At 52.5% G+C, this 57671-nt stretch carries 53 protein-coding genes and 1 pseudogene (1 of these 54 running past the window's edge); 37 read left to right on the top strand and 17 right to left on the bottom strand.

What is annotated here, in order from left to right; translation table 11 throughout:
• The first annotated feature begins 50 nt into the window (after positions 1 to 50).
• The 3 genes from KJS47_RS18960 (at position 51) to KJS47_RS18950 (ending at position 4054) form a co-directional block, all read left to right on the top strand.
• A complete protein-coding gene (locus tag KJS47_RS18960; RefSeq protein ID WP_213526635.1) occupies positions 51 to 1337 on the top strand; it encodes an adenylosuccinate synthase in 1287 nt (428 codons plus the stop codon).
• 193 nt (positions 1338 to 1530) lie between these two features.
• A complete protein-coding gene (locus KJS47_RS18955; RefSeq protein WP_213526634.1) occupies positions 1531 to 2190 on the top strand; it encodes a hypothetical protein in 660 nt (219 codons plus the stop codon).
• Positions 2191 to 2425: 235 nt separating this feature from the next.
• Positions 2426 to 4054 (top strand): peptidoglycan DD-metalloendopeptidase family protein, encoded by a 1629-nt coding sequence (locus KJS47_RS18950; protein WP_213526633.1) that lies wholly within the window; start codon positions 2426 to 2428, stop codon positions 4052 to 4054.
• Positions 4055 to 4208: 154 nt separating this feature from the next.
• Here the strand turns inward: KJS47_RS18950 and KJS47_RS18945 are convergent, their stop codons facing one another.
• Positions 4209 to 6509, bottom strand: coding sequence for a helix-turn-helix domain-containing protein (locus KJS47_RS18945; RefSeq protein WP_213526632.1), 2301 nt, complete (start codon positions 6507 to 6509; stop codon positions 4209 to 4211).
• Positions 6510 to 6827: 318 nt separating this feature from the next.
• Between KJS47_RS18945 and KJS47_RS18940 the strand changes: the two genes are divergently transcribed.
• The 10 genes from KJS47_RS18940 to KJS47_RS18895 all read left to right on the top strand — a co-directional run bounded on the left by KJS47_RS18940 (position 6828) and on the right by KJS47_RS18895 (position 18992).
• Entirely contained in the window at positions 6828 to 8357 is a 1530-nt protein-coding gene (locus KJS47_RS18940) for an extracellular solute-binding protein (RefSeq protein WP_213526631.1), read from the top strand.
• Between the two features lie 81 nt (positions 8358 to 8438).
• Positions 8439 to 9395: an ABC transporter permease gene (locus tag KJS47_RS18935; RefSeq protein ID WP_213526630.1), complete on the top strand. Its 957-nt coding sequence runs from the start codon at positions 8439 to 8441 to the stop codon at positions 9393 to 9395.
• 33 nt (positions 9396 to 9428) lie between these two features.
• Positions 9429 to 10310, top strand: coding sequence for a carbohydrate ABC transporter permease (locus tag KJS47_RS18930; protein ID WP_213526629.1), 882 nt, complete (start codon positions 9429 to 9431; stop codon positions 10308 to 10310).
• Positions 10311 to 10490: 180 nt separating this feature from the next.
• A complete protein-coding gene (locus KJS47_RS18925; RefSeq protein WP_213526628.1) occupies positions 10491 to 11630 on the top strand; it encodes a glycoside hydrolase family 88/105 protein in 1140 nt (379 codons plus the stop codon).
• On the top strand, positions 11605 to 12738 hold the full coding sequence (locus KJS47_RS18920) for a dienelactone hydrolase family protein (protein ID WP_249716536.1): 1134 nt from the start codon (positions 11605 to 11607) through the stop codon (positions 12736 to 12738). The genes KJS47_RS18925 and KJS47_RS18920 overlap by 26 nt, the downstream gene beginning before the upstream one ends.
• 574 nt (positions 12739 to 13312) lie before the next feature.
• Positions 13313 to 14047 carry a response regulator YycF gene (yycF, locus tag KJS47_RS18915; RefSeq protein ID WP_213526627.1) on the top strand — a complete coding sequence of 245 codons (735 nt, stop codon included), beginning with the start codon at positions 13313 to 13315 and terminating at the stop codon, positions 14045 to 14047.
• Entirely contained in the window at positions 14044 to 15894 is a 1851-nt protein-coding gene (gene walK / locus KJS47_RS18910) for a cell wall metabolism sensor histidine kinase WalK (RefSeq protein ID WP_213526626.1), read from the top strand. Before yycF ends, walK begins: the two co-directional genes overlap by 4 nt.
• On the top strand, positions 15891 to 17186 hold the full coding sequence (locus tag KJS47_RS18905; RefSeq protein ID WP_213526625.1) for a YycH family regulatory protein: 1296 nt from the start codon (positions 15891 to 15893) through the stop codon (positions 17184 to 17186). Before walK ends, KJS47_RS18905 begins: the two co-directional genes overlap by 4 nt.
• Positions 17187 to 17223: 37 nt before the next feature.
• Positions 17224 to 17973, top strand: a complete 750-nt coding sequence (gene yycI, locus KJS47_RS18900; RefSeq protein WP_213526624.1) for a two-component system regulatory protein YycI — start codon at positions 17224 to 17226, stop codon at positions 17971 to 17973.
• Positions 17974 to 18185: 212 nt separating this feature from the next.
• Entirely contained in the window at positions 18186 to 18992 is an 807-nt protein-coding gene (locus tag KJS47_RS18895) for an MBL fold metallo-hydrolase (protein ID WP_213526623.1), read from the top strand.
• Here the strand turns inward: KJS47_RS18895 and KJS47_RS18890 are convergent.
• On the bottom strand, positions 18961 to 19182 hold the full coding sequence (locus KJS47_RS18890; RefSeq protein WP_213526622.1) for a hypothetical protein: 222 nt from the start codon (positions 19180 to 19182) through the stop codon (positions 18961 to 18963). The two genes, KJS47_RS18895 and KJS47_RS18890, sit on opposite strands and share 32 nt — an antisense overlap.
• Positions 19183 to 19311: 129 nt before the next feature.
• Between KJS47_RS18890 and KJS47_RS18885 the strand changes: the two genes are divergently transcribed.
• From KJS47_RS18885 to KJS47_RS18870, 4 genes are all read left to right on the top strand, one after another.
• On the top strand, positions 19312 to 20475 hold the full coding sequence (locus KJS47_RS18885; protein WP_213526621.1) for a S1C family serine protease: 1164 nt from the start codon (positions 19312 to 19314) through the stop codon (positions 20473 to 20475).
• 15 nt (positions 20476 to 20490) lie between these two features.
• Complete coding sequence (locus tag KJS47_RS18880; RefSeq protein ID WP_213526620.1) at positions 20491 to 20664, top strand: CxxH/CxxC protein; 174 nt, start codon at positions 20491 to 20493, stop codon at positions 20662 to 20664.
• A 154-nt stretch (positions 20665 to 20818) separates the two neighbouring features.
• A complete protein-coding gene (gene rlmH / locus KJS47_RS18875) occupies positions 20819 to 21298 on the top strand; it encodes a 23S rRNA (pseudouridine(1915)-N(3))-methyltransferase RlmH (RefSeq protein ID WP_213526619.1) in 480 nt (159 codons plus the stop codon).
• Between the two features lie 116 nt (positions 21299 to 21414).
• Positions 21415 to 22461, top strand: coding sequence for a YaaC family protein (locus KJS47_RS18870; protein WP_213526618.1), 1047 nt, complete (start codon positions 21415 to 21417; stop codon positions 22459 to 22461).
• Between the two features lie 4 nt (positions 22462 to 22465).
• On the opposite strand, the gene KJS47_RS18865 is transcribed toward KJS47_RS18870, so the two are convergent.
• Positions 22466 to 22762 carry a hypothetical protein gene (locus tag KJS47_RS18865; RefSeq protein WP_213526617.1) on the bottom strand — a complete coding sequence of 99 codons (297 nt, stop codon included), beginning with the start codon at positions 22760 to 22762 and terminating at the stop codon, positions 22466 to 22468.
• 203 nt (positions 22763 to 22965) lie between these two features.
• On the opposite strand from KJS47_RS18865, the gene KJS47_RS18860 reads away from it, so the two are divergent.
• The 7 genes and pseudogenes from KJS47_RS18860 (at position 22966) to KJS47_RS18830 (ending at position 31241) form a co-directional block, all read left to right on the top strand.
• A complete protein-coding gene (locus KJS47_RS18860) occupies positions 22966 to 24174 on the top strand; it encodes a hypothetical protein (protein ID WP_213526616.1) in 1209 nt (402 codons plus the stop codon).
• A gap of 779 nt (positions 24175 to 24953) precedes the next feature.
• Positions 24954 to 25679 carry a hypothetical protein gene (locus tag KJS47_RS18855; RefSeq protein WP_213526615.1) on the top strand — a complete coding sequence of 242 codons (726 nt, stop codon included), beginning with the start codon at positions 24954 to 24956 and terminating at the stop codon, positions 25677 to 25679.
• Positions 25680 to 26738: 1059 nt separating this feature from the next.
• Positions 26739 to 27344 carry a hypothetical protein gene (locus tag KJS47_RS18850; protein WP_213526614.1) on the top strand — a complete coding sequence of 202 codons (606 nt, stop codon included), beginning with the start codon at positions 26739 to 26741 and terminating at the stop codon, positions 27342 to 27344.
• Between the two features lie 26 nt (positions 27345 to 27370).
• Positions 27371 to 28180, top strand: a pseudogene (locus tag KJS47_RS18845) (NADP-dependent oxidoreductase); the annotation flags it as partial.
• A 185-nt stretch (positions 28181 to 28365) separates the two neighbouring features.
• A complete protein-coding gene (locus KJS47_RS18840; RefSeq protein ID WP_213526612.1) occupies positions 28366 to 29916 on the top strand; it encodes an SAM-dependent methyltransferase in 1551 nt (516 codons plus the stop codon).
• 141 nt (positions 29917 to 30057) lie between these two features.
• Positions 30058 to 30414 (top strand): nucleotide excision repair endonuclease, encoded by a 357-nt coding sequence (locus KJS47_RS18835; RefSeq protein ID WP_213526611.1) that lies wholly within the window; start codon positions 30058 to 30060, stop codon positions 30412 to 30414.
• Between the two features lie 200 nt (positions 30415 to 30614).
• Positions 30615 to 31241 (top strand): type 1 glutamine amidotransferase family protein, encoded by a 627-nt coding sequence (locus tag KJS47_RS18830; protein WP_213526610.1) that lies wholly within the window; start codon positions 30615 to 30617, stop codon positions 31239 to 31241.
• 14 nt (positions 31242 to 31255) lie between these two features.
• On the opposite strand, the gene KJS47_RS18825 is transcribed toward KJS47_RS18830, so the two are convergent.
• The 3 genes from KJS47_RS18825 to KJS47_RS18815 all read right to left on the bottom strand — a co-directional run bounded on the left by KJS47_RS18825 (position 31256) and on the right by KJS47_RS18815 (position 33182).
• Positions 31256 to 31465: a hypothetical protein gene (locus tag KJS47_RS18825; protein ID WP_213526609.1), complete on the bottom strand. Its 210-nt coding sequence runs from the start codon at positions 31463 to 31465 to the stop codon at positions 31256 to 31258.
• Positions 31466 to 31684: 219 nt separating this feature from the next.
• The gene (locus tag KJS47_RS18820) at positions 31685 to 32098 is read right to left on the bottom strand and encodes a CBO0543 family protein (protein WP_249716535.1); all 414 of its coding nucleotides are present in this window, start codon (positions 32096 to 32098) and stop codon (positions 31685 to 31687) included.
• On the bottom strand, positions 32067 to 33182 hold the full coding sequence (locus KJS47_RS18815) for a DUF2515 family protein (protein ID WP_213526731.1): 1116 nt from the start codon (positions 33180 to 33182) through the stop codon (positions 32067 to 32069). The genes KJS47_RS18820 and KJS47_RS18815 overlap by 32 nt, the downstream gene beginning before the upstream one ends.
• 95 nt (positions 33183 to 33277) lie before the next feature.
• On the opposite strand from KJS47_RS18815, the gene shc reads away from it, so the two are divergent.
• The 5 genes from shc (at position 33278) to KJS47_RS18790 (ending at position 38899) form a co-directional block, all read left to right on the top strand.
• Complete coding sequence (shc, locus tag KJS47_RS18810; protein WP_213526608.1) at positions 33278 to 35140, top strand: squalene--hopene cyclase; 1863 nt, start codon at positions 33278 to 33280, stop codon at positions 35138 to 35140.
• 134 nt (positions 35141 to 35274) lie between these two features.
• Positions 35275 to 35979, top strand: a complete 705-nt coding sequence (locus tag KJS47_RS18805) for a hypothetical protein (RefSeq protein WP_213526607.1) — start codon at positions 35275 to 35277, stop codon at positions 35977 to 35979.
• Between the two features lie 11 nt (positions 35980 to 35990).
• Positions 35991 to 36686, top strand: coding sequence for a CD3324 family protein (locus tag KJS47_RS24335; RefSeq protein ID WP_306433036.1), 696 nt, complete (start codon positions 35991 to 35993; stop codon positions 36684 to 36686).
• Between the two features lie 70 nt (positions 36687 to 36756).
• Positions 36757 to 38058, top strand: coding sequence for a phytoene desaturase family protein (locus KJS47_RS18795; protein WP_213526606.1), 1302 nt, complete (start codon positions 36757 to 36759; stop codon positions 38056 to 38058).
• Complete coding sequence (locus KJS47_RS18790) at positions 38036 to 38899, top strand: RNA polymerase sigma-70 factor (protein WP_213526605.1); 864 nt, start codon at positions 38036 to 38038, stop codon at positions 38897 to 38899. The genes KJS47_RS18795 and KJS47_RS18790 overlap by 23 nt, the downstream gene beginning before the upstream one ends.
• A 134-nt stretch (positions 38900 to 39033) precedes the next feature.
• On the opposite strand, the gene KJS47_RS18785 is transcribed toward KJS47_RS18790, so the two are convergent.
• Together KJS47_RS18785 and KJS47_RS18780 are read right to left on the bottom strand one after the other, a co-directional pair.
• Positions 39034 to 39828: an SDR family NAD(P)-dependent oxidoreductase gene (locus tag KJS47_RS18785; protein WP_213526604.1), complete on the bottom strand. Its 795-nt coding sequence runs from the start codon at positions 39826 to 39828 to the stop codon at positions 39034 to 39036.
• A 175-nt stretch (positions 39829 to 40003) separates the two neighbouring features.
• On the bottom strand, positions 40004 to 41020 hold the full coding sequence (locus tag KJS47_RS18780) for an AraC family transcriptional regulator (RefSeq protein ID WP_213526603.1): 1017 nt from the start codon (positions 41018 to 41020) through the stop codon (positions 40004 to 40006).
• Positions 41021 to 41464: 444 nt separating this feature from the next.
• Between KJS47_RS18780 and KJS47_RS18775 the strand changes: the two genes are divergently transcribed.
• Both KJS47_RS18775 and KJS47_RS18770 read left to right on the top strand, forming a co-directional pair.
• Complete coding sequence (locus tag KJS47_RS18775) at positions 41465 to 41965, top strand: DinB family protein (RefSeq protein ID WP_213526602.1); 501 nt, start codon at positions 41465 to 41467, stop codon at positions 41963 to 41965.
• A 97-nt stretch (positions 41966 to 42062) separates the two neighbouring features.
• Complete coding sequence (locus KJS47_RS18770; RefSeq protein WP_213526601.1) at positions 42063 to 42458, top strand: VOC family protein; 396 nt, start codon at positions 42063 to 42065, stop codon at positions 42456 to 42458.
• A 91-nt stretch (positions 42459 to 42549) separates the two neighbouring features.
• Here KJS47_RS18770 and KJS47_RS18765 read toward each other — a convergent pair whose 3' ends face one another.
• Complete coding sequence (locus KJS47_RS18765; protein ID WP_213526600.1) at positions 42550 to 43152, bottom strand: TetR/AcrR family transcriptional regulator; 603 nt, start codon at positions 43150 to 43152, stop codon at positions 42550 to 42552.
• Between the two features lie 189 nt (positions 43153 to 43341).
• On the opposite strand from KJS47_RS18765, the gene KJS47_RS18760 reads away from it, so the two are divergent.
• The gene (locus tag KJS47_RS18760) at positions 43342 to 44079 is read left to right on the top strand and encodes an SDR family NAD(P)-dependent oxidoreductase (RefSeq protein ID WP_213526599.1); all 738 of its coding nucleotides are present in this window, start codon (positions 43342 to 43344) and stop codon (positions 44077 to 44079) included.
• A gap of 98 nt (positions 44080 to 44177) precedes the next feature.
• On the opposite strand, the gene KJS47_RS18755 is transcribed toward KJS47_RS18760, so the two are convergent.
• The gene (locus KJS47_RS18755) at positions 44178 to 45146 is read right to left on the bottom strand and encodes a DMT family transporter (RefSeq protein WP_213526598.1); all 969 of its coding nucleotides are present in this window, start codon (positions 45144 to 45146) and stop codon (positions 44178 to 44180) included.
• 137 nt (positions 45147 to 45283) lie between these two features.
• Here KJS47_RS18755 and KJS47_RS18750 point away from each other — a divergent pair, with 137 nt between their 5' ends.
• Together KJS47_RS18750 and KJS47_RS18745 are read left to right on the top strand one after the other, a co-directional pair.
• Complete coding sequence (locus tag KJS47_RS18750) at positions 45284 to 46147, top strand: LysR family transcriptional regulator (RefSeq protein ID WP_213526597.1); 864 nt, start codon at positions 45284 to 45286, stop codon at positions 46145 to 46147.
• Between the two features lie 120 nt (positions 46148 to 46267).
• Positions 46268 to 47455 (top strand): amidohydrolase, encoded by a 1188-nt coding sequence (locus KJS47_RS18745; protein WP_213526596.1) that lies wholly within the window; start codon positions 46268 to 46270, stop codon positions 47453 to 47455.
• Here KJS47_RS18745 and KJS47_RS18740 read toward each other — a convergent pair.
• From KJS47_RS18740 to KJS47_RS18730, 3 genes are read right to left on the bottom strand one after another with little or no spacing between them, the layout of a single operon-like run.
• Complete coding sequence (locus KJS47_RS18740; protein ID WP_213526595.1) at positions 47452 to 48558, bottom strand: Ger(x)C family spore germination protein; 1107 nt, start codon at positions 48556 to 48558, stop codon at positions 47452 to 47454. The two genes, KJS47_RS18745 and KJS47_RS18740, sit on opposite strands and share 4 nt — an antisense overlap.
• The gene (locus KJS47_RS18735; RefSeq protein WP_213526594.1) at positions 48555 to 49634 is read right to left on the bottom strand and encodes a hypothetical protein; all 1080 of its coding nucleotides are present in this window, start codon (positions 49632 to 49634) and stop codon (positions 48555 to 48557) included. Before KJS47_RS18735 ends, KJS47_RS18740 begins: the two co-directional genes overlap by 4 nt.
• Complete coding sequence (locus KJS47_RS18730; RefSeq protein WP_213526593.1) at positions 49631 to 51127, bottom strand: spore germination protein; 1497 nt, start codon at positions 51125 to 51127, stop codon at positions 49631 to 49633. Before KJS47_RS18730 ends, KJS47_RS18735 begins: the two co-directional genes overlap by 4 nt.
• A 160-nt stretch (positions 51128 to 51287) precedes the next feature.
• Between KJS47_RS18730 and KJS47_RS18725 the strand changes: the two genes are divergently transcribed.
• Positions 51288 to 51884, top strand: a complete 597-nt coding sequence (locus KJS47_RS18725) for a TetR/AcrR family transcriptional regulator (protein WP_213526592.1) — start codon at positions 51288 to 51290, stop codon at positions 51882 to 51884.
• 78 nt (positions 51885 to 51962) lie between these two features.
• Positions 51963 to 52460, top strand: coding sequence for a hypothetical protein (locus KJS47_RS18720; protein ID WP_213526591.1), 498 nt, complete (start codon positions 51963 to 51965; stop codon positions 52458 to 52460).
• Between the two features lie 92 nt (positions 52461 to 52552).
• Here KJS47_RS18720 and KJS47_RS18715 read toward each other — a convergent pair whose 3' ends face one another.
• The 4 genes from KJS47_RS18715 to KJS47_RS18700 form a co-directional block, all read right to left on the bottom strand.
• The gene (locus KJS47_RS18715) at positions 52553 to 54820 is read right to left on the bottom strand and encodes a M56 family metallopeptidase (RefSeq protein ID WP_213526590.1); all 2268 of its coding nucleotides are present in this window, start codon (positions 54818 to 54820) and stop codon (positions 52553 to 52555) included.
• Positions 54817 to 55194, bottom strand: coding sequence for a BlaI/MecI/CopY family transcriptional regulator (locus KJS47_RS18710; protein ID WP_213526589.1), 378 nt, complete (start codon positions 55192 to 55194; stop codon positions 54817 to 54819). Before KJS47_RS18710 ends, KJS47_RS18715 begins: the two co-directional genes overlap by 4 nt.
• A gap of 232 nt (positions 55195 to 55426) precedes the next feature.
• Positions 55427 to 55912 carry a MarR family winged helix-turn-helix transcriptional regulator gene (locus KJS47_RS18705; protein ID WP_213526588.1) on the bottom strand — a complete coding sequence of 162 codons (486 nt, stop codon included), beginning with the start codon at positions 55910 to 55912 and terminating at the stop codon, positions 55427 to 55429.
• A 17-nt stretch (positions 55913 to 55929) separates the two neighbouring features.
• Positions 55930 to 56736, bottom strand: coding sequence for an N-acyl homoserine lactonase family protein (locus KJS47_RS18700; RefSeq protein ID WP_213526587.1), 807 nt, complete (start codon positions 56734 to 56736; stop codon positions 55930 to 55932).
• Positions 56737 to 57034: 298 nt separating this feature from the next.
• Here KJS47_RS18700 and KJS47_RS18695 point away from each other — a divergent pair, with 298 nt between their 5' ends.
• Positions 57035 to 57671, top strand: the 5' portion of a protein-coding gene (locus KJS47_RS18695) for an AraC family transcriptional regulator (RefSeq protein ID WP_213526586.1). Its footprint extends 245 nt past the window's final position; 637 of the gene's 882 nt are visible here — the first part of the coding sequence; the start codon lies at positions 57035 to 57037; its stop codon lies off the right edge, out of view.

Below are 57671 nucleotides of genomic sequence, written 5' to 3'. Positions count from 1 at the left end.
TGGGGGGCAGCTAATTATAGGCACACTCGTGCCTGATGGGGGTAGTGCTTATGTCAACGGTTGTCGTTGTCGGAACCCAGTGGGGAGACGAAGGAAAAGGCAAGATTACCGACTTTTTGGCGGAATCAGCGGATGTTGTAGCCAGGTACCAAGGCGGGAACAACGCTGGGCACACCATCTTGATCCAAGGAAAAAAATACAAGCTGCAGATGATTCCTTCCGGAATTTTTTACAGCGATAAAATTTGTGTGATCGGGAACGGGATGGTTCTGAATCCAGCCGCCCTTATTGAAGAAATCAATTATGTGAAGGAAAATGGCTTCACGGCCGACAATCTGAGGATCAGCGACCGCGCGCATGTCATCATGCCGTACCACCTGCTGCTGGACGCGCTCGAGGAAGAGCGTAAGGGACCGAATAAAATCGGCACCACCCGCAAAGGCATCGGTCCGTGCTACATGGACAAAGCCGGGCGCAACGGCATCCGGATTGCCGACCTGATGGACGCCGAAGAGTTCGAGCTCAAGGTCCGTCATATGGTGAAGGAAAAGAACGCTCTGATCGAGCAAATCTATGGACAAAAAGGCCTCGACGCCGACGATATTATCCGTGAATACCTCGGGTACGCAGACGTGCTCCGTCAATACGTCACCGATACGTCCGTCGTCCTTAACGATATGATCGACATCAACAAGCGGGTGCTATTCGAGGGAGCACAGGGCGTCATGCTCGACATCGACCAGGGCACCTATCCGTTCGTCACCTCCTCGAACCCGACCGCAGGCGGCGTCTGCATCGGTTCCGGGGTAGGCCCGACCAAAGTTCACCAGGTCATCGGCGTGGCCAAAGCCTACACGACCCGCGTCGGCGACGGTCCGTTCCCGACGGAGATGTTCGATGCCGTCGGCGACAAGATCCGCGAGACCGGCAACGAGTACGGCACCGTAACCGGCCGCCCGCGCCGTGTCGGCTGGTTCGACAGCGTTGTAGTGCGCCATTCCCGCCGGGTCAGCGGCCTGACCGGCCTGTCGCTGAACTCGCTCGACGTGCTGACAGGTCTTGAGACCGTCAAAATCTGTACGGCCTACAAGCTGAACGGCGAAGTGATCGAGCACTATCCGGCCAGCTTGAAGCAGCTGTCGCAATGCGAAGCAATCTACGAAGAGCTGCCGGGCTGGAGCGAAGACATCACAGGTGTCCGCTCGCTTGACGAGCTGCCGGCGAACGCCCGCCGTTTCCTGGAGCGCGTCTCCGAGCTGACGGGCATTCCGATCGCGATCTTCTCGGTCGGCCGCAATCGCGAGCAGACGAATCTCGTGCGTCCGATCTACAAGTAAATCGCGTTTCTTCCTATATAATAGGAAGTTTTAGAAGCAGGTACTAAACCCCTTCTTTCCGCCGGCGGGCGGAGAGAAGGGGTTTTTGGTTTGTCCGCGTAAGCGGAAAGGAATTCGCGAAAGAGGGTTAGAGCAGTCCCGGTTCCGTCAATACTGGGAGGAGAGCAACAATTCTCTTAGGGAGGTGGAGACGATGGTGAGAGGCCTGATAGGGCTGGCGAAGCTGCTGGCCGGAACCATCCTGATAAGCGGGCTGACGCTCTACTTTACGTGGACGGTCGTCCATACGTATGCCGACAAGCTGCTGGGACAGTTTGGAGTGGAAACAGGCGGATTGAAGCTGACCGACCTGATGACCAGTATGTCCGACGACGTAAGCAGGCTGACGGGAGGCAAAGGAGCGGACGGGCGAACAGGAGAAGCCGCTGGAAGCGCAGCGCCTGGAAGCGGCACTGCGGGAGCAGGAGGAGCGAGCCCTTCGCCCACACCGGGGCCGGATGCGCAGGCCGTATTCGGGCAGAGCGGAAGCTCGCTCGGCGGAGCGCAGGCTGGCACGGGCGGGCAGACAGGGGGCGCGCTGGGCGCGGGAGCCGGGATCGCCGGGAACCAGGCGGGCGGCGTGGTGCTGTCGCCGGAGGAGCTGCAAAAGAAAAAGGGGCAGCTGAGCGAGGCGGACAAGGTGAAGATCTTTTCGCTGCTGACAAGCCTGCCGTCGGACGATTTGCAGAAGCTGTCGCGGATCGTGGAGGACGGAGTGACGGAACAGGAAATGACAGAAATCAAGCAATTGGTCGAATCGAGACTGAAACCGAACGATTATAACCAGCTCATGACGATTCTCTCGAAGTATTGAATTTCCCCGGCAAGGGCCGCTGGAAGCCGCATTTTCCCATGGGGGCGATCGCGTTGGAGGTTGATCGATCGCAAAGTCCTGTGGTAAAGTGGTAAGGAACTTGTCGCAAAACCGGCTGAGCGCATGGCGGGTTTTGAAGCTTTTTGAGAGCGGCAAAGGCCAGTGGACGGCACCGGTAACATACGGAAGCCGAAGGTTGTCCTTGCTGGGGAAACTAACTTAAGAGGAGAAAATCATGACAGTATCCAAGATGAAAAATTGGATCCGAAAGAGCGCGGGGGCCGTGAAAACCGCCTGCTCCACGATCCGATTCCAAAGCTTGACTGGCAGGATCCGTGCCATCTTGAGCAAAACCAAACCGCAACAGACTCAAACGCCACAGGTTGAGGAACCGCAAACCTCTTACATAGCTAACCCTGCAACGCAGGAACCGGACTATCAGCTGCCTGTCGGCTGGATGTCCCGGCTGAAGGAGCACCGCTATTCCGTTGCCAAGGGCCTCGGAGCGTTCGGACTCGTGGCCGCAATTACGATCGGCGGCAACCAGTTCGTCCAGAGCAACACGCTCGAGCTGTACGATGTGTATGTAGACGGCGAGAAGGTCGGAACGGTCAACGACCCGCAGGTGGTCGAAGACTTCAAGCTCGCCAAGTACAAGGAGCTCGATCAGGAGCACCCGAACGTTCATATGGTGCTCAATACGGACGACGTCACGCTGTCCCGCGAACGGGAATTCAAGAAAACCTACGACAACGAGGGGGCGCTCGCGCAGCTCGACAAGAAGCTGGTGGCACAGCCGGTAGGCGTGGAGCTGGTCGTGGACGGCAAGGCTGTCGGGATCCTCAAGGATAAGGATACGGCAGAGAAAATTCTTGACCAGATCAAGAGCAAGTACACAGGCGGCAAGGATGCGAACAAGGTCAGCGTCCTGTCGGCCAATGCGAATAACGAGAAGACCGAAGTCGAGCAGGCGGACTTCGTGCAGAAAGTCGAAATGAAGCCGGTGAAGCTGGTCACGGAGAAAGAAGTAGTGGATCCGCAGAAAATGGCGGAGACGCTGCAGACCGGCGATGTGACGCCGACCGAATATACAGTGCAGAAGGGCGACTGCGTCTCCTGCATCGCCACGAAGTACAATATCTCGAAGCAGGTCATCTATGCGAACAATCCGTGGATTATCGACGATCAGATCAAGGAAGGGCAGAAGCTGAACCTGACGGTGCTGCAGCCGAAGCTGAGCGTCAAGACGGTCGAGAAGGTGACCGAGCAGCAAGAGGTCCATTACGCTACCGAGGTCATCAAGGATGACAAGATGAAGGTAGGCGAAGTACAAACTATTACCCCAGGCAAGAACGGGTTGAAACAGGTTACGTTCAATGTAACCAAAGTAAATGGTCTCATGATGGATGAACAGCTCGTCGATGAGAAGATTCTCGTGGAGCCGGTAGCGGCCGTCGAGAAGAAGGGCACGAAGGTCGTGCTCGGCGAAGGGTCCGGCAAGTTCGCCTGGCCGGTCGTTGGAGCCACGCTGACAAGCGGGTTCGGTACAAGATGGGGCAAGCTCCATAAAGGAATCGATTTGTCGTCCGGCAACAAGAACATTCTCGCGGCTGACAACGGTACGGTCGTAGCGGCCGGGTACAAGAGCGATTACGGCAATTATGTTATCCTTAATCATAAGAACGGCTACGAGACGCTGTACGGCCATATGAGCCAGATTTACGTCAAGACCGGCCAAGTGCTTGAGAAGGGCGAGAAGCTGGGCTATATGGGCAGCACAGGCGATTCTACGGGCGTGCATCTTCATTTCGAAGTGATAAAGAACGGGTCGGTTGACAACCCGCTGAAATATTTGAATAAGTAACACTGAGTATGACCCGGTGTTACCGAGAAGGCGCGGCCCAGGCTGCGCCTTTTGCATGCGATCTAAGCCGCCCGGCGGGGGCAGCTCAAAAAGAGGATGGAGCAGTTGGCTCCATCCTCTTTTTGCTTGCCAAGCCGCGAACCGCAGCGCTAGGCTACAGACCGGGGGCGCTATATTTGGCGCGGTATTGGCCCGGCGTCATATCCTCGTGCTTGCGGAACGAGCGGATAAAATTTTGCGGGTTCGTGTACCGCAGCCGGGACGCGATGTCCTTGACCGGCAGATCGGTCTCGGTGAGCCATTTGCGGGCCATCTGGAACCGGTACATGGACAGATACTCGCTGAACGTCATATCCGTCTCTCGCTTGAACACGTTGCTCAGGTAAAAGGCATTGTAGTGCAGCCGGGACGCGCATTCCTCGAGCGTCAGGTCGGTATCGAATTCCTTTTGGATCATGTCGATCATCTGCTCGGACAAATTATGGTACTGGGAATCCCGCCTGTCTCGAAACACCTGCAGCATCGGCGCGAGAATGCGTCCGCGGAACCAGGCCTCGATCTCCTGGCTGACATACAGCTGCAGCAGCTCCTCGTGGACCGAGCGGCCTTGGGGATCGGTTGCTTCGAGCTGGATGCCGGACTCCTGCATGACGATCATCAAGTCGTTCAGGAGGCGGATGAGCGAGATCTGGTCGTCCTGCGGCGACCTCTCCTTGCCGAGCACCTCGTCGAGCCACTGCTTCAGCAGGGCATGCGCCCGCTCCTCGTCCGCGAGCTTGATCGAATCGATCAGCTCGTTCTGCAGATGCTTCGGATACGAAAAAATGAGCGTATGCTTCCCTGCGTTCAGGTTGGCGTAGGGGACGATGATCCCCTTGCCGAGCTTGAGACGCTGCATGAGCGCCTCCTGGCCCTCCCGATACGCCCGCCTCGCGTGGCGGGGAGAGGTGAACGGCAGGCTGATGCCGATGCTGACGTCGAGGTCGAGGAACAGCCGAACGTTCTTCTGAATCAGCTCGGTCAGCTGGTACAGGTGGCTGTCGAACGCCTCCTCGTCCATCCCTGAGAAGCCGACGAGCGTCGCCTGCGTCCGGTCCACGACGACCGGCGTCAGCCGGCTCTGCGGTGGAATGCACTCCTCCACAATGTTATTGACCGCGAACATGAGCAGCTCGTAATCGCTCGCCCCGTATTTGGTGTCCTCGATCGAATCGATCTCAAGCGTAAGCACTGCTAGGCGCCCCCAGTTTTGGATCTGTTCGAGATAGCCGTACTGCTCGAGACGATCCTCGATCTCGTGCTTCGGCACCTTGCCGGAGAACAGATTGATCAGGAAGAAGACGCTCACCTGCTGCGTATGCCGCTCCAGCTCGCTTTTTAGGCTGGAATTGGAGGCAAACAGGTTCTGGATAAAGTCCTCGATCATCTGAAACTCGCTTCGGTGCTTGCTTCCACGTGCAGCGTCGCGGACGGGAAGGCTGTCGGTAATCGCCTTGACGATGCCCTGCACCGGCGTATACATCCGCCTGCTGCCGAGCACGACGAAGCCGAGCGAGACGGCGATAATGGCGAGGCAAGTGTAAAGGGTGAACCAGCCGATCGGCCGGGAGGCTTTCTTGAGCTCGCCGAGCTCGGTGAACGAGACATACGTCCACTTGGTGAATTCCGAGCGGGAATACGTAACGGAATAGGAGGCGGATTTCGCCTCGGACGTGAATTGCCCCTGGTGCTCGGTAATTCGCTCCAAGTCCGTCTCCTTCATGTAACCGGTTTCCAAAACCGATTTGCCGATGAGGTCCTCGTTCGGATGGGCCACAATCCGGTAATTCTCATCGAGGATCATCACGTGGCGGGTATCCGTCTCCTCGCCCATCATCTTGGCGAGGCTGCAGACGGGTATATGCGCAAAGACGAGCGCGCGCTTATCCGAGCCGTTCAGCGGAAGCTTTTTGACCAGGACGATCGTGTTGGAGCAGGTATAGCTCTGGGTGTCTCTCGAGCCGAGCTCGCCGTTCTTGTGCAGAATCCAGTTGGAGTTGTAGGGGAGGCTGAAGAAGCTGAGCAGGTGGTCCTTCTCCGGGAACTGGTCCAGGCCATAAAGCCCGCGGTTGTTGATGACCCAGCTCTCGCTTGCGTTCACCAGCAGCACGTCCGTCACCTTCATGTCGAGCGATTGGAGGTGGCCGAACTCCCGGCGGAGATCGTTGTACAGCTGAAAATCCATGTACGTCATGCTGCGGTACAGCACATCCTGCATAACGGACGAGTCGGAGATCCGGTTCAGGGAATAATCAAGCGTTTTCAAAACTTGTTCGATATTGCCGTTCATCTGATTCATAATGGGAATGTCGCTCTGCTCAGCCTGCGCCTCGATCGTCGACGACAGCTTCAGGTACGAGAACAGACCGAGCGCGAGCACGGGAACGATACAGAGAATGCAACCGTATAAGACCAACTTGGCAAACAAGCTCTTCAGAACGGATCACCTTCTATCTGTCGGATACGGGGCAAGCAAGTATGGCAACCCTCATTGTACCTAACGCGGCGCGGCAGGAACAATAATCATTTTCAGAGCGATAATCATTATATCAGATTGTCAGGGACGCACCTATGATTATGCAAGCGATTACAAGGCGGGGCACAGATCGAATCCAAGGATTATAGACGTTATGGACGGCGGCTCGTATGCTGGTGTCATGACAGAGCGTGTCATCCTACTCCTCGTCCAGTCCCACTCCATCAATCTACCGAAATACCGGGAGGTCGTTCAATTATGTGGAAGAAAAACGGAGCTTTGCTCATGACAGCGGCACTGTCCGTCACGGCGATAGCCGGCTGCGGGTCATCCAGCAAGGAAGCGCAGGGGAGCGGAGGCGCGCAGACGCCGGCCGGGCCGACGAAGATTACCATTATGGCGAACCTGCACACGGCGGAGGTACCCTCGGACCTTATTGAAAAGAAGGTGGAGGAAGCGACGAATACCCAGCTCGAGATCAACTGGGTGCCGGACGGCAGCTACGAGGAGAAGATGAACGCGTCGCTCGCGACAGGAACGCTCCCCCAAGTCGTCTATCTGAAGAACCAATCGTCGCTCATTCTGTTCAAGGACGCGATTCGCAACAACCAGTTCTGGGAGATCGGGCCGCTGCTCAAGGACTATCCGAACCTGAAAAACCTGAACCAGACGATTCTGAACAATACAGCGGTCGACGGCAAGTATTATGCGCTCTACCAGGAGACACCGCTGTCCCGCCAAGGCGTCATCTACCGCAAGGATTGGGCCGATGCGCTCGGCATCGAGCCGCCCAAGACGACGGAAGACCTGTACAAAATGATGAAAGCCTTTACAGAGAACGACCCCGACAAGAACGGAAAAAAGGATACGATCGGGCTCACCGACCGCAACGACCTGATCTATGGCGCCTTCAAGACGCTCGCCTCCTACTTCGGCACGCCGAACAGCTGGGGAGAGAAGGACGGCAAGCTGGCTCCGGACTTCACGTTCCCGAATTACGTGGAAACGATGAAGTACGTGCAGCGGCTGCATAAGGAAGGCATCATCAACCAGGACTTCCCGGTGACGAGCAAGACGGACCAGCAGAACCTGTTCATTACCGGCAAGGCGGGCGTCTACATCGGGTCGATGGCCGACGTCATCAGCCTGTGGCAGAAGATCAATCCGGTCAACAAAAACGCGAAGCTCGACGTCGTGAACCGGATCACCGGCCCGCAGGGCACGACCGGCATCTGGTCAATCCCCGGCTACGGAACGGCGATGCTGTTCCCCAAATCGGCGGTCAAGACCGAGAAGGACCTGCGCGCAATCCTCACCTTCTACGACAAGCTGATGAGCCCGGAGCTGACGAACCTCATTTACTTCGGCGTCGAAGGGACCCACTACAAGCTGCAGGACGGCAAAGCCGCCGTCGTCGACGACATCAAGCTGACCGACCGCGACGTGAAGCCGTACCAGGTGCTGATGGTGGGCGGGCAGAGCACGAACGGCATGCTCAAGCCCTACTTCTCCTACGATACCAAGGCAAAGGCCGAGGAGCTCATCCTCGACAACAACAAGGTGCTGATCAACGACCCGACCGCGCCGCTCGATTCCAAGACGTACACCGAGAAGGGCGTGCGGCTGCAGGATATCATCAAGGACGCCACCTACAATTTCATCATCGGCAAGATCGACGAAGCCGGCTTCCAGAAGGAAGTCGACCGGTGGAAGAAAGAAGGCGGCGACAAAATCATCGAAGAGTACAACGCGGCGTACACCAAAGCGAAATCCGAAGCGAAGAAGTAAGCCGGTACGCCGGCGTGATCGCGGGGCCGCTCGTTCCAGGCGGCCTCTCGTGCTTTCCATCCAGGAAAGGAGGATCCCCCTATGGGCCAATCCGCAGTAACCAGCAAAGTCAGCATCGGCGGATCAAAGCCGAAATCGGCTCTCCTGCGCCGTCTCGTCAAGAACCGGGCGCTCTATCTCATGATTCTGCCGGGCCTGTTCTTCTTTCTCATCTTCAAGTACATTCCGATGTTCGGGCTCGTCATCGCCTTTCAAGACTACAAGCCGTATCTGGGCGTGCTGAACAGCCCTTGGGTCGGCCTGGACAACTTCCGGCGCCTGTTCGAGGAGCCGATGTTCTTCCGCATCCTCAGCAACACGCTCATTCTGTTCGGAATGAACCTTGTCTTCTACTTCCCGGTTCCCATCCTGCTCGCCCTCATGCTGAACGAGGTGCGGCGCAATGGGTTCAAGCGGGTCGTGCAGACGCTCATCTACATCCCGCACTTCATGTCGTGGGTCATCATCGTCTCGATTACGTTCGTCATGCTGTCGGTCGACCGGGGGATCGTGAACGAGATGCTGGCGGCGATGGGCCTCGCCAAAGTCAATTTCCTGCTCAACGCGGACTGGTTCCGCCCCATGTACATTCTGCAGATCATCTGGCGCGAAGCGGGCTGGGGCACGATCATCTACCTGGCGGCGATGGCCGCCATCGACCCGCAGCTGTATGAAGCGGCCCGAATGGACGGAGCCTCCCGGTTCCGCCAGATGTGGCACATTACGCTGCCGTCGATCCGCGGCGTCATCGTCATGCTGCTGATCCTCAAGATCGGCGACGTGCTGGAGCTCGGCTTCGAGCAGGTCTATCTCCTCCTGAACTCGGCGAACCGGGAGGTGGCGGAGATCTTCGACACCTACGTCTACACGGCCGGTCTGAAGCAGGGCCAATACAGCTTTAGCACCGCGGTCGGCTTCTTCAAGTCCATTGTCGGCCTCATTCTGGTCATGGCGGCGAACTGGCTCGCCAAGAAAGCCGGCGAGGAAGGCATCTACTAATCTCTATTCCGCGAGAGAAAGGAGCACGGCGCCATGACCCAAGACAAAACGTTCGGCAGCCGGCTGTTCGATATCGTCAACTACACGCTGCTCGGGCTCATCGCCCTCATTATGATTCTGCCGTTCCTGCACGTGGTGGCCGGATCGTTCACCACCGCCCAGGAGCTCGCCCAGAAGCAGTTCGTGCTGTTTCCGACCGTCTTTTCGCTCGACGCTTATCGCTACATCTTCTCGACGTCGACCATCTTCCGCTCGCTCGGCGTCTCGATCGGAGTCACCCTGTTCGGCACGCTCCTCAGCCTGTTCCTGACCGCGCTCATGGCCTACGGCCTGTCCCGCCGCGATCTCGACGGCCGGCGTGTCATCATGTTCCTTGTCGTCTTCACGATGCTGTTCCAGGGAGGGCTCATCCCGACATTCATCGTCGTCAAAAGCATGGGCCTCATTGACTCGCTGCTTGCCCTCATCATTCCGAGCGCCATTAGCGCGTTCAACCTGATCATCATGCGGAATTTCTTCATGAATCTGCCGGACGGGCTCGAGGAATCGGCCAAAATCGACGGGGCGGGCGACTGGGGAATCCTGTTCCGGATCGTCATCCCGCTCTCGATGCCCGTCATCGCGACGATCTCGCTGTTCTACGCAGTAACGTACTGGAATACGTACCTGCCGGCGATTCTCTACCTGAACGACAACGCCAAATGGCCGATCCAGATTTTGCTGCGCCAGATCGTCGTGCTCGCGAGCGGCCTGAGCGCGGACACGTCCGGCTTCGACGAGTCGTTCGTCGCGCCGCCGGAGCAGACGATCAAGATGGCGGTCATCGTCGTCGCGACGATCCCGGTGCTGCTCGTGTATCCGTTCCTGCAAAAGCATTTTGCCAAGGGAGCGCTGCTCGGCTCGATCAAAGGCTAGGTAGAGGGAGAGAGCGGGAAGGGCGAATGTGCTGAGCAAATGAATGCAAGATCACAAGCCGAATGGCTGCCATAAGGTCCGGTGCCCATGGATAACGCGCACGGACGGTGTTCGCCGGAAGGCGAGCCCGATGAACGAGAGAAGGACGAGAGAAACGAAACGAAAGGGGTTTTTACTGCCATGACGACGATGAATCCGGCTCTGAACCGCATCGAGGCAAAGCCGCTCGATTGGGCCCGCACCGCTTGTGACGCGCTGATCACCACATTCGCGCCGACCGAGCTGCCTCCCGCGGGCCGGTGGCATTACCACCAGGGGGTGTTTCTGGAGAGCATGCTCCGTGTCTGGAAGATGACCGGGGAGGAGAAGTACCTGCTGTATCCGAAGGCGTACGTGGACGCTCTCGTTGACGAGCACGGCAACCTCCTCTTTCACCGCGACGAGCTCGATTCGATCATGGCCGGCATGCTGCTGTTTCCGCTGGAGCGTCAGTTCGGGGAGCCGCACTACCGGATCGCGGCCGAGAAGCTGCGCCAGCTGTTCCGGACGCTCAACCGGACGTCGGAGGGCGGGTTCTGGCACAAGGACAAATACCCGTATCAGATGTGGTTAGACGGCCTCTACATGGGCGGGGTTTTCGCGCTGCTCTATGCGGAGCGTTATAGGGAGCCGGAGCTGATCGACTTGGTGCTGCAACAGTGGCGGCTGATGCGGACGCATATGACCGACGAGGCGACCGGCCTCTTGTACCACGCCTGGGACGAGGCGCGCCGGATGCCGTGGGCCGACCCGGTGACCGGGTGCTCGCCCGAGTTCTGGGGGCGCTCGCTCGGCTGGTACGGGATGGCGCTGGGCGACTTCCTGGACGTCCTGCCCGCGGGGCATCCGGCACGGGAAGAGCTCGGTGCCGAGCTCGGCCGGTTCGCGCAGGCGCTGCTGCCGTTCCAGGATGCGGCGACCGGGCTTTGGTACCAGGTCGTAGACAAAGGCGGCCGGACGGACAACTGGCTGGAGACCTCCTGCACTAGCCTGTTCCTCTACACGCTCGCCAAGGCGGTGAAGCATGGGGTCGCTCCCGATCCGGACGGGTTCCGGCAGGCGGCAGAGAAGGGCTTTGCGGGGCTGTCCGCCCGCATGGCATTCGACGCAGACGGACGGTTCGTCATGCCGGGCATCTGCATCGGCACGTCGGCGGGGGATTACGAGAATTACGTGACGCGCCCGGTCAGCGAGAACGATCTGCACGGCGTCGGCGCCTTCGTGCTCGCCTGCGTCGAGATGGAGAGCCTACGGGATGGCCGTGATGTGGCAGCCGGATGAGTACCTCCAGCGGCTCTACGCGAGCCTGCAGGCCGGGCGGGAGCGGCAGCGGGCCGAGGAAGCGGTGGTGCCGCCGGAGACGCGGCAGGCGCGGCGGAGAGCCTGGCTCAAGGCCGCGCTAGGCCCCTGGCCGGGAGAGCCGGGGGCGGAGGAGAAGCCCCCGCTCGCTCCGGAGGTGCTGGAGCTCGAGGAGACGGGCGAGCTGGTCCGTGAGCGGATCGCGTACACGACGGCGGAAGGGCTGCGCGTGCCCGCCTACGTGCTGATCCCGAAGCGTCCGCACGGCGCCGGTCCGCTCCCGGCTGTGCTCGCGCTGCACGGCCATGGCTCCGGCAGCCGGCAGATCGCCGGGCTGCGGGCGGACGGCTCGCCCGCCGAAGAGAGCGGCGCGGGCGAGGGCACGGGCCCGTTCGCGCTGGAGCTGTGCCGGCGGGGCTTCATGGTGCTGGCCCCGGAGATTGCCGGGTTCGGCGACCGGCGGCTCGCCTGGGACGGGGAGCAGAACCCGGACGCGCCGAACTCGTGCTTTCCGCTCGCCGCCGCTCTGCTTCTCGCCGGACGGACGCTCGCCGGCCTGCGGACGTACGAGGCGATCCGGGCGGTCGACGTACTGGCCGCGCGGGAGGAAGCGGACGCCGGGCGAATCGGGTGCGTCGGCTTCTCCGGCGGCGGAATGATCGCCTCGCTCACCGCTGCTTTCGACGAGCGGATCCGGGCGACCGTGCTGTGCGGCTACGGCGGCACCTACCGGGACAGCATTCTGGCGCGGCGGCACTGCCTCGACAACTACGTGCCGGGCATCCTGCCGGACGCCGAGCTGCCCGAGCTGCTGGGGCTGATCGCGCCGCGTGCGCTCTATCTCGAGGCCGGTCAGCGGGACCATCTCTTCCCGGAGGCGGCCGTGAGACGGGCGCACCGCTATCTCGTCAGCCTGTACGAGGAGCTGGGCGCGCCGACGGTCCCCGGCTTCGACCTGTTCGATGGCGGCCACGAGGTGAGCGGCCGGCAGTCGTTCGGCTGGTTGGCCGCCCAGCTGGCTGCAGAGCCGCCAGCGGCTTCGCCTGACGGGACGGAGGCGGGCGCAGCGGCGGAGGAGGTGGGGGCCTGAGAAAGTTCCACGTGGAAACGAAGGCAGCGGCCTTAGGGGGCCACGAGGTGAGCGGCCGGCAGTCGTTTCGGCAGGCTGATCGCCCAGCTGGCCGCGGAGCCGCGAGGGAGCAGTGCGGGAGCTAGAGGCAATGCGAGCCCGCTCGGCTGGCGAGGCCCGGCGCGGGAGCGCAGGGTGTGGTTCGTCGAGCACGCCAGCGCGGACCGAACGCCTGTCCCGCAGGGCGCGTGCCGGGTCGGCAGGGCTGCGTCCAGCCATCAGCCGCTCCGTTCGCACACGCCCCAAGCGTGCAGCGTCCTCTGACGCCGAGCAACCTGTTATTACCCGCACAACGCGATGAACGGCCAAGCTGCCGGCTGCCTGCCGGAGCTTGGTCGTTTTTGCATTCGCGGACAGCGCCGCCTCTATGCCGCCTCATGCACCCCAGTCGCCCCGCCATCCAGATCCCGGAAAGAATGGGAGAACGGCGGGGCGTCCGGCTTTTTATAAGGAGGGCGGTTTGGTACAATAGAAGCAGAGCCGGATAGCTATCACGCTCCGGCGGCAGAGACGGAAGATAGGCGGTGAAGCGTATATGTTCGGGAAGATTCTGGTTGTCGACGACGAACAGCCGATTGCGGATATATTGAAGTTCAATCTGGAAAAGGAAGGCTACGAGGTCGTGTGCGCCTACGATGGCGGAACGGCGGTCGACCTGGCGCTGAAGGAGTCGTTCGACCTCATACTGCTCGACCTCATGCTGCCCGTGAAGGATGGCATGGACGTATGCCGCGAGGTGCGGGCCAAGAAGAACACGCCGATCATCATGCTGACGGCCAAGGATACGGAGCTCGACAAGGTGCTCGGCCTCGAGATGGGCGCGGACGACTACGTCACCAAGCCGTTCGGCACCCGCGAGCTGCTCGCCCGCGTCAAGGCGCATCTGCGCCGCCAGAAGAAGGCCGAGACGGAGCAAAAGAGCGCCGCAGTCTCGGCCGAGACGCCGTCGCGAGGACTTCGCATCCACGAGCTGCTGTTCGACAGCGACATGTACATCGTCTACAAGAACAGCGTGCCGCTCGACCTGACCCATCGGGAGTTCGAGCTGCTCCACTATATGGCCAAAAACGCCGGCAAGGTGATGACGCGCGAGCACCTGCTGCAGGCGGTATGGGGCTACGACTATTACGGCGACGTCCGCACGGTGGACGTGACGATCCGGCGGCTGCGCGAGAAGATCGAGGATGAGCCGTCGCGGCCCGAATACATCACGACCCGGCGCGGTCTCGGCTATGTCATGCGCAATCCGCTGACGGGAAGAGCCGGATGAAGGGAATCCGCATCTTTCAATCCATCCAGATGAAGCTGATCATCATCTATGTGCTGCTCATTCTGTTCGCGATGCAGCTCATCGGGATTTATTTTATCAAGGCGATGGAGACGTGGTCGGTGACCAACTTCTCGGAGACGCTGACGAGCTACTCCATCCTCATCGCGGGCAACGTCGAGCCGACGCTGACCGAGGTGCAGGAGGGCCGGAGCGCTTCGGGCGACGGCACCAAGCCGTATGCGGAGCTGAACAACGACCTGAACAACCTGTCCAAGGTGAGCAACGCGGACATTCAGGTCATCGACCCGAACGGGTTCGTCGTCGCGGCCTCGCAGCAGGACGGGCAGTCGGTCATCGGCCAGAAGAACACGCAGCAGGTCGTGACGCGCGCGCTCCAGAACATCAAGGACAAGGAAAACGAGCTTATTATGATGGACAAGGACGGCAACCGCAAAAAGATTCTCGCCCGTCCCGTCAATTCGAACGGGAAGGTAGTCGGGGCCGTTTACCTGTCTGCTTCTATGGAAGAAATTTACAAAACCACCAACCGGATCAACCAGATTTTCCTGACCGGGACGGTCATCGCGCTCGCGCTGACCGCGGTGCTCGGAGTCATTCTGTCGGGCACGATAACGAGCCCGATCAAGGAGATCACCGAGCAGGTCACCTCCGTCGCGAGGGGCGATTACGATAGGCAGGTCAAGGTGCTCGCCAAGGATGAGATCGGCCAGCTGAGCCAGGCGTTCAACGACATGACCAACCGCCTCAAGGAGGCGCTGTCGGCGAACGAGGAGGAGAAGGAGAAGCTGGCCTCGGTCCTGGCGAACATGAGCGACGGCGTCATCGCCTCGGATGAGAACGACCGGGTCATCCTCATCAACCGGCGCGCCCGGCAGATGCTTCAACTGGAGGAGACAGACAGCGGCAAGGAGGCGGACCTGTTCGCCCTCCTCGGTCTCTCTCGGGAAGGGACGCGGAGAGACGCCGACGAGGAGCTGACCAAGCTGATCGAGATCCACCCGCACGGCTCCGAGGAGGGGCGCAAGGTGCGGGTGACGTTCACGCCTATTCACCGGCGGGAGATCGGCACGACCGGCACCATCGTCGTCCTGCAGGACGTTACCGAGCAGGAGGAGCTCGAGCAGTCGCGGCGCGAGTTCGTGGCGAACGTCTCGCACGAGCTGCGGACGCCGCTGACGACGATCAAGAGCTACCTCGAGGCGCTCGAGGACGGCGCGCTCGACGATCCGCAGGTCGCCCGCCGGTTCGTCGGCGTAACGCACAACGAAGCGGAGCGGATGATCCGCCTCGTCAGCGACCTGCTGCACCTGTCGCGCCTCGACTCCAAGCAGGCGAGCCTCAAGGCCGAGGAGGTCGACGTCGAGGAGATGCTCGAGGAAGTGGCGGACCGGTTCTCGTTCCAGCTCCAGCAGCGGAGCATCGCGATCGGCATCCGGATCGGGGCCGGCGTCGAGCCGATTCTGCTCGACCGCGACAAGATCGACCAGGTGCTCGACAATCTGATCTCCAATGCGATCAAATACACGGGTGACGGCGGAGAGATCGAGATTTCCGCCGAACACAGCCAGCCGGACTGGCTCGAGATCGCCATTCAGGATACCGGAATCGGGATTCCGAAGAAAGATTTGTCGCGCATTTTCGAGCGGTTTTACCGTGTCGACAAGGCAAGATCGCGCAATATGGGCGGCACCGGCCTAGGCCTGTCTATTGCCCGGGAAATCGTTAAAGCCCACGGCGGCACGATCGATATCGAGTCCGAATACAACGAAGGCACCAAGGTGACCTTCCGTCTGCCCTACAGGAAAGGGGGTGCCGTCGAGACATGAAGGAGAGGATCAAGAGCATCACGTTGATGGTTCTGGTCGGCGTCAGTCTGCTGCAGAGCTACCTGCTCGCGTACGGCACCCCTAATTTTGACTTGATTCCCCAGACGGAATATGTCGAAACGGAGCTGAACGGCTCCAAGGCGGACATGCGCAACGTGATCTTTCCGGAGCAGATCGTGACGCATCTCGGAAACAAGCGGCACACCGTCTTTCCGATCGACAACCAATTCTACAGCATGGTATCCAGCGATCTGATGCGGGACCGCTCGCTCGACCAGCTGCGCAAGCTGAACGGCGTGCAGACCGGCGTCAGCTGGGACATCCTCCGCGACGAGCGGCCGGGCATCGAGATCCGGTTCCGCCAGGGCGTGCCGCTGAACGTGCTGCAGACGATCATGCCGATCAAAGGCGACCTGTCGGGCTATACCGACACGATTACGCGCATTCTGTACTACGTCAAGGACACGCGCGACGAGGTCAAGGTTTATCTATTCACCGACTCTCCGCTCGTCGTCTACGAGGCGGGGAAGACGGATATTACGGTGCGCCAGCTCGAGCAGTACGTCGGCTTCGGCGAGCATTTGCCGAGCTACCATTACCATGCGGCCAGCGGCTCCTACTTGCCGAATGCACCGATCTCTATGGTCCGGCTCAAGATGCCGTTCACGCTGTTCACGCAGGAGCAGCTCAAGCGGAGCCTGTTCCCCGACCCTTCGCTGACCAAATTTCTGTTCGAGAAGGAAGGGTCGCAGTATTACACCGACAGCAAGCGGATTCTGCAGATGAAGAACGGTCAGAGGTGGTTCCTGTACACCGATCCGATCGCGCCCCCGGCGGACAACCAGACGGATATTAAGGGCAATCTGCAGAATGCCGTCAATTTCATTAACCAGCACGGCGGCTGGAACAGCGGCTACCTGCTGAGCGGCATCACTCCCCAGGAGACCGAGGGGCAGCAGACGCTGCTGTTCCGCCAATATATCCAGAACTATCCCGTCCTCCCCGCCAAGCCGGACACGTTCGGTCTGATCAAGGTCGTTATGGAGAACGGAGCGGTCGCCACGTACGAGCGCTCGACGATCAACCCGGACGTGCAGGCGGCGCAGCGGACGGAAGCGCAGCTGCCGGGAGGAGACGCGCTGGACGCCCTGCTCGCGGGCGTGACCAAGCCGATCGATTCGGTCTATCCGGCCTACCAGGCGGTCGTGACGGAGCAAACGGTGGAGCTCGTTCCGCGCTGGGCGGTGGAGCTGCTAGACGGCTCGGTGGAATTTTTGCCCGCCGGGAAATAACGCCGGCCGGTGCGGCTGGAGAAGAAGGAGGTGGCCCATGGACTGGGGAAAAGCCAAGTCGATTCTCATTCTGTCGTTCCTGTTCCTTAATCTGCTGCTCGGCTACCAGCTGTGGACCACCTACTACGAGCAGACGCACGCGGAGACGGATACGACGCTCATCGTGGAGGAGACGAACAAGCTGCTGAGCGAGAAGCGGATCCAGCTGCAGGCAGACGTGCCCAAGGATATGCCCAAGCTGCGCAGCTTCACCGTCCGCTTCCTCGGCGAGCAGCAGGAGGACGTCGTGCCGCTGTCGCCGCCGGTCAAGCTGGCGAACGTGCTGAGCCGCAATTTTGCCAAGGAGCTGGCGGCCAAAACGCCGGTCAAAAACGCAAGCGATTATGCGCTCGACAACGTCCGGACGCAGGACGGCGTCTATGTGTTCAACCAGGTGATCGACAAGGTGCCGATGTTCGATGTGAACCTGATTCTTTACGAGAAAAAAGGGGAATTCGTAGGTTACAAACAGGCGTATGTTGAAGTACAATCAGGAGGAGAACAGAAGGAACAAAAGGAGCAGAAGGTCATCTCGGCGTATACGGCGATCCGCAGTCTGGCGGAGACGTATCTGGAGGAAGGGTCGGTCATCAAGGACGTCCGGCTCGGCTACCACGGGCAGAGCTTCGATTCCGAGACGCGGTATATGCTGCCGTTCTGGCGCATCACGCCGGCCGAGGGGACGCCGTTCTACGTGCAGGCGTACATCGGCGAGGTGGAATCGGTCCAGCTGCCGCCGGAGCCGTAACGCGGCCGGGTTCTAAATGTTCGGACTTCTAGATGGAGCAAGACGAGTATAAAGTATATAGCCGGATTTCCCGCGGAGGAGAACAGCTCGGCAGCTTGTTTTCCGGGTAGGGAATGCCGGTCGGCATAGAACAGATAGAAGAAGTAGACGGTTGACACGTTGGGAGAGCAGACACCGGGGGACAGACAACGAAGAATAAAGGAGTTAGACCAATGGGGTTACGGTTTACGATCTTGGCCAGCGGCTCGACGGGCAATGCGATGGTCGTCTCGGACGGAGAGACCAACCTGCTCGTGGATGCGGGACTGAGCGCCAAGAAGCTGGAGCAGTTGATGGGAGAACGGGGAGTGTCGGGGGCCGATCTGGACGGCGTGCTCGTCACGCACGAGCATTCCGACCATATCAAAGGACTCGGGGCGCTCGCGCGCAAGTACGACCTTCCCGTCTATGCCAACGAGAAGACGTGGGAAGCGCTGGATAAGCAGATCGGCGCCATCGCGGAAGAGAAGAAGATCCTGATGGATACAGGCAGCCAGCTCGAGTTCGGCGGCCTGCAGGTCGAGTCGTACTCGATCTCGCACGACGCGGCGGATCCGGTCGGCTACTGTTTTTACGAGGGGGGCAAGAAGCTGAGCCTCGCCACGGATCTCGGGTATATGAGCAGCAAGGTAAAGGAGCAGATTGAGGACTCCGACGTGCTCATTCTCGAGTCGAATCACGATGTGGAGATGCTGCGGATGGGACGTTATCCGTGGAACATCAAGCGGCGCATTCTGAGCGACATCGGGCACTTGTCCAACGAAGCGGCAGGAGACGCGCTGTGCGAGGTGCTGAGCGGGCGGACGGAGCGCGTCTACCTGGCGCATCTGAGCCAGAACCACAACATGCTGGAGCTTGCGCAGATGACAGTCGGGGACATTCTCTCGCAGAACGGCATTCACAAGGAAGAGCGGAATCTCGACATCCGGGACACCTACCACGACCGGTCTACCGAGTGGGATAGGTTGGACCGGGAATAAACGGCGAGGCGGCACGCTGGTCGCCGGCGTCGAGCTCGGCGGCTTTGGCGGCGATTTCCTGGCGGCTGATCAGGTTCTTCTCCTGCAGCAGCTCGAGGACGGCGCTCAGCACGACGGTATTGCGGTAATGCTGCTCCTTGAGGTCGGCGATCTTGCCGATCAGATCCAGCTCGCGGATGGGGTGCGGCATAGGCGATTCTCCTTTTCTAGCAATCTATCCTCTGAATAACCAGGGATACTCTTAGTGTAGGCGGACAAGTGGCAAAACATTCCGGTAAGCGGACAAAAATAAGGACGATCCAGGGAAGAGGGGGACGCCGTGAGCCTGTTTTCCGATGATTTTTATTCGACAAAGCCGTCCCGCTGGGGACGGATGCCTTGGAAAGGGGGCCCGGGCGGCCGGACCCAGCTCTTCCTGCTGCTGGGCGCGTCCGCGCTCGTCGGCGCGCTCGTCATGTACATCGTCCTCAGTCTGACGCTCGGCCGCGACGGGACCACGTATGCCTATACCGAGCAGGGCCGGGTCGACGCGGTCGACAAGGTCGGGCCCGCGGTCGTCAGCATCATCAGCTCGGGCAAGGATGGCGAGGGCGCCGACAGCCTGAGCCGGCTCGGGATGGGCTCGGGCGTCATCTTCCAGAAGGACGGCGGCAAAGTCCGCATCGCGACGAACAATCACGTCGTCGAGGAGGGAACGTCGTTTGAGGTCGTGCTGTCGAACGGGGAGCGGCGCAAGGCAACCGTCGTCGGCAAAGACCGGCTGACGGACCTCGCCGTGCTGGAGATGGACGGCAAGAACATCGAGACGGTCGCGGACTTCGGCGACTCGGATAAGCTGAAGCCGGGGCAGACCGCGATCGCGATCGGCAACCCGCTCGGCCTCGGGCTGTCGCAGACGGTGACGGCGGGGATCATCAGCTGGCCGAAGCGGTCGATCCCGGTGCTACCCGGTCAGGACGGCGAGTACGAGTGGGAGCTGGACATGATCCAGACCGACGCGGCGATCAACCAGGGCAACAGCGGCGGCGCGCTGATCGACCTGAACGGCAAGGTGATCGGCATCAATAGCCTCAAGGTGGCGGATACGGGCGTCGAGGGCCTCGGGTTCGCGATCCCGATCAACGAGGCGAAGCCGGTGCTCGACGAGCTGATCAAGCACAACAAGATCCGCCGGCCGTACATCGGCGTCTCGAGCGCCAGCCTGTCGCTGTTCAAGAGCGGGCTGGAGACGCTCAAGCTGCCGGACAACGTCAAAGCCGGCGCGATCGTGCTCGAGGTGCAGGGTCCGGCGCTCAAGGCGGGGCTCAAGACGAACGACGTCATCGTCCAGCTGGACGATCAGCCGATCTACACGACGCTCGGCCTGCGCAAATATTTGTATGGCCACAAGAAGATCGGTGACAAACTACAGATAACCTACTATCGGGCGGGCAAGAAGGATACGGTAACCGTCTCGCTGGAGGAACTAAACAACGACAAATAGGTGGGGACAGGGCGCATGTATGTAGTATGCAAAGAGCATGTCGAGCTGGCGATCGACCGGTTCGTGGACGAATATGAGGACGCTCCGGATCTCTACGATCTGGAGCAGGTGACCTTCCGGGAATGGGAGCCGCCGGCCTGCTGCGAGGAGAAAAACTGCTCGCATGGGGCGCAGTTTTTGGTCGTGTAAGGTGCCCGTGCGCGGGGAATGACTCGCTTGGAGATGGGAGAAAACAGAAGGATAAGCAAGCGTGGGGGAGCTTCGGCTCCCTTTTTGTATAGAAGAAATACTTGGTAATGTAAAGTGTTACTAGGTGATACGATGAGAAAAAAGGAGGCGGACCATGCATATCCAAATTGTCGCGGTCGGCAAGCTGAAGGAGAAGTATCTGACGATGGGCATCGCCGAATATTTGAAGCGGCTTGGCCCCTATGCCAAGGTGACGATCACCGAGCTTCCGGACGAGAAGGCTCCGGACACGATGAGCCCGGCCGAGGAGGAGCAGGTGAAGGGGCGCGAGGGCGAGCGCATCCTGGCGCAGATCAAGCCGGACGCCCACGTCATCGCGATGGCGATCGAAGGCCAGATGTGGAGCTCAGACGAGCTGGCCCAGCAGCTGGACCGGCTCGCCACCTATGGCAAGAGCCACATTGTCTTCGTCATCGGGGGCTCGAACGGCCTGTCGCCGGCCGTCTACAAGCGCGCCGACCAGCTGCTGTCGTTCGGCAAGATCACCTACCCGCACCAGCTGATGCGGCTCGTGCTGGTGGAGCAGGTGTATCGGGCGTTTAAGATTGTGCGGGGGGAACCTTATCATAAGTAGGGCCAAATTTCTGATCAAGTTCGTGAGAGAAATTGTCACTTATAAAAAGATTTGAAGGGGTTTTGGAAACCCTTATAGAACTGTAGAAATATAAATTTTGAGGGGGTAGTAAGTTAATGGCGGGACCACTTTTTTTCAAACGTAGACTACTCACGCTCAGATCTTCTACAGTTACACCAAATTTTCGTGGCAAAACAGTTCTAGCGAGTGAGCCATGGACGTTTGTGGAATCGTGGTTGAGAAATAATAGCACTGTAGAAGCAGCATTTTACTGGGAGCAGGCTAGAAATTTTTATTTAAGCGCTAAGACGCTTCCCCCTACAGCGGCACCGTTACCTTTGTATTACTGCTTTTTAAATGCAGCTAAAACACTATTAATAGTAAAGAACCAAGTTTATTCTTACAAGCATGGGGTATCCGGAACCTTTTCTGGAGCGAGAGTAACAAGACCAAATACTGAAGATGAAATAATTCGGTTCAAGAAAAGCGGTATACTCGCTGCACTGAGTAGACTACTTGATGATCATATTGCTCAAGGTGAATATGAATACAACTTAGATCAGGTTCTTTATAATATCCCGTACATTCATAGAGCATATTCTCTATCATATGACACTGAAACAAGAACAGTTCCCGAATTGTTCATTCCACTCAGAAATCCACACTTTGTATCGAAGCCTGGTTCTACCCAAAGTTGGTTTGTGGCAGAAATTGAACCTGATCCTCGATATGCCAATGGTCATACCATCAATAAGTTACCAGTGGGATTTGAACGGGTAAATAATATCACGGGTAGATACGTTATACGTTTAAAGCGAAGGTTTAGATGGAATAAGCAACATACAACACCATTTGAAACATACCATAGAAAGGTTAGAAAGTATGTTTTGCCTATTGTGAGTAAGGGTGACAAGAGGTGGTACCTAAGGAGAAAACAAAATGGTTCTGACTGGATAAACAGAAGTCAAATCACATTAGCTTACGCTGCGATGCACCGGTTAAGCGAACTTTCACGTTATAATCCAATGATTCTACGAGGATATCTATCAGGAAGACACAATTGGATAATTACCGAATTCATTCAGAAATCTCCTTATCAATTCATTAATGAAATTGCTTCGGAAATTACAGGATACGAGTTTCTTGATACAGGGGTTCTTTGAGAATTTATATATTTACTATAAGTAAAATCTTTATCAATGGGGCTTTTCCTGACAAAGGAAAAGCCCCTTCCGCTGTTAGGTCAGCGGAAGGGGCCACGCTTAAAAAATGCTTCTCTGTCTCCTCGTTGAAGGCGAGCTCGACGCCGCCGACGCGCTTCCTGTCGTTAGCGTGATCTTCTTGCAGCAAGGTCTTGCGCTGCGGAAACAGTGAGCAGAGCAGGGCGTCGAAACTGCCCATCAGGGAACACACGAGATCGTAGGAGACGGACTCGGAACGGTCGTCTCGAAGCTCCAGTTTCAATCTCGCCATGCAGCAAAATAAAGCAGCTATTTTTAGCTGCTATTAGTTTTTTAAGGTATTAATCGGTGATTCGCCAGTATTTACGGGGAAAAATGAGGAGTTTTGATTTAGCTGCTAATAATATATGTTGACATAATAATGTTGAAAAACTAATATTATCATATAAAGACAAAATTTAATCGGTTGAGAGGAGTTGCAATTAGATGGCAGCAGTTAGAGTGAACAAGGACTTGGCAAGGTATGTTGACTTTGATCCAACAAAAGAATCGGTTACTCGATCATTAAGGGAACTTTGTAGTGACATTGAAAAAGGGGCAATTGTCCTGCCGATTTTTCAAACTTATATTCGCTGGCAGCTAGAAAAATCAATTGCACTCTTAAATTTCCAACTTCGCGGTTTTGCCGCTGTCTCACCAATATCGATAAATCGGATTCGTCAAAAGGGTGATGTAGGCATTCAGATTTCATTTATTGATAGACTTGAGTTGGATCCTGAACAAATTCTTAACAAAGATTCTGTTATAGATGGCCAGCAAAGATTGACATGTAATTATAAAGCGTATATCGGTCATCCGGATTTTAACAATGTTTATTTTGATATATCGATTGGTAAGTTTTTGCTAAATTTCGAAGCTCCAAAAGACAGCCAAGTACCAGTTGGTGTTTTATATAATAAAGACCCTCAAGTACTTGAGAGGTTTATCGGTGAAAGGCCACTACTTCATCCGTTCAACATTAGCAATATGTTAAACAAGGTTCGAAATAAGTTTATGAGTTATTATTACATTGTGAATATTGCGTACGATTTGACTGAGGAGCAACAACTTGAGTGGTTTGAGGTACTTAACTTAGCGGGAACAAAAGTAACTGGTGTTCAAGTGGAACTTACGGAAATGCTAGTTAAGGGAGTGGATTTTTACTCAGAATACTCTGATAAATTTTTGGAGCGTTTACGTGAAGCTGAAATGTCTGACTTACTTGTACAAAAATCTACTGAAATCTCAATTCCCTTGGCAATGCTTAATCCAGCAATTGAGGTTTTCAGAGGTGACGATTCACATAAATTGAATTTCTGCCCGTTTCCTTCCGATGTGAAAGCCTCATTGGTCAGTAAATTCGAAGCAGAGGATATTAGATCGATAATAAATATCGCGTTGGAAGGCCTTGACAAGGCAATTACATTTATCGAAGAAAATCTAGATGCTCCTGAAAGAATAGACTTTGTCACATACTTAGCTGGAGCGTTTATGTATATCGGTGAGCGTAAGAATTTTGACAGAGACCATCTTATTAAGTGGTACAAAAGTGTAGATTTCCTGGATAAGAGCAATACGGAGAGAAGAGAAATTTTTGAAGATCTAATTAACCCGTACTTCAAACAAGAAGTCAAAAGCACTTACTCTGTTCAATAAAAATTGATTAGATAAGGGAAAGAACCTTCTCCGCTAAAATCTTGGAAAGGTTCTTTGTATTTTATGGCTCTAACTCAAAAGTAAAAAGAGTGCCGCCTTTATCGGCAACCTATTAAAAACCAGTGCTCGAGCTCGCCTATGTGACTCTTTTATGGAATAATTTGCACATAATAACTTTAGGGGGCAACTGGATAATGGAAATTTACGAATGGAAAATAGGGATCGGTGAGCCAGTATATTTAAGTAGTTTCCATTATGTAAAGGATAAAGCCGACTAGTGGTGGTGTTTTGTGGCACCTAAAATGGTTGTAGAGGTAGCAGATGATTTCGTAAAAGAAATCAAGGCAAATGCTTTACTAATACCGGTGGGAAGCAAAGCATATGAATCGATTCAAAATTGATTTAATTCAGCTTATAAAGGATAATCAATTCGACATCAATGAGCTATATTTCAAGAATGAGAGCCCCGATTCTGGTGCTCTCATTTTTCGCTTGGGAGATGATACGGTGAGCCTTATCATAAGTGAAGGCGAAGAATTGGAGTGTTGCAGGTAAGGAATGGTAGACAATTTGCCTCTGGAACCTTTGGTTTCAGAGGTTTCTTAGTTCTTTCTGACTAGAAACTTATCCGCTATTTTCCATAGGCATGATATGATGAGGTATAGAAATGCTTTTGGATATCGGACTTTTAGAAGGTATTCACGAAGTTCGTGAACAAAACCTTAGCCGAAATTTATGCAATGCAATAAGTACCCTTATCTTTGGGCAGGGGGAGTAACATGAATACAACAGAATTAATTAGTTTGAGTTCTAGTGTTGCAGCCTTTATCACTTCGGGAATTGCTCTCTTTAATGTGATAGAACTAAACAAACAAAGGAAACAATCGTTAATCCCTGAAATTATTTTTAAAGAAGCTAGTTTTAGCATTTTTAACGGTAAAAATTCTCCAATCCCAATCAAGTGGCTCGCTATAAATAAAGATATTGATATAACAGGTGATTTTGCTCTTGAATGCTTTAACATTGGGCTAGGATCTGCTAAGAATTTGAATCTTTCTTGGTCATACGATATTAAAGCAATTATCGAAATAATTCATAAAAACAACAACGAGAAGGTATATCAAATTGATTACGATGAAAAAAGTCAATTTGTAAATATAAAAATGAAAAATGGGGGATTGTCTGCGACCAAACTTGATTTGCAATCAAAATCTGAATACATATTGCCAGCAAGCGCTCACAAGGAACCTACTAAATTCAGACTTCCCACCAGTTACCATTACTTGTGCTCAATTCTTCTCGACCTATTTTTTGATTACACAGCTGACGAGGAGATTGCTCAATTACTTAATTGGCCACCTCTGAGACTCGAATTAGTATATGAGGATGTCGCGGGTAAGAAGTATAAGAGAAAGATTGTTTTTAATCCGAAAGTGTTCTTTGTAATACAAAGGGAAGATGACTCAGAACCCTGTGCAAGAGGTTATTTTGAAGTGAGTTATTAAACGATCTCAACGATGGCATTAATTTCGGCTAACACCGCGTTCACGCATCAGGCTGGCACCCTCGGTCGCAGACGTGGGTTTGAAGTGGATACTGCGACAACCTCCTTCGGAGGTTTGGTGAATGCAAGGAACGTTACACGAAACCACTTAAAGACATAGGGAGTAAATTTAGATGGCGAAATTAAAAAGAGTAAGTTGCTTTCATCAAGACGGTGCGTAGACAAACCTTAAGGTCTTTAGTCATGATATTCTTTGTGCAACGGGTACGATAGTTGAAACACCGACAATTAGGCCGACAATTACTTCGGTGGCCTCCCGAACTTATTAAGCAGTAGGTGGGTAAAAGGTTGGCGGTTATGCGCCGCGTCGGATTTTTCGCCGTTACCCCCGTTAAGCTGAGCCTTATCATAAGTGACGGCGAAAATTTGGTGATAAGAAGAGTATAGCGGCCTGCAGGAGAGATGCAGGAAGATGTTATAGAGATTGTTTATCCCCCCAAAGGAAGTGAAGTGCACCCTTTAGAATGGACATTGGATAAAACCCCTGTGTTTAACCGATGAATTCTAGGGGTACATTGTGTGGATGAGGAATTAAGTAGCTTGGTCAATTTGGGTTGATGGATAAACGAGGCAGCCGTGAAGACTATGTTGACCAAGATCGATATGTACAAAAGCTTAAACGGGAGAATGCGATGCTAAAAAAGTGTTTGAAAATCTGGATACAGGAGGTGTAAAGCGCAAATACGAAACCGTTGAAAAAGCAGCCCTAGCGTACAGTGTAGAGGAGCTATGTCGATTTCTCGGCGTCTCCAGAAGCGGTTACAATAAATATAAGAAGAGGAAAGCTTCGAATATCCGCTATTGTGTTCTTGACCAAGGACTTTAGGGGAATTTTTTGTGACTAGATACGACAATGTCTTCCAATTTGGTGCTATGATTGTAGTACACTTGAATTTGAAAAAAATTACGGATATGAACTGTTTGCAAACTTCGCAAAATAAGGCGTTTGAGAAATTACTGCAAATTTATAAGAACATTAAAACGGAGGAAGCTCCATATTATGAACTCACTAAATCTTCTTTCCCAGGAAGCGCTAACTGCGTGGATTGGAGTTCTTGGAACTCTTTTCGGTACAATTATAGGTGGCATTATTAGCTTTCTCATTGCGAATAAAACAATCCAAAAGCAAAAAGAGATTGAAGAGAATAGGGAAATAGAAATGAATAAGAAAGTCAAAATACATCTTGATAATTATTTGGAATATTCTTTTGGGTGTTTATTCTCTATGATGCCAGGGCCGAATAAAGAATATCACCCAAGTAAAGACACTTTGATTTCGGAACTAAACTTATTTCGCATCGTAATTAGGGAATTTAATAATCTACCACTCAGTATGATGTCGAGTAGAGTTTATCAAATCCTAGTTAATGTAAAATTACTGCTCCATATATTGGACGTAGAAGTTGAACGTGTTATTTGTTCAAGTGATACTCCTAAAGAAGTTACAGAAAATCTAAATAAAATTGATATAAGAAGAAGAACAACAAAAATTATCGAACATTACTCTGAGATTTCTGATGATAAAGAGTTTTGGATGAATCTAATTAAGGATATTGAAGAAAGGTATGAGCAGACTCAAAGTATGCAGGCATCGGGACTTAATTGATGTCTGTTTTATTTTTTCACAATGTGAACGATTTCTCCGGAGTTGTAGTCAAGGTTGGCGATCGGGTGAATACATTTAAGCCCGGAGATGAAGTTTACGGAAGACCTCGCAAAACCCGAATCGGAACATTAGCTGAATTTATTGCTGTTCATGAGGAGGATATTTGGCTGAAACCGCAGAATCTCACCTTTGAAGAGGCTGCATCGATCCCGCTGATTGGACTTACCACCTACCAAGCTTTTGTTGATATATTACAGCTTCAAAAAGGCCAAAAACTATTGATTCACGCGGGTTCGGGAGGCGTAGGAACCTTCGCCATTCAATTGGCCAAGCTGATGGGTGCTTTTGTTGCCACAACAGCAAGCGAGAAAGGCTATGAATTGGTCAAATCGTTGGGGGCCGATCTAATTATTAATTATAAAAAAGAGAATTTTGAAGAACTACTTGCCGGATATGACGCTGTTTTTGATACTTTAGGTGGAGAAGCATTGGAGCGATCATTCCGGGTACTGAAACCAGGCGGACAAATCGTATCCATCTCCGGCATGCCAAACGCTAGATTTGGAAAAGAAGCGAAACTGGGTTGGATGAAAACTACAATTTTGTCCATCGTGAGCCGAAGGATCACAGCCCAAGAGAAGAAGAGCCAAACGAGGTATCACTTCCTTTTTATGAAACCGAGCGGTGAACAATTGAAGATTATAAAGGAATTTATTGAGGGAGGCCTCTTTAAGCCTATTATCGATAAGGTGTATCATTGGAAGGATGCCGAGCAAGCATTTCATTACCTGGAAAGCGGAAGGGCCAAGGGAAAAGTAGTCATTAAAATAAAGTAATTATGGAAAAAATACATTGATATTCGTATACACAAATAATCGATGTTAGAATGATACGGTGAACCATATCATAGATGACGCGAAAACCTCCGAGGATGATGAATTAACGGCTGGAACAGCAGGAATACTGAATGAAAGTAACGTATTGGGAAGTTGAATAACATCAAGAGAGCAGGAACGTTTAAATGACAGGTAATAATAAAGAATGTTATCGCTTCAGTGAGGCGCCTATTTGGGATATCCAGCGAAAGTATTATGAAGAGGAAGGAACGAAGGCCTGGAACAATGACCAAGTTCCTCAATATATAACGAGTAACCCGATGATCGCTGCTGCCTATGCAGAAATGATCTTTGCGCTTCTTCAAGATCAGGCGAATAAGGGGTATCGTGCAGATCCCGTTTTCATTGTGGAGCTTGGAGCAGGGGCTGGACGTTTTGCTTACCATGTGTTGGATGAGTTGTGCCAGTTAAGAGATTACGCGGGGATCGCACTGCCTTCGTTCCGGTATATCATGACGGATTTGGCGATGAATAATGTGATGGCTTGGAAGGAACATCCCGCTCTACAATCATTTATAACCGACGGAATATTGGATTTTGCGCAATTTGATGCTGTCCATGATACCGTACTGAACCTCGTTGTATCAGGTGCAACCATTCGCGAAGGAGATTTAAAGCAACCGTTAATAATAATCGCAAACTACTTTTTTGATAGCATTCCACAAGAGCTGCTTTATATTGGCGATGGGCAAGTTTATGAAGCAGATGTTCATATCGACTATCCTGAACGTAAGGATTCCCTTAAACCGTCCGAATGGTTAAAGCAAATAAATTTGCAATATGAGTATCGCCGGGCACCTGAGTATGAACAAGAGACCTATCCTTACCGTGATGTCATGTCCCTGTATCGGGAACAACTGGAAGACTCGCATATTTTGTTTCCGACCTCTGGACTAAGCTGTTTAGAGCGTTTGAATCGGCTATCTCAAGCGGGATTCCTATTGATAACCGCAGACAAAGGAGACCACTTGCTGGATAACTGGAAATTCGCGGATCCCCCAGAGCTGATCTTACATGGAAGCTTCTCCTTAACGGCAAACTACCATGCGTTTCAGCATGTTTTCGAGCAAAGGGGAGCCTTGGTGTTGTTCCCCCCTCATCATTATAAAAATATAAATGTTGGCTGTATTCTCAATTTGGACAAACCCATGGATTATCCAAATGTTAGATTAGCTTATCGTCGGTGTGTGGAACGATTTGGTCCGGACGAATTCTATAGTTTGAAGGAATGGGTGGATCGCCATCACGATAGTATGGGCCTGCAGCAACTCTTAAGTTTTTGGCGTTTGGGTGGATATGATGCAGAATTTTTCATTCAGAACACGAAGCAGATCTCCAGACTGTTACCAGAGGCAAACGAGGAAGAACAGCAGGACCTTTTGAGGGGCATCCAGAGGATGTGGTCGTCCTATTACGTCATGGAGCAACGGTATGATGTAGCGCTAGATGCCGGTTTGATCCTGTTTGAGATGGGCATGTACAAGGACTCCAAATGGTATTTGGAACAATCCGTACAGCAAGAGCGAGATGAGGTTGTCTCTACCGTTTATTATTGTCTAGCCATTTGCTGCTTCGAGTTAGAGTTAGTCGAAGATGCATTGGGGTACGTGCGAAAATTATTAGAGCTTGAACCTGATCATGAAGAGGCATTGGCGTTGCTAAGCCATTTTGAGTAGCCGTAACCAAGTTCAGAAGCTTTTTGCCTCTTCCTAACCAGTTTTGTTGTGTTCAACTAGGGATATCCTATTTATAAAGAGACGATAGCGATCGTTCTATGTTACGATGTAATCCTATACGTTAAGAGGACGTGGTTAAACTTGATAACGATTACCATCCCAACACCAGAAGTAATCATCTATAAGCAGAAGGCTCCCGAATTGAGCCACATTTACGGCTTTACGGATTTCCACCTGATCACCAGGGAAAAAGGCGGCATCTTCATGTTCTATAACAGCAAGGATGAATTGCTGTTTGTAGGGAAGGCCCGGAAATTACGGCAGCGGATCAAGAAGCATTTTGAGGATACCGTCTCGCCCATTAAGAATCACCGGGATGAAGTGACGAAAATAGAGGTGTACATCGTAGAGGACCCCGTGGAGCGGGAAATTTATGAAACCTATATAGCGAACAAGCTTGGGGCGAAATACAATACGGATAAATTGCTGAATCCATAAGGCAGCGAACCGAGGCAATATGCGATTTCCCAAAGGGAGGGGCATATTGCTTCTTTGTTTTTGTCTATAAGGGCTTAAATGGTTTTAGCCGTTACTTCACTGACAGCAGTTGTCAGTGAAGTTGTTTTATTATAATGATAACCACTCATGAAAGATGAATGGTTGCTGTTACTAATAAACTTTATGAGGAGCACTTAGAAATGAATAATACAGTATATCTTTATGTGTTTGATACCATGTCCGATTGGGAAATAGGTTATTTAGCCGCCGAACTGAACTCTGGAAGATACTTCAGACAGGGGCTGGCTCCAGCAAAAATAGTCACCGTTGGGATAGAAAAGACTCCAGTAACTACAATGGGCGGATTGAAAATAATGCCTGACATTATAGTGGATGAGTGCAGCATGAAAAGCGTAGATGCACTGATTTTACCTGGTGGAAATACATGGACAGAAGCTATTCACGTGCCCATATTAAAAATTGCCGAGATGTGTTTAAAGGAAGGGATAGTAGTTGGAGCAATTTGCGGTGCTACCTTAGGACTTGCTCAAGCAGGATTGTTAGATTCACGTTGGCACACAAGCAATGATTTGGCCTACCTTAAAATGGTTTGCCATTCTTACACGGGCGAAGAATATTACAAAGTGGAATCTGCTGTCACCGATGGGAGATTGATCACCGCATCCGGAGTAGCTCCATTAGAATTTTCTGTTCATGTTTTAAAAGCGCTAGATGTATTTTCTCCAAAAACATTAGACGCTTGGTATCGTCTTAATAAAACTCATGAACCTAACTATTTCTACGAGTTAATGAATTCCATCCAATGACATTACTATCCAGCTCATCGAATACGGAAAAATACGCCGATATTTTTCTGTTCTGTAATGACGAACCCGTGTTGCAGCAGACAGAGCACCGCATCCTTTACGGGGGCTCCTACTCTTAAAGTTCTGCGGCAAGGGAATACACTTCCTATAATGCGTACTTTACCGATGTTGGCAAAATTTTTCTTGCTTCTGACGATAATGACCACATCCGGAAACCGGCTCATGCTATCAGCTCCTCATTTTTTAGGGGGATACCATAAGGTATTCCTCTTCATGCAGGAATGCTTGGACACGATGCGGCATTTGGATGCGCCCCAACTCGGTAGAGCAACGGATTCTGTATAACAAAAAAGCCTTCCTTAGCAATCAAACTAAGGAAGGCTTTTGATCTAGGTCTTGATGGAACAAGGGAGCATCCGAGGAATGGGCGACCTGCCGGGAAATTAGGCCGAGCTGGATCGGGCGGCTGCAAAATAAACCGTTGAAATGACCGTCAAAAACAGCAAGTATCCGAAAAAGCTGTATATATGCATCCATTGATCCGAATGGACGAACGCTCCGAGTCGCTCTGCCAGTTTTTCCACGATGGACATCAACAGGCAAGTAAACAGGATCATGCATGCTTTCCCTAATGGATTCATTGGGGTGAGGCCGTACAAAAAAATCATCGTCAATAGAGGCAGCACGATTAAAGTGAAGACGATATTAATGGAGAAGATCTCCGGCAGTAGCCGGTGAGGAAACTGATACAGCCCTCTTCCGACAAAATAAAGATCCAAATAGGTGCCCATCAGGGATGCCAGGAGCGCGCATAACAAACTATTTTTACTCCAAAAAAGGGATCGTTTTTTGGGCAAGCGCAGCAACCTCAAGCCGACCCAATGCTTTGCAGTATTCACTCTTAATCTCACCGTCCATCATCCCGATGTCATCCTCCAAATAATCCACTACGTTCAGATCTTGAAACCAATCTCCCGGTTCTGCCTCCGGCTGACTTACATGTTTCCAGGCATACTCGAGTTTTGGGCTGTAAATCTTCCTCGCTCCTTTGAGAAGCCGGCACGATTTCAGCCTTAACGGATAGGCTATTCCCGGTATGCCTTCGTTCACATAATGGAACAAATGCGGCCAGTAATCCCTCCTGGATCCCGTGTGCGGATGGAGTTTCGCCCAATCCAGGGCCTGCGCATGGAACTCCTTATTTTTAAATAAAATGGCATACAGCCTTTTTCCAAGCAAGATACGCTCATGAAGAGATTGGAATTGGTGAAGGGTTTGCCCTTTGATCTTCTCGCCTTCCGAAGGAAAAAGAATTTGATTAAAGGACAGCCAATCCTGAAGTTGAAATTCGAGTTTGGATAAGACTTCTTTTTGATAATGAGCATTTTGTATGACCCTTTGTTCCAAGTAGCTTTGTTCGTTGATGACTAACGCGATACACAGGAGATAGGAATCTCGGACTCTCCAAAAATAGTTCCAAATCGTTTCCATAAAAATCGAAACCTGCAAGTGAGGCATCAGATAAAACAACGGTCTATTTTGCTTTAAACTCTCCTCGTAAAGCAGAAATTGCGGGTATACGTCCTGGAAAATCAGCCAATTGCCGCGTTCTAAAAAATGAAAAAAGGTTTCCTGTTCCTTCTCCGAGAGCAGCTTGGTGAGAAACTCGCCCTTAAGATCGGTCATATTCCATCCGCCATTGCGGGAAACCATATGGCCCAAGAACGCCCAGTGGACTTCAGGATGCCGGAGATAAAACTCGAGATAGGCTTTCGTTCTCGTCAAATTGTTTAGGTTGCGCTCATGGGTAAGCAATCTAATTTTGTTCAATAGCTTATGATCCGAGAGAGCCAACGCATTCGAGATGGCAGGGGGGCGTTTCTTTCGTTTCCTTAATTCTTCGCGAATTGACTCAAGCGGTGTTTTATGACGGTTTCGGATGAAAGGGATAGCCGCTTCCCTCCCTTATGAATTCTCTTTAGGAGAGCCGAATATGTATAGGCTAACATGCTTTCGTGGGAGGAAGGAGTGCCGGAATGATGGATACTAGCAAGGGGAGACAGAGGATCCTTGATACGCTTCGAAAAGACCAGTCTCCCGATGGATCGTGGGCTTATCCGTTTGAGACCGGTATTTCTACCGATGCCTATATGATAATTTTATTACGGACTTTAGACATTTATGATCAGGAATTGATCGAAGGGCTTTGCCGAAGGATTATAAGCAGGCAGCAGAAAAATGGCGCATGGAAGCTATTTTATGACGAAGGAGAAGGCAATGTAACGGCCACTGTAGAGGCCTATTACGCTTTGCTATTTTCCGGATTGTACCGCAAGGATGAGGAGCGTCTTCGTGCCGCTAACCGGTTTATTATCGCGAACGGCGGTTTATCGGAAGTGAGCATGTTTACGAAAATCATGCTGGCACTAACGGGGCAATACGAATGGCCCTCCCATCCCTTGCTCCCGATTGAAATGATTCTGCTCCCAACCAGCTTTCCGATCAATTTCTATTCCTTTTCTGTGTTCGGGAGAGCCAATTTGGCCCCGATCCTGATACTAGCGGAACGAAAGTTTTCTATTCCATCCGCCTATGCTCCTGACTTGTCCGATTTGAAAGGGAGAGGGGAGGAAGAGGACCAGTGGGTTCACTCAAGTGAGTGGCGTTCGCTTCTCTCCTTGATTCAGGACGGCATCAAACGATTGTTCGGCGTTAAGGGCGAGCTGCGCCGCTTAGCTCTTGAGCGTGCCGAAACGTATATGCTGAACCATGTGGAGCCGGACGGAACCTTGTACAGCTATTATAGCTGTACCTTTTTGATGATTTTTGCCCTGCTCTCCTCAGGGTATAAGAAAACGGATCCGGTTATTACCAAGGCCGTCGAGGGGCTTCGGGCTATGAAAAGCGAAGTGAAGGGCCTTCCCCATATGCAATACACCACTGCAAATGTATGGAATACCTCTTTAATCAGTTTTACTCTCCAGGCGGCGGGCGTTTCGCACGAGGACCCTATGGTGACGAAGGCAACTAAGTATTTGCTGAGTCGGCAGCAGGATCGCTATGGCGACTGGGTTGTGCACAATCCCAACGGCATGCCTGGCGGCTGGGGGTTTTCGGATGTGAATACCATGAATCCAGACGTAGATGATACGACGGCCTCGTTAAGGTCCATATCCAGAATGGCGTCGCGCCATCCAACCGCCTGGGGTAGGGGAGTCAGTTGGCTGCTGTCGATGCAAAACGATAATGGGGGCTGGCCCGCTTTTGAGAAAAATACGGATTCTAAGCTATTGCAGTTCCTTCCGCTTGAGAAGGGACCGTTTCTGCTGATGGATCCCTCTTGTGCGGATTTGACCGGGAGAACCCTTGAATTCCTCGGGAATTATACGAACCTTCCCGCCAACCGTCCAATTGTCCGGAATGCGGTGCAGTGGCTGTTCAACAATCAGCGGACGGACGGATCGTGGTACGGACGGTGGGGGATTTGTTATATTTACGGAACATGGGGGGCGATCACAGGCTTACAAGCAGTAGGCATACCGAAGAGCCACCCAAGCATTCAAAAGGCGTCGGCATGGCTGATGAGTATTCAGAATTCGGACGGCGGATGGGGCGAATCATGCCAAAGTGACGTTCAAATGACCTACGTTCCGTTAAAGACGAGCACGCTGACGGACACAGCTTGGGCGCTGGATGCCTTGATCGCTGTTGCTAACCGGCCGACTGCAGCCATCCAGAAGGGAATGACCTATTTACTGGATTCCCTTGAGAAGGAGGATTGGACCACCGACTATCCAAAAGGCCAAGGTATGGGTGGAGCGTTCTATATCCATTATCATAGCTACCGATATATATTCCCTCTTCTTGCTTTCGCGCATTATCAAAGGAAGTTTGAATAGCGAAAGACTAATGGCCTATGCAAAAGTTACTTAAAAGCATTCCTTGCCTATATCCCAATGAATTCCAATGATATGATCACCAATATCAGATGCGCAGCTGATGCGATTATCATCGGGAAGGAAGGGTGCAGAAAATGGGCAAGGACAATAAGATCAAAGCGTTGCTTTCGGAACAGGTGAATATGACGCCAAATGGGTTTGTTGCCGATCAGTTAAACCCGCAGCAGTTTGCCGAATGCTACGAATTGTTTTTTAACAAGATCTTCGAGATCAGCTCATCCGACATAGCGGGAATCGAGGGCTATGGGGAGTTTAACGAGGACTGCCAAACCGAGTATGCGACCTGCAGAGACTTTCTGATCGGCACTTTTGCGGAGGATAAAGAGGGGTACTGGTACAACTGGACGGACATGTACGAAACGACGATATTAGACCGTGCCTTCTTCGAGGAATACAGGAAGGAGATGGAGGACCGTATTCCGTACTGTGAAGGAAAACGTTATTTGGTTTACAACAATACGTTTTTCGTCAATATGATCACCGACGGCAAAACAACGGTCGGGTTCCCCGACTGGAGCCGATCCGGCATTGGCGATTTTCTATTGGATTTTGCGATTATGGACTTGAACAAGCCGTATTTAAGGATACCGGAACTGCTGTATGCGTATTGCCAGAAGAGGGACATTGTCATACCCGATTATAAGGAACGTTACTTATGTATGGCCTATTACAAAGGGATTGACACGCTGCGTTGGCATGCCTCCATTGACGATACGGAATCCTGCCTGTCCATCATGAAGTCCGTCCGGGAACTGAAGGCTCGCCTATACGCGTTGTAGATGGTGATTCGATGAACTATGAAAATGCTCGTGATATCCTGCCGGAGGAACTGCTGAAAGAGCTTCAGAAGTATGCGGCCGGAAAACTGCTGTATATTCCTTCGGGAGAGGATAGAAAGGCTTGGGGCGAATCGTCCGGGTACCGGGAGCAGCTGCAGAAGCGCAACCTCATGATTCGCAACAAATACGCTTATGGCCGGACGGTCTCGGAGCTAGCGGACGAATATTGTCTGTCCCTGGACTCCATCAAGAAAATCATTTATTCGAAAAAACACGAGGACAGCCGGTTAACCTATTCGCCGACGGTCGCCTCTGCGGTCCAATACGCGGATGCCGGGATGCTCGAAGAATGGATGCACTGCTATCTGCTCTTTACCCCCGAAGCCGCTCCTCTCGTAGATGACTTCCGGAACGACGATCGTCACTATTTTGGCGTCGTGAAGTTTCCGCTGCGTCTCATTGAGCGTGAGCGACTAGAGAGCGGAGGCGGTTACGCAGAGGAACGGGAGGATCAGCCAGCCTCTCTCCCGCCGCTTCTTATTCAGTACGAAGAAGGCAAATTCTCTTGCATCGTCCAGAGGGAGCTACTGGCCGCGTTAATCCAGCGGAAAGTGAATGCGTATCCGACCATCGTTGTCTTAACAGGAAACGCCGATTATAAACGATTTATGAAGTACTATGGCACGGTTTTGTTTTTTGTTCAATGAGGGCCTTCCTTGTCACAAACCGCTCCCCCTCCCCGTCATACTGGTACAACAAACGGAAGGGATGAGTCGAATGGAACAATACGATGTGGCCATTGTCGGCGGGGGAATCGCTGGTTTAACAGCTGCGATCTATGCAGCAAAGGCAGGCAAACAAGCGATCCTCATTGAAAAACAGGAGCGCTTAGGCGGGCGAGCTATTACGAATAAGAAAAAAGGGGTTTACTTCAGCTTGGGAGGGCATGCCTTGTATAGTGGGGATGCCCTTGCTACATTCCGTGAATTAGGCTTGCGTCTACAAGGAAACCAACCTTCCATCGATGGATATGGGATTTGGAAAGGAAAATTAAGCACTCTGCCTATGGGAGTGAAATCCTTATTCACCACCCCTCTCTTATCCTGGAAAGGGAAACTGGAGGTAGCCGCGTGGCTTACGAAATTAGGAAAACTGGATACTCACCAATACGATCAGATCAGTCTCCGCGAATGGATCGAAGCAAATTTGCGGGATCCGATGGTTCGAAATTTATTTTACTCCCTGCTGCGAACGGCAAGTTATGTGGCGGCGCCCGACTTACAAGCTGCCGGTCCGGTTTTAAAGCAGCTTCAAAACTCCCTGCAAGGTGTTTTGTATCTGGATCGGGGCTGGGGCGCATTGGTCGATGAGTTAAGGGAAAAAGCATCGGAATACGGAGTGCGCTTTTTAACCAAGAGCCATGTCCATTGTATTGAGCATCAGGACGGAAAAGTCCAACAAGTCCTTTGTGAAGACGGAACGAAAGTAAAGGCGAGCCATATCGTCGTCACCACTCCGCCATCGGTCGCTTACCAGTTGGTGCCCCGTGCAGAAGCAACCGCTCTTCATACGTGGAAAGAACAGGCGATGGAAGTCACGGCAGCTTGTTTGGATGTAGCATTGCGCCGGCTTCCCAAACCGAAACAACAATTTGTCTATGGAATCGATCAACCTGTTTTTCTCTCCAATCAATCGCGCGCCGCTTATCTTAGCGAAGATGGGGCACAGGTCGTATGTGTGATCAAGTATCAAGGAAGGGAGACGAATTCAGAAAAGGATTTGCAAGACCTGGAACAAACCTTGGATTTGGTACAGCCCGGTTGGCGGGACGAATTAGTGGTCAAACAATACCTTCCCAAGATTACGGTTTGCCATGATTTCATGCATCTGCAGCGCGAAGAGAATCCAGGGCCCGCTGTCCCGGAAATTAAAGGGTTGTATGTAGCAGGAGAGTGGGCTTCACACGGGGAATTGCTGGTTGATGCTGCCACAGCAAGCGCCAAAAGAGCTGTCCAGCATATCCTCTCGCATGAAGAAATGGAGAGAAGACCCTATTATGAGCATAGAAACATTGTATAAGTTGTATAAAACCCCTCTCTTTTCATTGGCCTATCGGATGCTGGGGAGTGTTATGGATGCAGAAGACATTGTCCAAGAAGCCTTTCTTGCCTATGAACAGCTGCCCGACTCCGCTGCGATTCACAATGAGAGAGCATTTTTATACAAAATCGTCACGAACCGGTGTCTAGATCTTCTCCGTTCGTCGGCCAAGAAACGCGAACAGTACGTGGGACCTTGGCTTCCAGAGCCCCTGATCGAGAAACAGGCTCTGGAAGGAGATCCGTCCGATGCGTATTTGCAGCGCGAGTCTATTTCTACAGCGTACCTTTTGCTTTTGCAGCAATTAAACGCTGTAGAAAGGGCCGTATTCCTGCTCCGTGAGATTTTTCATTATTCGTATGAGGAAGTAGCGGAAATGGTCGGAAAAAGCAGTGCAAATTGCCGCCAAATCTATCATCGAGCGAAAAAAGGCATTCATTTCGATCCCGACCAGCTCCCTTCGGTCTCCACGGCAGAGAGGCATATAAAGGAGTTTGTGGACTCTTTATTACAAGGAAATACGAGCAAACTGCTTGAGCTGGTCAGTGAAAATGTCGTTTTCTATTCAGACGGCGGAGGCAAAGTAATAGCTGCGCAAATTCCTATCGTTGGCTTTGATAAAGTCATCCAGTTGCTTCAAAATCTGCTCAGAATGTATGAAGGGAAGTATGCTAGTTCGTTCTTTATCGTAAACGGGCTGCCAGGGGTTCGTGTTAAAACGGATGAGAACATTCAGTATATCTACTCATTTGCTTTTAAAAACAATCAAATTCAAGCGATCTATGCCGTAGCAAATCCCGATAAACTACGACATGTATAGTTACGGAGGGAATGAATCCGGACTTGGATGCGGAAATCACCATAACCCCCTAAACCAAGTTTAGGGGGCTATCTAATCCTTACCGGATTCGGGCCAGTCGATGACCCGCACTCTGGGCTTTGTGTAGCTGATGATTAAAAAATCGTCGGCACCAAGCCTCCATCCATTCGGATGGGAGAGCCTTTCAATGCCGATGCATAAGGGCTGCATACAAATGCAGCCAGTCTGCCTATTTCACTCGGTCTAATAAATCGCTCAATTTCTGAATGAGGCAGGTTCGCTGTCACAAAGCTCTTCTCTTTTTCGGAAAACGCCATCTTTTCGTCAGGATACATCCCCTCGATAATTTGCTGCACATTTTCAGAAAGTGTGGGTCCTGGCATGATTGTATTGACGGTAACCTCGGTTCCTTTTGTGAGTTTGGATAAGCTTTTGGATAAAGACAGCAGCATAGATTTGGTCATGCCGTACTGAGGCATCAGTCCAGAGGGCATGACGGCTTCTTCACTCGCGATGAAGATGATTCGGCCATAGTCCTTCTTCAGCAGTTTGGGTAGATAAAATTTGCACAATCCATTGGCAGCCAGCACATTGGTACGGAAATAGGTTTCCCATATTTCATCGCTAACGTCGTCATACTGCATAATCTCATACTTGCCTACATTGTTGATAACAATGTCGACCTCTGGAAAGTTTGCAAACAACGCTTCTCTTTGTTGACTATCCACAAGGTCAGCCGTCGCATTCTGAGGAGAGGTAGCCGGGAAATCGGTTTTGATTTGATCTACCGTTCGTTCAACCTCTTCGTAGTTCCGGCCATTGATCAGGACGTTGACCCCTTCTCTAGCAAGCTCAATCGCAATCGCCCGGCCAATGCCCTTCGTTGATCCTGTAACTAGTGCTGTTTTATTCTTTAAGTCCATCTCCATCAGACAGGTCCCCTTCTATCCAAGCATTCCCCTTGTAGTGCTCCGGGTAGTGCTTATCTTACTCTGTCTGCATGGTCCAGTAACTAGTACACGGCGCCAAAGTTCTTGCTTAACACGCCAACGAAGGGGTACACTCCCAGCTCACAATGGGATGGTAGGCATGCTTATCCATTCCTCAATGCGAAGTGGTCTCTCCATATTGATGCCGCCAATTGGTAGGAGTCTCGCCTTCCCACATACGAAAAGCACGGTAAAAAGAGTTTTGATCTTCATATCCAAGCAAGAAAGCCACTTCTTTAATATCAAGCGAGGCGTCCGCCAAGTAAGCTCGTGCCTGCTCCTGCCTGGCTTGGGTTAACAAGCTTTTGAAGCTGGTGCTCTCGTCAGTCAGCCTGCGCTGTAACGTTCGATCGCTCATCCCCAGTTCCTTCGCAACAGCATGAATATCGGGGCAGCCCCCTGAGAGACTGCGCTTCAAGATCCACAGCACCGTCTCCTTCATGGAGCGGTTCCGCAGATGGCCATCCAACGATTGGTCTAGAGCAGGGGTCAGTATCTCCAGCAGCTCTTCGTTATAAGAGACGAAAGCGCGGTCCAGATCTCTTCGATCCAGCGTCAACCGGTTATGGGGGGCTTCAAGACGGATCGGGCAGCCGAAGTAGGCTTCAAGGACCTGCGCATCCCCTATCCGGTGCATGAATTCGACCGATTGGGGGGTCACCGGTTGCCCTGTGCCCCGGCGCCCCAGTTCCACCAGAAAAGCCAGCGTAATGCCGGCCAGGATAGGCGGACCGGGCTGCTCGGTGTGCATCCATTCCATTTCAATGATACAGTGCTCCCCTTCTTCGTGGATGCGTAGGCTTTCGGGGGGACATAAGGTCTTGTACCGAGCCGTTCGGTATAGCGCATCGCGGTAATCACGAGCATGGTAGGTTGCCAAGACAGGCGGCGGGTACTGGGCTGGTTCGAATGCGTTCACGAGCTGGACGATGCCTAGGGCCGGTTCGCCAATCAGATCGGCATAAGCCTGCCAAATCGCGAAATATTGCGCGGTCGTCACGACCGGTTCCTGGACAATGGTAAGCGGAAGTCTTGCTCTACGTGCCACGTCATGGGCCGCAATCCCCAATGGACGTAAGCTTGCCCAAAATCCCAGGGGCATCTTAATACGGTCGGAGGCATGAGTCTTCATAGCATTTGATCCTCCTTAGGCAGTCTCCATATTGCTGCTAATCGGTGTGATGGGCAGCATAAGCCTTCTATTAGGTGAACACGATAGACCCGTCTCTCTTATGGAAATTAGATTAAGAGAGCGGGCACCTTAGGTTTGTTCGCTCGAAAAGCCGTTACGTCTCCAGTTTATAGGAATGGATGTGGGAGATACAGGTCCTCTTAACTGGCAATTTCTTCAGGAGCTACTTACCCGACAATGCCAAACCGCGTCTGGATGATCTTGATAGAAAAAAAGCGAGAAAAACCTAGTGACAGTGACAGAACCTGTCACTATTAACGGGTAAAATGGGCAATATACAACGGACAGCAAACAGGCAAAGGCTAGAGCAGGGCCCACGAAGCCCTGCCTTCCACGGACGGCCTATAGCGCCGTTAGGAGCACAAAAGAGGAGGAGATGAGAAGATGTATACGACAGTTGACGAGTTCATTACGGAATGGAAAAATGAGGCTGCCTTAACCCAGAAAGTGTTGGACGGCTTGACCGATGAGGCGCTGCAGCAGCAGGTCTATCCCGAAGGCCGGACGCTGGGAAGGATTGCGTGGCATTTTGTCACGAATATTCCGGAATACCTGACGGAATTCGGACTCTCGGTAGACAAGGTGTCCCATTCCGCCGAAGTGCCGTCTGCGAAAGAAATCGCGGAAACCTTTCGACGGGTCAGCCTGCAGGTGGAAGCTGCTCTGAAGGAGCAGTGGACGGATGCTTCTCTGGCGCAAATCCAAACGGCATTTGGCCGAAAGGAATCGAATGCCACGATCTTCATGGGCCTGATCAAGCATATTGTCCATCACCGGGGACAGGTTACCGTTCTGATGCGCCAGGCGGGGCTGCCCATCCCCGCCGTCTATGGGCCTTCGAAGGAAGGCTGGGCACAACTGGGCGTCACCACGCCGCCTCTATGAGCTCTGGCGGACGAGGGAGGAAATAAAAGGAAACGTGGCGAATACAATGACTTACATTCCAATTAAAGAGGGAAAATGGTCGCAAGGAGGTATTGCCATGGAAAGTTTGCATAAAGAAGTACGAACTATCACTCGGGCGGGAAGTAGGCTTGAAAAAAGAATAGGGTCGGTATTTATCCATGTTTCCGATATGAAAAGAGCGGTGGAATGGTATTGCCGTGTGTTTGATCTGCCCTTCAACGATGATTACTTGGAGGGGCGACTGTCTACGGTTTATACGCTGCATCTCGAGGGAACAGAGATCTTGCTGGATTCCAACCATGGAGCGTCGCCAGGCCCCCAACCTATGATGTTTTTCAAAACAGACGATATTCGGCAGACGCTTCAGTTTTTTAAGGAAAACGGCATTGTCATCCACAATGAGGTGCTAGAAAACAACATCGTCATTTTCGAAGACCCCGATGGAAACCGACTAATGGCGATTCAAATGTAGGATCGCATAAGGCCATCCACCAACGGTATTCGCGCGGATAAAAATAGGGATAAGGCAAGCGCCGCAGCTTGCCTTCTTTACGTATGTATCGCTATCTCCCTGTATATTTGAACGAGTAGATATGTGTTTGAGCTAACTCCATTACCTTTTGGATAAATTCGTCTTGGGGTTCCCGAAAATCGTCTTGGATCCAATTCAGAATAAGCCCATAAAAGCCATAGGCGGTATAAAGCTTGAAGTAGTCCATGTTGACGGGGATCTTGTTAATCGTCTCGAAGACAAACTGTTCCTTGTAGATCTTGAGGATGGTCTGTGGGAATTCCGTATGTAACCCAGGCAGCGTATCCTCACACTTAATGAGTTCGAAAAAATCGCGGTGACGATAAATATAAGAAACGATATTGAAGGAAGGCGCGTTCAAGTTTGCCGTCCATACTTTTTGTCCTGTAATGTATGCTATCCCGACGGAAGCTTCTAATCCTTGGAGCATCGACTTCATTAGATCTTCCGCCAGATCGATCTTATCCCGGTAATGGACATAGAAGGTGCTGCGATTATAAGCGGCGGAAGCTACGATGTCTTTCACGGTAACGGCATGGTAGCCCGTTTCTTTGATGAGGCGAATAAGGGCTGCTTTCAAATGTTCCTTTGTCCGATTCTGCCGTTGCGTGATGCCGTTCTGAACGTTCTCCATGCAAACACCTCCGATAAAAAGACATAATCTCACCTAATGTCTACTACTAAGACACATCCTAATATCTTGATGATTGGTTACCCGCGATGGGAAGGGTACAATGAAATTGTGAATAGAATAGTACCATTATTCACAAGATACGTGATGGTGGAATGCTATTTCAAATAATATACGAGGAGGAATCCTACGATGGGCAAACTGCAAAACAAGGTTGCGGTGATCACTGGCGGAGCGTCCGGAATCGGCGCGGCTACGGCTCGTTTATTCGTTTCCGAAGGGGCCAAGGTGGTCCTTGTCGATTTGAACGAAGAAAAAGGAAAGGCGTTCGAAAGCGAGCTGAAGGCGAAGAATGCGGAAGCGCTATTCGTCAAAGCAAACATTACGAACGAAGAAGAAGTAGCCAATATCTACAAACAAACGGTAGAAGCTTTCGGCAAAGTGGACGTCGTCTTCAACAATGCAGGCATCGGGCGCGTTCATCCTTCGCATGAATTGGAGTACTCCGAATGGCGCAACACGGTCAATGTTGACTTGGATGGCGTGTTCTTAGTGGCAAGAGATGCGATTCGCGAGATGCTCAGGACCGGCGGAGGCGTGATCGTGAACACGGCATCCATGTACGGATGGGTCGGTTCCCCGGGTTCGGCCGCCTACAATGCAGCGAAAGGCGGCGTGGTCAACTTGACTCGTTCGCTCGGACTTGAATATGCAGAGCACAATATCCGCGTGAATGCCTTGTGCCCGGGGTTCATTGATACGCCGATTATCCCGGAAGAGAGCAAGCAGGCCTTGACCGCGATGACTCCGATGAAACGACTCGGCCAAGCGGAAGAAATGGCAAAAGCCGTCCTGTTCCTGGCTAGCGACGATTCGTCTTTCATGACCGGCAATAGCTTGATCGTAGACGGTGGTTACACGGCTCAATAATTGGAAGAAATCGGAGCTTGTCTCTGATATTGATCAAGGACCATCCTTAGCTGGATGGTCCTTCTTTTACTAATATCCTTCACAAGCCCGGCTTGGGGCTATGATGTGCGTTCACGAAAATGGGTTTGAACCGGCCGCTTTGCTTCTACCTTTTGTGACATTCGGAGAGAGATGTTATTAGCCACAAGGGAAATGATGATCAAGACCGTGCCAAGAAGATCAAAGACGGTGATCCCATTCCCTTGGAAAATGGAGACGACAAGGGTGGTAACCGGAACAAAGTTAATGAACAACAGGGCGTTTAAGGGCGATAGTATGCTCACCCCGATGTTCCAGCCAAGCAGGGCAATGATGCCGGGGAAGAGGATCATAAACAACAAATGCGGGCCCGCGGCTCGGATGCTTTCTGCCGATGGGACGGATAAATAGCCAAACAGCGTTGCGCCAACGGTAATGACCACAGCCGTCACCGTTCCAAGCAGACAGCTTAACGTGGAATAGCGCAAAACCGACCAGCTGCGATATTTACTGCCGCCCATCGTGTATATGACCCAGCCAATCACGGCGATGAAGATAAGTGTAGAAGGGAACACTTGACCCGCTGCCCCAAGAAAGGCTCCAATATCCCCTTTGGTGATGACTAACACGGCACCGATCAAGGACACGAGCACGCATCCCAATGTAAACGGCTGGGGACGTTTCTTGAAAATCATCCATCCAATTAGAATCGAGATCATCGGCATGAGCGATTCCATAATGGAGGCCGTCATCACGCCCGGTGCGCCTAGCAGGTCCTCCCCCCAGAAAATAAAGAGATTATAGACGGTAAAGGCCATCGTCCCGTACCCCCACAAGGAAAGCCCTCTTCCTTCCAATCGAAAAGCTTCCTTGCCTTCTCTCCAAAATAGGATCGCACATAATAGCAGGGTAACTGACCCATAGCGGATGATCGTAAAGTAAAAGGGGTCAATATGTACAAACGCTGCGTGGGCGACAGGAAACATCGCTCCCCATGAAGCTGCAGCAAGAAAACATAAAAAAGCCCCCCACCAAACCCGGTTCTTCAACTTCTTCGCCCTCCGTTCTCTAGTTGCCTCCCTTATCATCGGACATTCCTGACATCTTGTAAAATGACGAATACCAATGACTATTATCATTATTTTTGATATCTTAGAAGAGAGAGGGCAGAAAGGTGGGAGTCATCGTGGAAATTAAGGATTTGGAGATTTTTCAGATGGTCGCGGAGAAAGGAACGATCTCGGAAGCGGCCAAAGAGTTACGGTACGTGCAGTCCAACATCACGATGAGGATTCAGAAGCTCGAACTGGAACTGAACACTCCGCTGTTTAACAGGCATCGCCGCGGCATGACTCTGACGCCGGAGGGGAAGAAACTATTAACGTATAGCAAAAAGATTTTATTGTTAACCGATGAAATGAAAAAAGCGGTCCGGAATAAAGAAGAGCCTTCCGGAAAACTAGATATTGGAACCGTCGAGACGGTCATCCATTTGCCCCAAATTCTATCCAGCTTTATAAAAACCTATCAAAATGTTGACTTGTCGCTATTTACTGGCGTAACCCAAACGCTGGAAGAAGAAGTGTTAAATCATAAATTGGACGGCGCGTTCGTGACCGAATCCGCGTTTCATCCCGATCTTGTCTCGCATGAAGTGTTTCGAGAGGAGCTTGTCTTAATTTCCGATAGGCACGGCGCCACTCTGGACCAATTGAAGAAGGAGCCGTTCCTGTGCTTCAGCCAAGGCTGCGGATACCGGGCGCGGCTTGAAGCTTGGTACAAAGATCAATCCGTCATCCCGCAGAAGGTTTTGGAATTCGGCACCTTGGAAACGATCCTGCAAAGCGTTGTCGTCGGATTGGGCGTCACATTCGTCCCCAGGGCAGCCGTCACCCAAATGGAACAAAACGGCCTCATCCGCTGTCATTCCCTCCCGGAGCAATACAGCAGGATTAAAACCGTCTTTATAAGAAGAGCCGACGCTTATTTAACTTCCACGATGGAGAAATTTCTCGAAACGATCGAAAGGAATAAACAAGCTTCCCTCTAACCGCCAGCAGGCTCCATCGGAATGAATTATGCATGGCCGGTGAATGCAAAATTCGGTATACCGATGAGGTGCGGGCAAGATAATAATCAAGTATGAGGATCACGAGGGGGAAGACAAATTATGAAGGAGAAGTTAATGCAAATGCTGGAGGAGCGCCAGGAGGAGATGATTGCGATCCGGCGCTATCTTCACGAAAATCCCGAGTTATCCTTCCAAGAAGAAAATACAAGCAAGTATATCGAAGACTTCTACAAAGGCAAGGATGTGAAGCTCGATACGAAGGTGGGAGGGGGCTACGGGCTCATCGTAACCATTAACGGAGGAAAGCCCGGGAAGACCATAGGGCTTCGAGCCGACTTTGACGCCCTTCCCATAGAGGAACAAACCGGCTTGCCGTTCCAATCCAAAAATCCCGGCGTTATGCACGCCTGCGCCCATGACGGGCATACCGCTTATTTAATGGTCCTCGCCGACTGCTTACTTGCGCTCAAGGACGAAATCCCGGGGGTCATCAAAATCATCCATCAGCCCGCTGAAGAAGTTCCGCCGGGCGGAGCCATCGGGATGATCGAATCGGGTTTGTTAGACGATTTGGATAACATATTTGGCATTCACTTACTGCCGCTTGGCCCAGCTGGCGTGGTCGGTTATAACAGCGGGTATGTCTTTCCGGGACGCGCATATTTCAAATTAACCATCCAAGGAAGAGGCGGACACGGCTCCTCGCCTCATTTGGCCAACGATGCGATTGTAGCCGGCGCTCATTTCGTGATCGCGATTCAAACGGTTATTAGCCGCCGGTTGAATCCATTCGACATGGGAGTGGTTACAATTGGTTCGTTCGATGGGAAAGGCACCTTCAATGTGATCAAAGACCGTGTGGAGCTCGAAGGCGATGTCCGCGGGATGAGCGAAGAAACGCGTTCCAAAATTGAAGAAGAAGTTCATCGCATGGCAAAGGGAATGGAACAAGAGTTCGGCGTCCAAATCGAACTGGACTATAAGCCTGATTATCCGCCCTTGTATAACGATCCTGAAGTAACCAAGATGGTGGCCAGTTATTTACACAATGCGAATGATCCGAGGATTAAAGAGGTCAGAGAGTTTCCGAAGATGGCCCCTTCCGAAGACTTCGCCCATTATGCGAAGAAGTTCCCGGCCAACTTCTTCTACATCTGTTGTACGCCCGAAGGAGTAACGAACCCTTACTTCAATCATCATCCCAAATTTGACATGGATGAACATGCCTTATTGGTTGCGGCGAAGGCGGTTGGGCATGTGGTGTGCGGCTATTATCAGCTAAGTTAGGAAAGCATTCCTTTTCTATCGATTCGGACGGTAACCTTCACTTGGACAGGCAGCTTGGGGAAGATGCTCTCGACCCATTCGCCCGCGTCTAAATCGCCTCCCTGTGCAGTCCGGTATTTCTCCCCGAAACCGGCAGGGTCCGTTTTTAAATTTTGCAGTTTGTTGATCAAGCTCTCGACGTCCTTCTGAAGGGCATTCGCAATCGCCGCTTCCTGCTCTATCTTCTCGGAATAGGACATGGGGGGACCGGCAGGGTTAGCGTCCAGATCCAATCGAATGCTCATGTCGAGCTTTATTCCTTCCTTCGTGACGTCATGTTTGGTGCGAAGCGCCAATAACGTATAGCTAATGTCTCTTATAGTGAGTGTTGCCGGCCTTAAGCGATCGCCGATGACCATTTGCAAATATTTCGTTTCCTTCGGCGTAAGGGCGCCAACCAATTTCCCTTTGCGAAATAGGCCAAGATTGGCCAGCCGAAGGCGATTCCCTTCTTTCTGTGTTCGAATCTCCATCGCATAGGGAGTTTTCCCCGGTTCATTCAGGTAACTATAGAACTGATAGAGAAAGATCGGCAGGATTTCCATTGAGTCCGAACCGGACTGGGAGAACGTATCGACTAAATAATCCGTCACGGACTGGGGCACTTCCGGTTTCGCTTGCAGGACATCCTTCGTGCTTCCCTTGGTGACGGCAACCCATGGGTTGATCTGGAACTCCTCCCGCCGCATGAAGAGATCGAGAAGGGGCTCGACCCCCTCCTTAGCCAGTTCGTCAGAGAACAAGATGAGCCGGGTGTGTCCGAAGTTCATGTCCCGGGACGTTTTCCGTTTCATCTCGTATAAGGCTTTCGGAATCGTGTCTCCCTCCGATGTCAATATGTAATTGGGCGGTTTTTCCTCGGCCCCTCCCCCTCCTGCCGGAGAGAGCGCAGAAAATTTCCCCGGAACGGCGATCAACGCGTGTATTTTAACGCCTGTATCGCCTTTGTCGAGGCCAATCGCGGTAACAAACGAGATTCGGTTTAGCTGCTTCGTACGCGAGCAGCCCGCGATCATGGCCAGGCACATCACAGCGACAAGCAAGCGAAACATCCGGTGTCTCATGTCTTGATTCTCCTCAGCAGAAGGATGGCGTAGAGCAGGGCGGGAAAGACGAATAAGAGGAGGAAGCTATAATAGCCCAGCCATAGGGGGGCCATGAGGAAAAAGTAAGGGAGATCTACCTTCCAAAACACGGCCGCCGTGATTCCGCTGACTAGCAGAATAGGGACAACGCCTAGACGGATCCCCAACGTTTGTGCCAGGCTCAGTGCCGCACACCGCATCAGGAAAGCATTGCCGACGACCTTAAAGTAGATTAAAAGGACGCTGCCCCAAAAAATGACGCGTTCGAAAATAAAATTCTCAATATGGACAGCGCTCTGTCCGTAAAACACCACGTACTCCATTTTTTGAGCCGTATGGATGCCGAACGCCGCGATACTCATGGCAACCAGATAGGATACTAATACGGTGAGAAGGGTCATATAGCCGCTCAGCGAAAGGAAGGTCACGTTCGTATGTTTTCGGCTAATCAGGGTGACGGCAGCCAAAGGCGACAACATGCCCATGACGGTCGCAGCCGCCACATCCGGATGGATCATTTCCTGAACATGGAACATCGGCTGCAGCCAGCTCCAGTGGGTTTCCGTCAGCATGGACAACGTCGCTGCGAAAAAAACAGGAACGCCTATGATCATAAGGACTTGCGAATAACGGATCAACGTTTCCATGGGAAACAGGGCGGCACATGCTGTGATAAGCACATCCGTAACGATAGCGTCTCTGGAATCGCCGTATTGAAAGACTCTGGAGGAAAAGTCGCCGCTTAACGCGATGGTGTACGCGGCAATGCCCAGGTAGAGAATGCCGTACAGGATGTAAGCGACGGGGGTCGCCCAGCGGAACAGAATCTCGCCGCAGGCCAGCATGAGGGAGACATCTCCGCACCGTTTGCTAATCTGAAGGCTCATCCATGTTCCAGCTAAGGCCAAGAGCAGGATGGGAAATAAAAACCATACGCTATTCCTGCCCACACCCTCCAATATGGCGGAGATCGGCCGGCTGATCGATACAGGGAAGATCGTAACAAAGATCAGAATAGAGTAGTTGAGCTTCGGTTCATACGTGATTCGTTTCAAAGCTGATCCTCGCCTTTCCGGAGTCGAATCCGTCTGGTGCCTTTCGCAGCCGGACTATAAGTGGAAGGGCGAAAGGGGTTCATCATGACAGGCAATCGAAGAAGGGCGTCGCTGAACAGCTCCTTTAATTGGAACGTACTAAGCGGAGAGAGATAAGGGACGCCCACCGACTTGATGTGGCACAAATATAACAAGATAAACGCCGAGCCGATGGCCATGCCGTTAAGTCCCCAGGGAATGGCCAGCACCATGAGGGCGTAGCTCATCATTCTCCAAGCCACCCCAATCATGTAATTGGCTACCGTGTAGCTGCCTACCGCCACAGCTCCCGTGATGACGATCATAATGTTGCTGACCAAATGCGATTGCGCCGCGGACGAACCGATAATCAGACCGCCTACGATGGTGGCCGTTCCTCCGATGACCTTCGGCAGCCGCACCGTCGCTTCATTGATCAACTCGAGCAAGACCATCATAATCAATACCTCGATGTAAGCCGGATAGGGCACCCCTTCACGGCTGGCAGCGACCGCGAGCATAAACTGGATGCGAAGCACATCATAGTTCACCGAAGTAATCGAGACATAGAGCCCGGGAAGAAACAGAGTCGTGATCAAGCCTGTAAAACGAACCATTCTAAGGAACGTGCCGGAAAGGGAAGGAAAATAAAAATCATCCGTGGCCTGGTATAACGCGATGACCGTAGCTGGAAAGATAGCGCCGGTAGGTGACGTATCGGCAAGGAGAAGAACTCTGCCCTCCATAATAGAGGGAACCACTTTATCCGGTCTTTCTGTCGTTTGAAACAAGGGAAACGGGTTAAAAGGCTTGGTTTGGTTGGTGATCATATGCCCTAATTGGGTCGTATCCACGAGGACATCCAGTTCTATGGTCTGCAGCTTCTGCCGCAGCTGGTCCAGCACCTGCTTGTTGACAAGGCTCTTCATATAAACGAGGTTTACCGTCGTTCGGGATTTGGTGCCAACCGTAAACGACTCGATAAGCAGATCTTCATGGCGAATGCGTCTGCGGATCATCGAGAGGTTTATCTCCAGGTCTTCCACGAATGCGTCCTTGGGGCCAATTAACGAATGCTCGGTTTCCGGAGGAGTAACGGAGCGGTCGTGCCACTGCGAAACATCCGCGGCGACCGCTTTTTTTAGCCCGTTAGCCAGAAAAACGCACTTTCCCTCAAACAGCTGGAGGGCGACCGAGGAGACCTTTTTGTCGACCAAGTTTCCATTTATCGGGAGTCCATTTTGGACGAAAAGGGCGGAAAGATCGCCCGAATCCCTTTCTTCCAGAAAGGCGTCTTGTATGGGTTGCAAAAATAGTTCATGGATCTTGGTCCGATCCGTGATAGTAGATAAATACAGGAGAACAGCCTGGGGCTCCTTCTCTTCTGCCGGGGGCAGCAGGTGGATCCGTAAATCTGCCGGGTTTCCCATGAACTCGGTTATGCTCTTGACGAAAGACCGGATCAGTCTAACCAACCTCCCCTCGTGTATACGCCATTTTACTTATTTCCAATTCCCTGCCGTATGATACAAAGAGCAGTCCTATAAAGTCGGGAACCTAGCATAAACCGCTAAAATAATTGATTGACTAGTTAGTCAACGTGAAATATACTAACAGCACGAGGTGAACCAAGAAATGGCAGAAAAGCGAAATGAACGGAACGATAAGCTTCGGGAGGAACGCAGAGAGCAGATTCTGGAGGCCGCCTTGGAGGTCTTTGCCCGGAAGGGGTTTGTCGGTACGAAGGCGAGCGACATTTCCAAATACTCGGGCCTCAGCCATGGGCTGACGTATCATTATTTTGAATCGAAGGATGAGATTTTCACCGAGCTGGTCGAGCGTGCTCTCAAATCAGCGGCTGCGGTCATTGACTATGCGCTCCTACAGCCAGGCACTTCGGCAGATCAATTAACCTGGCTGACCGGCATTATCCTCTCTCATACGGGGGGCAGCTCCTCTTATCCATTTCTCTTGATGGTGCAGGCCTTTACGATGGAGTCCATCCCTCCGAAGGCAAAGGAATTGGTCGCGGAGTATGAAGGGCTGCCCAGAATAAGAATGGCGGAGCTGGTCCGAAAAGGACAGGAGGAGGGGAGCTTCCGGGAAGGTGACCCCGAGCAATTGGCCTATGTCTATTTATCCGCGATCCAGGGCTTGAGCTTCAGCTCCTTTGCCGCGGGCCGGTCCTTTCCCGTCGACCCGGCTCACGTCAATCAGCTGTTGCTCAACTAAACAAGCAAGCGTTCGGCTGCTTTCCTGGCAGTCCGGAAACATTCGGAGAGGGCAGAGACCCTGGAGAGGGAGTTCGTTATGAGAACATGGGTAAAGCATGAAGACCCAGCCAACAAATACGGAGCCACGTTTACGCTTGGCAGCAGGGAGATCGAGCTTCCTCCCGGGGCCGTTATCTCCGTCACCAGAGGAGAACAGTTTACTATTCCGAGGCTGATTCTCAACGGAGTGATCAATCAATTCATTATGAAAGCCATGCCCAAGAACGAAGATTTGCTGTATGCCGAGCTGAGCGGGCAGATGCAGGGAGGAATTGGCCAGACGGTAACCGTCTGGAGAGACGGGAAGCAGATGACTCGATTTCGCACGAGCGGCTCCCACAATTTCGGCCGGAAGTTTTTTAGTTGGGTGTTCTACAGCGGGAAGGTTCAATCGTACTTTTTGACATGGCCGCACGAGGGGAAGCTCCCTTCCGCGGAAGAGATGACAACCTATGTCAAGACGTATGGCCGCCATTTTGATGGGGGAGCTTTAAAGAAGAAGGCAACCCCGCCTCCCCTGAACAAGCATGCGTAATCTGCTTGCAAGGAACGCCTATGAAAGCCAATAGAGGGAACTGGATGGAACTGGGAATAGGGCCTCCCCGATGGGAGGCCCTTGGTGTTGTTCTATTGGGCGGGAGCGAGAACGAGAGCCCGGAGGGGGGCCTCCTGGTCGTTGTCCATGCCCATAAAGACGGCGGTGTAATAGACATCGTCTTGCTTCCACAAGTAATACGTCATGCTTCTGAACTTCTCGCTGCCTAAGCTGCTATCGGACGTATAGGTGGGGCTCATGTAAACATGGTCCGGGTCGGCATAAGCCGAGAGCTCGACGCCGTTAATCTCCAGCGTTCGAACAGGCGATAGCTTGGTCACGTCGAATAGCGGAGTGCTGCTCTGATACAGCGTGAGCTCGTCATTGAGATCGATGCCTTCGGCCTCCTCCATTAGTCGATAAGAATTCAGCAAGGAATCCGCATGGGGGCGAAACGAGAATCCGGTATTCTGATCGCCTGCTCGGAGCAGGATCGAGTCGCTAAGCTTGAGCGGGGTATTGGCCAGGGCAGAGGGGAGCTTCACCGGAAAGCCCAGAATGTCCTTAGCTTGGGCCAAATCCGCCTTCCCGTATAGCGGGAAGGAATTCCCTTGTCCGTCGTATCGGACATGCTGAAGCTGCTGGGGGTAAGTAAAGGAGGCCACGACCTTCGCGAGCTCCTCCTCCGAAAGATTCCTTCTATGCAGCGGAGTGCCTTCTTTCAACGTATGGTTCTCGCTGTAATAATTGATCGCGTACCAGACGCCGTCATTCTGCCAGACGAAGCTTTTGGCGATCTCCGGCGCATGCTGCTCGTACCCTTGCGTTTGCGTCACTAACGTTCCTTGGACCCCGCCCCGTGTAGCCTCGTCATGCCGATAGGTGACGGCCAGCGGAGCCCCCCAAGTCCACGGGGCAATATTCCCGGTGCCCCATACCAAATCGTGCGTCTTCAGCAGGTTTCCTTTGGAGGCGACGAGCTCGAAGATCGTCTCGGTTTCTTTGCCGAAATCCGAGACAAAGGTCAAGTAGGCTAGATTGTCGGTGCGGTTGACGTAGTGCTCGAGAACTTCCGCATTTTGCAGCTGATACCCGGGAGGGAGATAATCCGGTACTTGGTAGGTGAAACCGGCGTACTCGTTCGCCCGCTCCAGATTAGCGAACCATTTGGCCCAATCGTTCAATCGGGTGATGTTAAGGGAGGAGCTGCCTGCCTTCTCGGCTCCACTGCTTGTACCGGCATCCGCATTGGAGCTTCTCGCAGTCTCCGATGCGCTCGTAAGCATGGTGGCGCTCAAGGCAAGCACCAAAAGGATCGCGGCGGCGGACAGCTTGTACGAGCCCTTCTTGAATTTGGCAATCATCGTGATTCTCCGTCTCATATCCGACCTGGTTTCAAAGAAATGCGAGAGATTGCCTTGAAAGGAAGGTCTTCGGGTAAGGAACCGAGCCAGCATAAGAAGCGTCATGCCGTACGACGAAGCTTCCCGCTCACCCAGCACCTCGAGCACGCCCGCGTCGCAGGCGACCTCCCGATCGGCCTTCATTGTTCGAACGGCCAGCCAAACGGCAGGATTGAACCAATGGATTCCGAGAGACAGCGTCCATAGGGCATGGATCCATAAGTCTTTGCGTTTGTAGTGGGTCAGTTCATGCAGCAGCACATGTGTCAGCTGCCGGGAATCGACAACCGCCGCGATATCCTCAGGCATATAAATCGCGGGCTTCGTTAAGCCGTACAGGCACGGGCTGGAAAGCTCGCTTGTCACATAGACGGGAAGCGGGCTTCGGATACCCAGTTTCTCTCTGCATGCCTGAACAATGGAGAGGATCTCTCCACCCGCGGGCCTGCGGGAGGTTAGCATCGTTCGTCTAAATGTCCACGCGGATAGCAGGTAAGAGACGCTGAACACCAGCAGGCCTCCAAGCCAGACAAGCGAACCGATCGCCAGCCAGCTCCACTCGGGGCGGCCGTTCCCGGACGAGGTCTCTTGAGCGGCAGGCTGTCCGGCCGCTGCTTGCGGTGCTTCTGCGCGGTTCGTGACCGGATCGGGAAGCGGCTGCTCTGCTCCGCTTGAGGGGAGAAGGCTCTTCGGTGGGGAGCCAGGGCCGAAGGGGCCGTCCCATTGAGTGCTCTTCTGGTGGAGCTCCTGTGGGAGCAAGTTAAACAAGCTGACCGAGCTTTGGGGAGCGACAGGAACGAGAAGCTTGATTAGGACCAGGAGCCATAGGCCTTGAATGAAGCGGGGGCTAAGGCGTTTCTGGAACAGCTTGCGGACCAAGAGCAGCAGGCCCAGCATGACCGTCGCTGCCAGGGACGCCGTCAACAAGAGGGAAACGAGCATCTCGAGATGTCTCATGATTGTTTCTTTTTCCGCAGAAGCTTCTCCAGCTCCTCAATGTCATGGTCGGAGAGCTTCTCCTCTTCGAGGAATTTCGCGCACAGCATGCCGACGGCCCCGTTATAGACCCGGTCCAGGAAGGAGCGGTTCTCTGCCTTCAAGTAATCATCGTGCGAGACTAGCGGATAGTAGAGATAGGTTCGGCCGGATTTTTCGAAACGGATCGCATTTTTCTTGTGCAGCCGGTTCAGGAACGTCTTGATCGTCTGATCCGACCACTCCATCTGCTCCTGCAGCTCATGAATAATCTCTTGGGCCGATAAAGGCTCCTTTTGCCAGAGAAGCTTCATCACTTCGCTTTCGGCTTCGGTGATGCGAGGCGGCTCGTTCACGGTCTTTCCCTCCTTTTGCTTTAATTGTTTACATCTGTAAACTTAAGTTAAATTTACACGCGTAAACGTTTGGTGTCAAGTGGAGGGCTAACCAGAAAAAGGATTTTCCCATCCTACTGCAACGATTTTAGCCTCGGAGAAGTGCCCGGACGAAAATGGCTGAAAATAAAAAAGCGACACCCACGGACAAGAAAACCGGTCCTGGGCTATCGCCTTTATTCAAGGAATTCGTTCAATCGGTTTCAGCGGGATCGCGCAGCAAGCCTCTTTTGCGCAAGGTGTCGGCAATGGGGGAATGGGAAAGCAGCTTTTGCAGCGTATCGCTGACCATGCTCATTTCCTGGTTCGGAAACAGCAGCCCTAGGTCCCGGTACATGTTCTCTTCAAACTCTTCAATAGTTCGGGCCTTCTCCGTTCCCGTCGGCGTTAGCCGCAAGTAGACGAAGCGGGCGTCGCTAGGATGAGGCTCCTTTTCGACGAGACCGTCTTGCACCATCCGGTCAATAAGCCGGGAAGGGCTGCCCGATTCGCAGATGAGCAGCTCCCCCAGGTCCTTAAGAGTAATGGGCTGATGCTGGCCCAGCACTCGAATGACTTCGGATTGCGCGGGAGTCAGTCCGATCGCTTTCATGGATGCGTTCATCTGCCTTTGACCCAGACGTTGGGCCGCGAGGATCAAATAACGGAAGCGTTCTGCGTCGAAGTGGGCAGACGTCATGACTCCTCCTCCAAACGTTACGTAATGGTTTGAGGGACGATAGCCGGATCATGATTGACGGCTACCATCCGGCAATCGCTTCTTTGGGAAAATTGCTGCACCCATTGAAGAGACTGGGCGGCTTCTTCTTGGCTGGACGTCACGCCGGGCAGGATGAAGTCTTGCCACGACCGTTCGGCGTACCCGACGTCGCTTGCCAGCAGCACCCATCCTCCACCCGTTTGTACCAAGAGGGAGAATTGCCCTTTGCTATGACCGGGCGTGTGCACCAGATAGAGAGAGCCGTCATCAAACAAGTCAATGCCCCTATTATAAGGGCCGAACGGGATGGCTTTCAATGTAAACGTCTCGATGCCCACTCCCTGCCACATTCCGGGGATGTAGCCTAAGTCCCGCTGGGCAGCCTTCCATTCGATCTCACTTGTGAGGATACGTTTGGCACCGGCAACCTGCTTCAGCCCGCTGACGTGGTCGGAATGGAGGTGGGTAAGCAGGACGAAGTCGAGATCGGCATCCCGCAGACCGTGGGCGGCAAGCTGCTCCCGAACCGATTGTCCCGGGGGCAGCTGCCCTTTGTACATGGCATGCGACAGCCAACCAAGATGTTTCCTAGGCTGCGTGCGCATCTCCTCGTGCCAGCCCGTATCGACCAAGATCCTTCCCTTCGGGTGTTCGATCAGGTACGTGGAAACAGGGACCCAGCGTTTTTTCTCGGCCGGTCTCAGAAAGCCGGTGAACGGTGCCGGGTGCAGAGTCTTTTCCTTGAAAGCAAGAGACTGGTCGATATAAACCGACCCGGTGTGCCAGATATGAATGGTCGTCACGATATAAGCGCTCCTTTAGATGACACGTCATCTATCTTTGTTTTTCTATACTAAATGACGTGTCATCTAATTTCAATCCTTTTTTGCCCTGTGCCCAGCTCCTAAGGAATTCGCCTTTACCTGGGTAAGGCGCTGCTTGTCTCGCTCTAGGAACGAAAGACCGACGATATCGCTTCTTATGATAAGCTGAAGGAAGAAGGGTCACGTAGAAGATCTACTACCCTGCAAGATGGTGCAGGAAAGGTCGGGAGAAGGTCTGGCAGGGTTGGTATGCTTTGGTCAGCGGGGAGGCGAGAGAATGGAAATGCTGGCGCGGCTGAATGAGGCGTTGGCCTATGTAGAGGAGAAGCTGACGGAGACGGTGGACTACAAGGAGGCGGCGCGGATTGCCTGCTGCTCGGAGTACCATTTTACGCGCATGTTCTCCTTTCTAGCGGGCATCTCGCTGTCGGAGTACATCCGGCGCCGGCGTCTGACGCTGGCCGCTCAGGAGCTGAGCGGCGGGGACTGCAAGGTGATCGACGTAGCGCTCCGATACGGCTACGCCTCGCCGGACTCCTTTGCCCGGGCGTTCCAGAGCATGCACGGCGTGACGCCGTCGGAGGCCCGGCTGTCGGGGCAATCTCTCAAAGCCTTCCCGCGGATGACTTTTCAGCTGACCATCCAAGGAGGCAGGGAAATGAACTATCGGTTGGAAGAGAAAGACGCGTTTCGCATCGTGGGTATCCACAAACGGGTGCCGATCCAGTTTCACGGAGTCAACCCGGAGATTGCCAAGATGTATGAAAGCTTGACGCCGGAGAGGATCGCGACCTTGAAAGGCTTGTCGAACATGCAGCCGGCGGGCATCATCAGCGCGTCCGTGAATTTTGGCGAAGGGCGGATGGAGGAGCAGGGGGAGCTCGATCACTATGTCGGGGTCGCCACGACGAAGG

It is taken from the genome of Paenibacillus sp. J31TS4 (assembly GCF_018403265.1).
In the GTDB taxonomy this organism is placed as follows: Bacteria; Bacillota; Bacilli; order Paenibacillales; family NBRC-103111; genus J31TS4.
This window is presented reverse-complemented; position numbering and strand designations above follow the sequence as displayed.

Bases quoted from the DNA above. Each gene is read 5' to 3' on its own strand.
- KJS47_RS18960 (WP_213526635.1), top strand. From the start codon at position 51: ATGTCAACGGTTGTCGTTGTCGGAACCCAGTGGGGAGACGAAGGAAAA.
- KJS47_RS18955 (WP_213526634.1), top strand. From the start codon at position 1,531: ATGGTGAGAGGCCTGATAGGGCTGGCGAAGCTGCTGGCCGGAACCATC.
- KJS47_RS18950 (WP_213526633.1), top strand. From the start codon at position 2,426: ATGACAGTATCCAAGATGAAAAATTGGATCCGAAAGAGCGCGGGGGCC.
- KJS47_RS18940 (WP_213526631.1), top strand. From the start codon at position 6,828: ATGTGGAAGAAAAACGGAGCTTTGCTCATGACAGCGGCACTGTCCGTC.
- KJS47_RS18935 (WP_213526630.1), top strand. From the start codon at position 8,439: ATGGGCCAATCCGCAGTAACCAGCAAAGTCAGCATCGGCGGATCAAAG.
- KJS47_RS18930 (WP_213526629.1), top strand. From the start codon at position 9,429: ATGACCCAAGACAAAACGTTCGGCAGCCGGCTGTTCGATATCGTCAAC.
- KJS47_RS18925 (WP_213526628.1), top strand. From the start codon at position 10,491: ATGACGACGATGAATCCGGCTCTGAACCGCATCGAGGCAAAGCCGCTC.
- KJS47_RS18920 (WP_249716536.1), top strand. From the start codon at position 11,605: ATGGCCGTGATGTGGCAGCCGGATGAGTACCTCCAGCGGCTCTACGCG.
- yycF (WP_213526627.1), top strand. From the start codon at position 13,313: ATGTTCGGGAAGATTCTGGTTGTCGACGACGAACAGCCGATTGCGGAT.
- walK (WP_213526626.1), top strand. From the start codon at position 14,044: ATGAAGGGAATCCGCATCTTTCAATCCATCCAGATGAAGCTGATCATC.
- KJS47_RS18905 (WP_213526625.1), top strand. From the start codon at position 15,891: ATGAAGGAGAGGATCAAGAGCATCACGTTGATGGTTCTGGTCGGCGTC.
- yycI (WP_213526624.1), top strand. From the start codon at position 17,224: ATGGACTGGGGAAAAGCCAAGTCGATTCTCATTCTGTCGTTCCTGTTC.
- KJS47_RS18895 (WP_213526623.1), top strand. From the start codon at position 18,186: ATGGGGTTACGGTTTACGATCTTGGCCAGCGGCTCGACGGGCAATGCG.
- KJS47_RS18890 (WP_213526622.1), bottom strand. From the start codon at position 19,182: ATGCCGCACCCCATCCGCGAGCTGGATCTGATCGGCAAGATCGCCGAC.
- KJS47_RS18880 (WP_213526620.1), top strand. From the start codon at position 20,491: ATGTATGTAGTATGCAAAGAGCATGTCGAGCTGGCGATCGACCGGTTC.
- rlmH (WP_213526619.1), top strand. From the start codon at position 20,819: ATGCATATCCAAATTGTCGCGGTCGGCAAGCTGAAGGAGAAGTATCTG.
- KJS47_RS18870 (WP_213526618.1), top strand. From the start codon at position 21,415: ATGGCGGGACCACTTTTTTTCAAACGTAGACTACTCACGCTCAGATCT.
- KJS47_RS18860 (WP_213526616.1), top strand. From the start codon at position 22,966: ATGGCAGCAGTTAGAGTGAACAAGGACTTGGCAAGGTATGTTGACTTT.
- KJS47_RS18855 (WP_213526615.1), top strand. From the start codon at position 24,954: ATGAATACAACAGAATTAATTAGTTTGAGTTCTAGTGTTGCAGCCTTT.
- KJS47_RS18850 (WP_213526614.1), top strand. From the start codon at position 26,739: ATGAACTCACTAAATCTTCTTTCCCAGGAAGCGCTAACTGCGTGGATT.
- KJS47_RS18840 (WP_213526612.1), top strand. From the start codon at position 28,366: ATGACAGGTAATAATAAAGAATGTTATCGCTTCAGTGAGGCGCCTATT.
- KJS47_RS18830 (WP_213526610.1), top strand. From the start codon at position 30,615: ATGAATAATACAGTATATCTTTATGTGTTTGATACCATGTCCGATTGG.
- KJS47_RS18825 (WP_213526609.1), bottom strand. From the start codon at position 31,465: ATGAGCCGGTTTCCGGATGTGGTCATTATCGTCAGAAGCAAGAAAAAT.
- shc (WP_213526608.1), top strand. From the start codon at position 33,278: ATGATGGATACTAGCAAGGGGAGACAGAGGATCCTTGATACGCTTCGA.
- KJS47_RS18805 (WP_213526607.1), top strand. From the start codon at position 35,275: ATGGGCAAGGACAATAAGATCAAAGCGTTGCTTTCGGAACAGGTGAAT.
- KJS47_RS24335 (WP_306433036.1), top strand. From the start codon at position 35,991: ATGAACTATGAAAATGCTCGTGATATCCTGCCGGAGGAACTGCTGAAA.
- KJS47_RS18795 (WP_213526606.1), top strand. From the start codon at position 36,757: ATGGAACAATACGATGTGGCCATTGTCGGCGGGGGAATCGCTGGTTTA.
- KJS47_RS18790 (WP_213526605.1), top strand. From the start codon at position 38,036: ATGAGCATAGAAACATTGTATAAGTTGTATAAAACCCCTCTCTTTTCA.
- KJS47_RS18785 (WP_213526604.1), bottom strand. From the start codon at position 39,828: ATGGAGATGGACTTAAAGAATAAAACAGCACTAGTTACAGGATCAACG.
- KJS47_RS18780 (WP_213526603.1), bottom strand. From the start codon at position 41,020: ATGAAGACTCATGCCTCCGACCGTATTAAGATGCCCCTGGGATTTTGG.
- KJS47_RS18775 (WP_213526602.1), top strand. From the start codon at position 41,465: ATGTATACGACAGTTGACGAGTTCATTACGGAATGGAAAAATGAGGCT.
- KJS47_RS18770 (WP_213526601.1), top strand. From the start codon at position 42,063: ATGGAAAGTTTGCATAAAGAAGTACGAACTATCACTCGGGCGGGAAGT.
- KJS47_RS18765 (WP_213526600.1), bottom strand. From the start codon at position 43,152: ATGGAGAACGTTCAGAACGGCATCACGCAACGGCAGAATCGGACAAAG.
- KJS47_RS18760 (WP_213526599.1), top strand. From the start codon at position 43,342: ATGGGCAAACTGCAAAACAAGGTTGCGGTGATCACTGGCGGAGCGTCC.
- KJS47_RS18745 (WP_213526596.1), top strand. From the start codon at position 46,268: ATGAAGGAGAAGTTAATGCAAATGCTGGAGGAGCGCCAGGAGGAGATG.
- KJS47_RS18740 (WP_213526595.1), bottom strand. From the start codon at position 48,558: ATGAGACACCGGATGTTTCGCTTGCTTGTCGCTGTGATGTGCCTGGCC.
- KJS47_RS18725 (WP_213526592.1), top strand. From the start codon at position 51,288: ATGGCAGAAAAGCGAAATGAACGGAACGATAAGCTTCGGGAGGAACGC.
- KJS47_RS18720 (WP_213526591.1), top strand. From the start codon at position 51,963: ATGAGAACATGGGTAAAGCATGAAGACCCAGCCAACAAATACGGAGCC.
- KJS47_RS18715 (WP_213526590.1), bottom strand. From the start codon at position 54,820: ATGAGACATCTCGAGATGCTCGTTTCCCTCTTGTTGACGGCGTCCCTG.
- KJS47_RS18705 (WP_213526588.1), bottom strand. From the start codon at position 55,912: ATGACGTCTGCCCACTTCGACGCAGAACGCTTCCGTTATTTGATCCTC.